General features: G+C 74.8%; 59 protein-coding genes (1 of these 59 cut by a window edge). 35 read left to right on the top strand and 24 right to left on the bottom strand.

What is annotated here, in order from left to right; all coding sequences use genetic code 11:
* Nucleotides 1–51: 51 nt before the first annotated feature.
* On the bottom strand, nucleotides 52–768 hold the full coding sequence (locus tag AC07VC_RS00800; RefSeq protein ID WP_494674789.1) for an SDR family oxidoreductase: 717 nt from the start codon (nucleotides 766–768) through the stop codon (nucleotides 52–54).
* Nucleotides 769–908: 140 nt separating this feature from the next.
* Here AC07VC_RS00800 and AC07VC_RS00795 point away from each other — a divergent pair, with 140 nt between their 5' ends.
* Nucleotides 909–1526, top strand: a complete 618-nt coding sequence (locus AC07VC_RS00795; RefSeq protein ID WP_494674790.1) for a TetR/AcrR family transcriptional regulator — start codon at nucleotides 909–911, stop codon at nucleotides 1524–1526.
* Nucleotides 1527–1580: 54 nt separating this feature from the next.
* Here the strand turns inward: AC07VC_RS00795 and AC07VC_RS00790 are convergent, their stop codons facing one another.
* On the bottom strand, nucleotides 1581–3569 hold the full coding sequence (locus tag AC07VC_RS00790; protein ID WP_317230422.1) for an APC family permease: 1989 nt from the start codon (nucleotides 3567–3569) through the stop codon (nucleotides 1581–1583).
* Between the two features lie 448 nt (nucleotides 3570–4017).
* On the opposite strand from AC07VC_RS00790, the gene AC07VC_RS00785 reads away from it, so the two are divergent.
* Nucleotides 4018–5352: an LPXTG cell wall anchor domain-containing protein gene (locus AC07VC_RS00785; RefSeq protein WP_494674791.1), complete on the top strand. Its 1335-nt coding sequence runs from the start codon at nucleotides 4018–4020 to the stop codon at nucleotides 5350–5352.
* Nucleotides 5353–5460: 108 nt separating this feature from the next.
* Here AC07VC_RS00785 and AC07VC_RS00780 read toward each other — a convergent pair whose 3' ends face one another.
* Nucleotides 5461–6684 (bottom strand): multidrug effflux MFS transporter, encoded by a 1224-nt coding sequence (locus AC07VC_RS00780; RefSeq protein WP_494674792.1) that lies wholly within the window; start codon nucleotides 6682–6684, stop codon nucleotides 5461–5463.
* Between the two features lie 164 nt (nucleotides 6685–6848).
* On the opposite strand from AC07VC_RS00780, the gene AC07VC_RS00775 reads away from it, so the two are divergent.
* Nucleotides 6849–7679, top strand: a complete 831-nt coding sequence (locus AC07VC_RS00775) for an oxidoreductase (protein ID WP_317231057.1) — start codon at nucleotides 6849–6851, stop codon at nucleotides 7677–7679.
* Here AC07VC_RS00775 and AC07VC_RS00770 read toward each other — a convergent pair.
* The 3 genes from AC07VC_RS00770 to AC07VC_RS00760 form a co-directional block, all read right to left on the bottom strand.
* On the bottom strand, nucleotides 7676–8017 hold the full coding sequence (locus AC07VC_RS00770) for a hypothetical protein (protein ID WP_494674793.1): 342 nt from the start codon (nucleotides 8015–8017) through the stop codon (nucleotides 7676–7678). The two genes, AC07VC_RS00775 and AC07VC_RS00770, sit on opposite strands and share 4 nt — an antisense overlap.
* A 78-nt stretch (nucleotides 8018–8095) precedes the next feature.
* Complete coding sequence (locus tag AC07VC_RS00765) at nucleotides 8096–8737, bottom strand: methylated-DNA--[protein]-cysteine S-methyltransferase (protein WP_494674794.1); 642 nt, start codon at nucleotides 8735–8737, stop codon at nucleotides 8096–8098.
* Nucleotides 8734–9318, bottom strand: a complete 585-nt coding sequence (locus AC07VC_RS00760) for an RNA polymerase sigma factor (protein WP_494676542.1) — start codon at nucleotides 9316–9318, stop codon at nucleotides 8734–8736. Before AC07VC_RS00760 ends, AC07VC_RS00765 begins: the two co-directional genes overlap by 4 nt.
* A gap of 414 nt (nucleotides 9319–9732) precedes the next feature.
* On the opposite strand from AC07VC_RS00760, the gene AC07VC_RS00755 reads away from it, so the two are divergent.
* Nucleotides 9733–10470 carry a response regulator transcription factor gene (locus AC07VC_RS00755; protein WP_494674795.1) on the top strand — a complete coding sequence of 246 codons (738 nt, stop codon included), beginning with the start codon at nucleotides 9733–9735 and terminating at the stop codon, nucleotides 10468–10470.
* 264 nt (nucleotides 10471–10734) lie between these two features.
* Complete coding sequence (locus AC07VC_RS00750; protein ID WP_494674796.1) at nucleotides 10735–12030, top strand: sortase; 1296 nt, start codon at nucleotides 10735–10737, stop codon at nucleotides 12028–12030.
* 140 nt (nucleotides 12031–12170) lie between these two features.
* On the opposite strand, the gene AC07VC_RS00745 is transcribed toward AC07VC_RS00750, so the two are convergent.
* A complete protein-coding gene (locus tag AC07VC_RS00745) occupies nucleotides 12171–12701 on the bottom strand; it encodes a hypothetical protein (RefSeq protein WP_494674797.1) in 531 nt (176 codons plus the stop codon).
* A 211-nt stretch (nucleotides 12702–12912) separates the two neighbouring features.
* Here AC07VC_RS00745 and AC07VC_RS00740 point away from each other — a divergent pair, with 211 nt between their 5' ends.
* The 4 genes from AC07VC_RS00740 (at nucleotide 12913) to AC07VC_RS00725 (ending at nucleotide 17232) form a co-directional block, all read left to right on the top strand.
* A complete protein-coding gene (locus AC07VC_RS00740) occupies nucleotides 12913–14127 on the top strand; it encodes a Gfo/Idh/MocA family protein (RefSeq protein ID WP_494674798.1) in 1215 nt (404 codons plus the stop codon).
* Between the two features lie 49 nt (nucleotides 14128–14176).
* Entirely contained in the window at nucleotides 14177–14875 is a 699-nt protein-coding gene (locus AC07VC_RS00735) for a hypothetical protein (RefSeq protein WP_494674799.1), read from the top strand.
* 171 nt (nucleotides 14876–15046) lie between these two features.
* Nucleotides 15047–15757 carry a YcnI family copper-binding membrane protein gene (locus AC07VC_RS00730; protein WP_494674800.1) on the top strand — a complete coding sequence of 237 codons (711 nt, stop codon included), beginning with the start codon at nucleotides 15047–15049 and terminating at the stop codon, nucleotides 15755–15757.
* Nucleotides 15754–17232, top strand: coding sequence for a PepSY-associated TM helix domain-containing protein (locus AC07VC_RS00725; protein WP_494674801.1), 1479 nt, complete (start codon nucleotides 15754–15756; stop codon nucleotides 17230–17232). The genes AC07VC_RS00730 and AC07VC_RS00725 overlap by 4 nt, the downstream gene beginning before the upstream one ends.
* A 27-nt stretch (nucleotides 17233–17259) precedes the next feature.
* On the opposite strand, the gene AC07VC_RS00720 is transcribed toward AC07VC_RS00725, so the two are convergent.
* The 5 genes from AC07VC_RS00720 to AC07VC_RS00700 form a co-directional block, all read right to left on the bottom strand.
* Nucleotides 17260–18273 (bottom strand): LacI family DNA-binding transcriptional regulator, encoded by a 1014-nt coding sequence (locus AC07VC_RS00720; RefSeq protein WP_317231190.1) that lies wholly within the window; start codon nucleotides 18271–18273, stop codon nucleotides 17260–17262.
* A gap of 50 nt (nucleotides 18274–18323) precedes the next feature.
* The gene (locus AC07VC_RS00715; protein ID WP_494674802.1) at nucleotides 18324–19049 is read right to left on the bottom strand and encodes a Pr6Pr family membrane protein; all 726 of its coding nucleotides are present in this window, start codon (nucleotides 19047–19049) and stop codon (nucleotides 18324–18326) included.
* Between the two features lie 78 nt (nucleotides 19050–19127).
* Nucleotides 19128–20333 (bottom strand): glycosyltransferase family 4 protein, encoded by a 1206-nt coding sequence (locus AC07VC_RS00710; RefSeq protein WP_494674803.1) that lies wholly within the window; start codon nucleotides 20331–20333, stop codon nucleotides 19128–19130.
* A 110-nt stretch (nucleotides 20334–20443) separates the two neighbouring features.
* Complete coding sequence (locus AC07VC_RS00705; RefSeq protein ID WP_494674804.1) at nucleotides 20444–21058, bottom strand: YdcF family protein; 615 nt, start codon at nucleotides 21056–21058, stop codon at nucleotides 20444–20446.
* An 80-nt stretch (nucleotides 21059–21138) separates the two neighbouring features.
* Nucleotides 21139–21393 carry a DUF4287 domain-containing protein gene (locus AC07VC_RS00700; RefSeq protein WP_317229988.1) on the bottom strand — a complete coding sequence of 85 codons (255 nt, stop codon included), beginning with the start codon at nucleotides 21391–21393 and terminating at the stop codon, nucleotides 21139–21141.
* 197 nt (nucleotides 21394–21590) lie between these two features.
* Here AC07VC_RS00700 and AC07VC_RS00695 point away from each other — a divergent pair, with 197 nt between their 5' ends.
* The 5 genes from AC07VC_RS00695 (at nucleotide 21591) to AC07VC_RS00675 (ending at nucleotide 24853) form a co-directional block, all read left to right on the top strand.
* Complete coding sequence (locus AC07VC_RS00695) at nucleotides 21591–21863, top strand: hypothetical protein (protein WP_317229987.1); 273 nt, start codon at nucleotides 21591–21593, stop codon at nucleotides 21861–21863.
* A gap of 418 nt (nucleotides 21864–22281) precedes the next feature.
* Nucleotides 22282–22800: a fluoride efflux transporter FluC gene (locus AC07VC_RS00690; protein ID WP_494724444.1), complete on the top strand. Its 519-nt coding sequence runs from the start codon at nucleotides 22282–22284 to the stop codon at nucleotides 22798–22800.
* The gene (locus AC07VC_RS00685) at nucleotides 22797–23177 is read left to right on the top strand and encodes a fluoride efflux transporter FluC (RefSeq protein WP_494674806.1); all 381 of its coding nucleotides are present in this window, start codon (nucleotides 22797–22799) and stop codon (nucleotides 23175–23177) included. The genes AC07VC_RS00690 and AC07VC_RS00685 overlap by 4 nt, the downstream gene beginning before the upstream one ends.
* Complete coding sequence (locus AC07VC_RS00680) at nucleotides 23174–23761, top strand: NUDIX hydrolase (RefSeq protein ID WP_494674807.1); 588 nt, start codon at nucleotides 23174–23176, stop codon at nucleotides 23759–23761. Before AC07VC_RS00685 ends, AC07VC_RS00680 begins: the two co-directional genes overlap by 4 nt.
* A gap of 108 nt (nucleotides 23762–23869) precedes the next feature.
* Complete coding sequence (locus tag AC07VC_RS00675; RefSeq protein ID WP_494674808.1) at nucleotides 23870–24853, top strand: NAD(P)-dependent oxidoreductase; 984 nt, start codon at nucleotides 23870–23872, stop codon at nucleotides 24851–24853.
* Nucleotides 24854–24916: 63 nt separating this feature from the next.
* Here the strand turns inward: AC07VC_RS00675 and AC07VC_RS00670 are convergent, their stop codons facing one another.
* Complete coding sequence (locus AC07VC_RS00670; RefSeq protein WP_494674809.1) at nucleotides 24917–25462, bottom strand: dihydrofolate reductase family protein; 546 nt, start codon at nucleotides 25460–25462, stop codon at nucleotides 24917–24919.
* Nucleotides 25463–25692: 230 nt separating this feature from the next.
* Between AC07VC_RS00670 and AC07VC_RS00665 the strand changes: the two genes are divergently transcribed.
* The 7 genes from AC07VC_RS00665 (at nucleotide 25693) to AC07VC_RS00635 (ending at nucleotide 32489) form a co-directional block, all read left to right on the top strand.
* Nucleotides 25693–26931: a sugar ABC transporter substrate-binding protein gene (locus tag AC07VC_RS00665; RefSeq protein WP_317229981.1), complete on the top strand. Its 1239-nt coding sequence runs from the start codon at nucleotides 25693–25695 to the stop codon at nucleotides 26929–26931.
* Nucleotides 26931–27920 (top strand): carbohydrate ABC transporter permease, encoded by a 990-nt coding sequence (locus AC07VC_RS00660; RefSeq protein WP_494674810.1) that lies wholly within the window; start codon nucleotides 26931–26933, stop codon nucleotides 27918–27920. Before AC07VC_RS00665 ends, AC07VC_RS00660 begins: the two co-directional genes overlap by 1 nt.
* Entirely contained in the window at nucleotides 27913–28800 is an 888-nt protein-coding gene (locus tag AC07VC_RS00655) for a carbohydrate ABC transporter permease (protein ID WP_396335526.1), read from the top strand. The genes AC07VC_RS00660 and AC07VC_RS00655 overlap by 8 nt, the downstream gene beginning before the upstream one ends.
* Before the next feature lie 80 nt (nucleotides 28801–28880).
* A complete protein-coding gene (locus AC07VC_RS00650) occupies nucleotides 28881–29654 on the top strand; it encodes a ThuA domain-containing protein (protein ID WP_104290402.1) in 774 nt (257 codons plus the stop codon).
* A complete protein-coding gene (locus tag AC07VC_RS00645) occupies nucleotides 29651–30880 on the top strand; it encodes a Gfo/Idh/MocA family protein (protein ID WP_494674811.1) in 1230 nt (409 codons plus the stop codon). Before AC07VC_RS00650 ends, AC07VC_RS00645 begins: the two co-directional genes overlap by 4 nt.
* A 20-nt stretch (nucleotides 30881–30900) precedes the next feature.
* Entirely contained in the window at nucleotides 30901–32250 is a 1350-nt protein-coding gene (locus tag AC07VC_RS00640) for an ROK family protein (RefSeq protein WP_494674812.1), read from the top strand.
* On the top strand, nucleotides 32247–32489 hold the full coding sequence (locus tag AC07VC_RS00635) for a hypothetical protein (protein ID WP_494674813.1): 243 nt from the start codon (nucleotides 32247–32249) through the stop codon (nucleotides 32487–32489). Before AC07VC_RS00640 ends, AC07VC_RS00635 begins: the two co-directional genes overlap by 4 nt.
* A 76-nt stretch (nucleotides 32490–32565) precedes the next feature.
* Here AC07VC_RS00635 and AC07VC_RS00630 read toward each other — a convergent pair whose 3' ends face one another.
* The gene (locus AC07VC_RS00630; RefSeq protein ID WP_094114761.1) at nucleotides 32566–33006 is read right to left on the bottom strand and encodes a MarR family winged helix-turn-helix transcriptional regulator; all 441 of its coding nucleotides are present in this window, start codon (nucleotides 33004–33006) and stop codon (nucleotides 32566–32568) included.
* 81 nt (nucleotides 33007–33087) lie between these two features.
* On the opposite strand from AC07VC_RS00630, the gene AC07VC_RS00625 reads away from it, so the two are divergent.
* The gene (locus AC07VC_RS00625; RefSeq protein WP_317230724.1) at nucleotides 33088–33318 is read left to right on the top strand and encodes a hypothetical protein; all 231 of its coding nucleotides are present in this window, start codon (nucleotides 33088–33090) and stop codon (nucleotides 33316–33318) included.
* 189 nt (nucleotides 33319–33507) lie between these two features.
* Here AC07VC_RS00625 and AC07VC_RS00620 read toward each other — a convergent pair whose 3' ends face one another.
* Entirely contained in the window at nucleotides 33508–34392 is an 885-nt protein-coding gene (locus AC07VC_RS00620) for an alpha/beta hydrolase family protein (RefSeq protein ID WP_317230723.1), read from the bottom strand.
* Between the two features lie 319 nt (nucleotides 34393–34711).
* Here AC07VC_RS00620 and aroQ point away from each other — a divergent pair, with 319 nt between their 5' ends.
* Entirely contained in the window at nucleotides 34712–35398 is a 687-nt protein-coding gene (aroQ, locus tag AC07VC_RS00615) for a gamma subclass chorismate mutase AroQ (RefSeq protein ID WP_494674814.1), read from the top strand.
* Nucleotides 35399–35476: 78 nt separating this feature from the next.
* On the opposite strand, the gene AC07VC_RS00610 is transcribed toward aroQ, so the two are convergent.
* Nucleotides 35477–35968, bottom strand: a complete 492-nt coding sequence (locus AC07VC_RS00610; protein ID WP_494674815.1) for an FBP domain-containing protein — start codon at nucleotides 35966–35968, stop codon at nucleotides 35477–35479.
* Between the two features lie 270 nt (nucleotides 35969–36238).
* Entirely contained in the window at nucleotides 36239–36688 is a 450-nt protein-coding gene (locus tag AC07VC_RS00605) for an MSMEG_6728 family protein (RefSeq protein WP_094114763.1), read from the bottom strand.
* 73 nt (nucleotides 36689–36761) lie between these two features.
* Here AC07VC_RS00605 and AC07VC_RS00600 point away from each other — a divergent pair, with 73 nt between their 5' ends.
* Complete coding sequence (locus tag AC07VC_RS00600) at nucleotides 36762–37358, top strand: P-loop NTPase family protein (RefSeq protein ID WP_494674816.1); 597 nt, start codon at nucleotides 36762–36764, stop codon at nucleotides 37356–37358.
* On the opposite strand, the gene AC07VC_RS00595 is transcribed toward AC07VC_RS00600, so the two are convergent.
* Both AC07VC_RS00595 and AC07VC_RS00590 read right to left on the bottom strand, forming a co-directional pair.
* Nucleotides 37334–37927: a hypothetical protein gene (locus tag AC07VC_RS00595; RefSeq protein ID WP_494674817.1), complete on the bottom strand. Its 594-nt coding sequence runs from the start codon at nucleotides 37925–37927 to the stop codon at nucleotides 37334–37336. The two genes, AC07VC_RS00600 and AC07VC_RS00595, sit on opposite strands and share 25 nt — an antisense overlap.
* 9 nt (nucleotides 37928–37936) lie before the next feature.
* Nucleotides 37937–38950 carry a DMT family transporter gene (locus AC07VC_RS00590; RefSeq protein ID WP_494674818.1) on the bottom strand — a complete coding sequence of 338 codons (1014 nt, stop codon included), beginning with the start codon at nucleotides 38948–38950 and terminating at the stop codon, nucleotides 37937–37939.
* Nucleotides 38951–38983: 33 nt separating this feature from the next.
* On the opposite strand from AC07VC_RS00590, the gene AC07VC_RS00585 reads away from it, so the two are divergent.
* Nucleotides 38984–39610, top strand: a complete 627-nt coding sequence (locus AC07VC_RS00585) for a TetR/AcrR family transcriptional regulator (RefSeq protein WP_494674819.1) — start codon at nucleotides 38984–38986, stop codon at nucleotides 39608–39610.
* Nucleotides 39607–40080: an HIT family protein gene (locus tag AC07VC_RS00580; protein WP_494674820.1), complete on the top strand. Its 474-nt coding sequence runs from the start codon at nucleotides 39607–39609 to the stop codon at nucleotides 40078–40080. The genes AC07VC_RS00585 and AC07VC_RS00580 overlap by 4 nt, the downstream gene beginning before the upstream one ends.
* 29 nt (nucleotides 40081–40109) lie before the next feature.
* Here AC07VC_RS00580 and AC07VC_RS00575 read toward each other — a convergent pair whose 3' ends face one another.
* On the bottom strand, nucleotides 40110–40586 hold the full coding sequence (locus tag AC07VC_RS00575; protein ID WP_494674821.1) for a hypothetical protein: 477 nt from the start codon (nucleotides 40584–40586) through the stop codon (nucleotides 40110–40112).
* A gap of 125 nt (nucleotides 40587–40711) precedes the next feature.
* Between AC07VC_RS00575 and AC07VC_RS00570 the strand changes: the two genes are divergently transcribed.
* Nucleotides 40712–41380, top strand: a complete 669-nt coding sequence (locus tag AC07VC_RS00570; RefSeq protein WP_494674822.1) for an SDR family NAD(P)-dependent oxidoreductase — start codon at nucleotides 40712–40714, stop codon at nucleotides 41378–41380.
* A gap of 71 nt (nucleotides 41381–41451) precedes the next feature.
* A complete protein-coding gene (locus AC07VC_RS00565) occupies nucleotides 41452–41826 on the top strand; it encodes a PH domain-containing protein (protein WP_317230527.1) in 375 nt (124 codons plus the stop codon).
* 67 nt (nucleotides 41827–41893) lie between these two features.
* Here the strand turns inward: AC07VC_RS00565 and AC07VC_RS00560 are convergent, their stop codons facing one another.
* Nucleotides 41894–42586, bottom strand: a complete 693-nt coding sequence (locus AC07VC_RS00560; RefSeq protein ID WP_317230528.1) for a YceI family protein — start codon at nucleotides 42584–42586, stop codon at nucleotides 41894–41896.
* Between the two features lie 257 nt (nucleotides 42587–42843).
* Between AC07VC_RS00560 and AC07VC_RS00555 the strand changes: the two genes are divergently transcribed.
* The 5 genes from AC07VC_RS00555 to AC07VC_RS00535 all read left to right on the top strand — a co-directional run bounded on the left by AC07VC_RS00555 (nucleotide 42844) and on the right by AC07VC_RS00535 (nucleotide 46981).
* Nucleotides 42844–43389: an RNA polymerase sigma factor gene (locus tag AC07VC_RS00555; protein WP_317230529.1), complete on the top strand. Its 546-nt coding sequence runs from the start codon at nucleotides 42844–42846 to the stop codon at nucleotides 43387–43389.
* On the top strand, nucleotides 43386–44039 hold the full coding sequence (locus AC07VC_RS00550) for a hypothetical protein (RefSeq protein ID WP_494674823.1): 654 nt from the start codon (nucleotides 43386–43388) through the stop codon (nucleotides 44037–44039). Before AC07VC_RS00555 ends, AC07VC_RS00550 begins: the two co-directional genes overlap by 4 nt.
* A 124-nt stretch (nucleotides 44040–44163) precedes the next feature.
* Entirely contained in the window at nucleotides 44164–44670 is a 507-nt protein-coding gene (locus AC07VC_RS00545) for a sigma-70 family RNA polymerase sigma factor (protein WP_094114770.1), read from the top strand.
* A complete protein-coding gene (locus AC07VC_RS00540; protein WP_494674824.1) occupies nucleotides 44667–45470 on the top strand; it encodes an anti-sigma factor family protein in 804 nt (267 codons plus the stop codon). Before AC07VC_RS00545 ends, AC07VC_RS00540 begins: the two co-directional genes overlap by 4 nt.
* 125 nt (nucleotides 45471–45595) lie before the next feature.
* Nucleotides 45596–46981: an MFS transporter gene (locus tag AC07VC_RS00535; RefSeq protein ID WP_494674825.1), complete on the top strand. Its 1386-nt coding sequence runs from the start codon at nucleotides 45596–45598 to the stop codon at nucleotides 46979–46981.
* On the opposite strand, the gene AC07VC_RS00530 is transcribed toward AC07VC_RS00535, so the two are convergent.
* Genes AC07VC_RS00530 through AC07VC_RS00520 form a run of 3 tightly spaced genes read right to left on the bottom strand, consistent with a single transcriptional unit; the run spans nucleotide 46978 to nucleotide 48905 of the window.
* Nucleotides 46978–47490 (bottom strand): tetratricopeptide repeat protein, encoded by a 513-nt coding sequence (locus tag AC07VC_RS00530; RefSeq protein ID WP_494674826.1) that lies wholly within the window; start codon nucleotides 47488–47490, stop codon nucleotides 46978–46980. The two genes, AC07VC_RS00535 and AC07VC_RS00530, sit on opposite strands and share 4 nt — an antisense overlap.
* Before the next feature lie 24 nt (nucleotides 47491–47514).
* Complete coding sequence (locus AC07VC_RS00525) at nucleotides 47515–47862, bottom strand: hypothetical protein (protein WP_494674827.1); 348 nt, start codon at nucleotides 47860–47862, stop codon at nucleotides 47515–47517.
* Nucleotides 47863–47894: 32 nt separating this feature from the next.
* Complete coding sequence (locus AC07VC_RS00520) at nucleotides 47895–48905, bottom strand: LacI family DNA-binding transcriptional regulator (protein WP_317229973.1); 1011 nt, start codon at nucleotides 48903–48905, stop codon at nucleotides 47895–47897.
* A gap of 247 nt (nucleotides 48906–49152) precedes the next feature.
* On the opposite strand from AC07VC_RS00520, the gene AC07VC_RS00515 reads away from it, so the two are divergent.
* Both AC07VC_RS00515 and AC07VC_RS00510 read left to right on the top strand, forming a co-directional pair.
* The gene (locus AC07VC_RS00515; protein ID WP_317229974.1) at nucleotides 49153–50442 is read left to right on the top strand and encodes an extracellular solute-binding protein; all 1290 of its coding nucleotides are present in this window, start codon (nucleotides 49153–49155) and stop codon (nucleotides 50440–50442) included.
* Nucleotides 50443–50452: 10 nt separating this feature from the next.
* Nucleotides 50453–51436: the 5' portion of a carbohydrate ABC transporter permease gene (locus AC07VC_RS00510; protein ID WP_104290421.1), read on the top strand. 42 nt of this gene lie beyond the right edge of the window; 984 of the gene's 1026 nt are visible here — the first part of the coding sequence; it begins with the start codon at nucleotides 50453–50455; its stop codon lies beyond the right edge, outside the window.

Genomic DNA, 51436 nt, shown 5'->3' with positions numbered 1-51436 from the left:
GCGTGGGGCCCTTGTCGCGGTCTCCCCCTCCTCCCCCTCCTTTTGGGCCGGTCAGTCCGCGGAGCGCGCGGCGAGCTGCGGGTAGAGCACCTCGAGGGGCGCGCTGAGTCCCGCCCGCACCTGCACGGAGGTCGCGTCGGCCAGGACCTCGTGCTCGCCGGCCTCGGTCGCGTCGAGGATCAGCGCGGCGAGCACCGCGGGATCGGTCTTCGGGTCGGTCACGCCCGCCGCCATGGCCGTGTCGACGTAGCCCACGTGCACGCCCACCACGTGGACGCCGGCCGGCGCGAGCTCCAGGCGGAAGGAGTTCGTGGCCGACCACAGCGCCGCCTTCGACGCGCTGTACGCCCCCGCGACGGCGTACCAGCTGAGCGCGGAGTGGATGTCGATGAGGGCGGCGCCCTCCGCGGCCGACAGCACCGGCGCGAACGCGCGGATGAGGAGGACGGGCGCGAAGAAGTTGACCTCCATGTTCGCGCGCAGGTCCTCGTCCGAGATGTCGAGCAGGCTCGGGGTGGGCGGGTTCGCGCCCGCGTTGTTGACGAGGATCGTGACGTCCGCGGCGGCCTCGACGGCGGCGCGGATCGATGCCGGGTCGGTCACGTCGAGCGGGAGCGGGACGACGCGGGGGTCGTCCCAGGAGCGCGGGCTGCGGGCGCTCGCGTAGACCCTGGCCGCGCCGCGCTCGAGGGCGGCGTGCACGAGCTGCGTGCCGATCCCCCCGTTGGCGCCGGTGACGAGGACGACGGATCCGTCGATGGTGGGCATGGTGCTCCTTGCGATGGGGCCGCCGCGGGGCGGGGGCCGGATGGCGGGTCGTGCGAGGATGGACGCCTCGACCCCATCGCCTCGATGACGACTCTCCTCATAGCTGAGCGCAGTCACATTTCATTCCCGGAAGACGCGAGATGACCGCAGCACGCGCCGCCGCAGCGGCACCCGGCCGTCGCGAGCGCGCCAAGCAGGAGAAGCTGCGCCGCATCACGGAGGCCGCCGGCGCATTGTTCGCCGAGCACGGCATCGACGACGTGACGACCCAGCAGATCGCGGACGCCGCCGACATCGGCACCGGCACGCTCTTCCTCTATGCCCGGAGCAAGGGCGAGCTGCTCCTCCTGGTGCAGAACGCGAGCTACACGGCGGCGCTCGAGGAGGCCCGGGACGCGGTCGCCGGCGAGACGGACCCGGTGGACGCGGTCCTCGCCATCGCGCGGCCCGTCGTCGCGTGCAACCGCGAGCACGTGGAGAACGGGCGCACGTACCTCCGCGAGATGGTGTTCGGGAACCCGGCGGAGCCGCACCATGCCCGTGCGCTCGAGATCGTCGCGGACACGGAGCGCCTGACGGCGGAGGCCCTCCGGCGCACGCTCCCCGGCGGGGTCTCCGACGCCGATGCGGACGCCCTGGCCCGCGTCGTGTCCGCGGCCCTGTTCATGAGCATGGCGTTCGGCGCGGCGACCGGATCCACCACGGACGGGATCCTCGCCGACGTGCGCCGGCAGGCGGCGGCGGTGCTCGCGCGCTGACCCGAGCGGCGTGCCGCGGCGTGCGGCGCCGGGCTGGATGCCGGGCGCGCGCCCTCAGCTCACGTGCACGTCCGGCCGCCGCGATCGCACGGGCTCGGCCCGGCGGAGCACCTCGCGCGTGACGGGCGCGACCTCGCCCGTGCCCGTGACCAGGAAGCGGAGCAGGTTGCCGACGGGCGACCCCTCGGTCCACTCGAAGTAGACGCCGGGCTTCACACCCGTGAGGTCGCGCACCGCGAGCAGCACCGCGGCGATCGTGTTCGGGACGTTGCCGCTCGTGACCTGGAGCACGCGGAAGCCGCAGCGCACGATGCCGCGCACCACGAGGTCCTCCTCGAACTCGGAGGAGTCGCCGGGCGTCACCTCGAGGAAGATCACGGGCGCGCGCGCCGGGATCCCGCTGTCGCGCCGCTCGTCGCTGGCCTTCCGGCGGTACTCGGCGATGCGCTCGTCCTCGGTCAGGCGCTCGTCCGGCTCGTCCGGCTCGTGGGCGATGACGCTCACCGCCCCGTAGTCCTCGGCGTCCTCCACCACGAAGGCGCGCGCCCGCTCGTCCATCGTGAGCGACGTCGCGCGCAGCTGGAACGAGCGCTGCACGCGGCTGACGATGGAGACCGCGAGGATCCCGAGGATGAACAGCGCGGCGATCCGCACGCCGTCCGGACGCTCGATCACGTTGACGACCGTCGTGTAGGCGAACACCGTGGCGATCGCCGCGAAGCCGACCGTGCGCTTGCGCTGCCCGGCCTTTCGCGCGGACAGCGTCACCGCGACCGAGGCCGACGTGATGAGCACCAGCACCCCGGTCGCGTAGGCACCGGCCTGCGCGTCGACGTCGGCCTGGAACACGAGGGTCACGATCACGGCGATGGCCGTGAAGACGAGCACCAGCGGGCGCACCGCCGCGGCCCAGTGCGGGGCCATGCCGTAGCGGGGGAGATAGCGCGGCACGATGTTGAGCAGGCCCGCCATCGCGGAGGCGCCCGCGAACCAGAGGATGCAGATCGTGCTGATGTCGTAGAGCGTGCCGAAGCCGTCGCCGAGGAACTGGTGCGCGAGGTAGGCGAGCGCGCGGCCGCTGGCCTTGCCGCCGTCCTGGAACTCGGCCTGCGGGATCAGCAGGGTCGTGACGGAGCTCGACGTGATGAGGAACGCGCTCATGATGAGCGCCGCCGTGGTGAGCAGCCGCTTGGTGCCGTGGATCCGCGTCCGCGGCACCCCGTCGGCGTCGTCCTCGCCGCGCACCTGCGGCATGACGGCGACGCCCGTCTCGAAGCCCGACAGGCCGAGCGCGAGCTTCGGGAAGACGATGAGCGCGATGCCCACCATCACGAGCGGGTTGCCGTGCTGCGCCGTGAGGGCCGCCCACCAGTCGTCGATGACGACGGCGTTCTCGGCGACGTGGAAGATCGAGACGACGATGACGATCGCGTTGAGCGCGAGGAAGACCCCGACGAGCACCACCGCGATGGAGATCGCCTCGCGGAACCCGCGGAGGAACACGAACGCCAGCGCGGCGAGGAGCACGAGAGTCAGCAGCACCTCGTTGCCCGCGAACCACGACGGGGCGAACGGGTTCTCGACGGCGTGCGCGGTCGCGTCCGCCGCCGACAGCGTGATGGTGATGAGGAAGTCCGTCGCCGCGAACCCGAGCAGCACGAGCACGAAGAGCTTGCCGCCCCACCATGGGAGGAGCCGCTCGAGCATGGCGATGGATCCCTCGCCGCGCGGGCTCTCGCGCGCGACCCGCCGGTAGACGGGCAGGGCGCCGAGCAGCGTCAGGAGGATGAGGACGAGCGTCGCGAGCGGCGACAGCAGTCCTGCCGCGACCGCCGCGATGGCCGGCTGGTAGCCGAGCGTGGAGAAGTAGTCGACGCCCGTGAGGCACATGACGCGCCACCACGAGTGCGTCTTCTCGACGGTCTCGGCGTGCGGGCCGGGGTGGGCGCCGGACGCGCCGGGCAGGCCGTCGAGCAGCCAGGCGGTGATCCCGTCGCGCGCGCGGCGCTGCTCGGGCGCGCGCAGCAGCTCGGGGGCGCTCACGCGCGGGCTCCCGAGGTGTCGGAGCGGGGCGGGGACGTCATCTGACCGTGGTCCGGGCAGTGCACGGGGATCCTCCTGAGGCGGCGCCGGGACCCCGTCTCGCGGATGCGGCGGTCGGGCCCGGCTGCATCGTCGGCTCATCGTGCCACCTCCGGTCGGGAGCGGGGTGCGCGTGCAGGGTGCGGTCATGCGGGCGGGCGTCCGCGGACACCCCAGTACAGGGGCGATCGGCGCGTGCGATCCGCATGCTTCCGGGCGACGGCGGCGCACGTGCTACTCGGGGCAGGCGAACGTCATCCTCGGGGAGGAGGGGCCGATCCATACAGTCTGCGGTGGGGAGCTGATCCTCCCCACCGCGTCGCCGAGGCCCTGGGACGCGTCCCCTCTCCCGCGCGTCCGCGGCACAGCCATGGTGCGGACACGCGGTCCTGCACACCTTGGAGATGTCATGACCCGCACCACCACGACCGACGTTCGCGGCCGGTCCTTCCGCCGCGCAGCGGTGGGCGCCTGCCTCTCGGCGTCGCTCGTCCTGCTGCCCCTCGCGATGGCGCCCGCCGCCCACGCCGAGACCGCGGCCGCCGCCGAGACCGAGGCCGTCCCCCAGGGGGCAGCTCCCGCCGAGGACGCGACCGCCGCGCCCGCCGCCCCCGCCGCGGGATCGGCGCCCCTCGCCGACGCCCCGGTCGAGGTCAGCCCCACCCCCGTGCCCGCGCCCACCGCCGCGCCGGACCTCGCGGCCACGCCGGCCCCTGCCGCCGCGGCCGGCGCATCCGCCCCCGGCGCATCCGCCCCCGCCGCAGCGGCCCCCGCCGCGGACGCCCCCGCCGTCGACCTGCCCTTCACCTGGACCGGGCCCGACCTCGGATCGCCCCTCATCGTCTCGAAGGACGTGCCCTTCACCGGCACCGGGCACCCGGGCAGCCTGGTCTCGGCCTCGTACGCCAACGCCGACGGCCAGCTCGCGATCGCCGGCTACGGCTTCGTGGCGGCCGACGGCACGTGGTCGTTCTCGGCCGGCTTCGGCGACCTGACGGAGGGCGCCAGGACCGCCCGCGTCGAGGTCACGCAGGTGCTGCTCGAGACCGAGGAGCCCGTGACGGAGTCGCTCGCGCGCACCATCCGCTTCGCCGAGGCCCCCGTCGGGCCGTTCGTGCGCGGCGAGATGGGCTTCACCCTCGAGCGGACCACGCTCAGCATCTCCGAGGCCAGGGACAAGCGGATCGGCATCCGCCCCGCCGCGACGGGCTTCCTCCGGTACGAGTCCGTCGAGGTGACCATCCAGGACGAGGACGGGCAGTTCGTCGGCATCAGGATCGACAGCGTCGCCGGCATCGACCCCGGCATCCCCGTCGACGACCGCATGAGCACCCGCTCGCTCGACGACCGCGTCCGCGCGGACGAGGACGGCACCTACCGCCAGGACCTCTCCCTGTACGGCCCGCTCCAGCCGGGCAAGTACTTCTTCGTCGTCCGCGGTCTCGAGTCCGGCATGGCGCAGGGCATCGACTTCTTCCTCACGGAGGACGAGGCCGGCTCGCCCTCGGACCCGGCGGTCCCGTCGCTGCCCGGCACGCCGGTCCCCGTGCCGTCCGCGCCGGCGATCGTCCCCGCGGGCACGGCTCCGAAGCCGATCGCGAAGCCCTCGGCCCACGGCGACCAGCTCCCCGTCACGGGCGCGGACGGGACCGCGGCCCTCGGCCTCGGCACCCTCGGCGCGGTGCTGGCGCTGGTCGGCGCGGGTGCCCTCGTCGCCCGTCGCCGCCTGCGCTCCGCGGAGTAGCGCGCGGGACACCGCTCCACGCATGCCACGACGGCCGGACCCCTCGGGAGCCGGCCGTCGCGGCGTGGGGCGCTGCCGCCGCCGGGACCCGTCACGCGCGGACCGCGGTCATCCGCCCGCGCGGGCCCGCGATGCCCAGAGCTGCGCGGCGAGTCCCACCACGATGAAGCCGCACATCAGCGCCCCCATCGCGGTCGCGGTGCCGCCGAGGGCGCCCGCGAGCGGCGTCGCCAGCCCGCCGAGGCCGAACTGCAGGCCGCCGACGAGCGCCGAGGCCGTGCCGGGGTGCCGGTGGCCGAGCGCCTGCGTGAGGGTGATGGATCCGGGGATCACCCACCCCCAGCCCGCGGTCACGAGGGCGAGGGCCGGCCAGACCAGCGCGGGCCCCGAACCCGTGACCGCGCCGACGAGCACGAGGGTCGAGCCGACCGCGCAGGTGGCCAGGCCGATCGTGAAGAGGCGGTCCTCCTCGAAGCGCCCGATGAGGCGGCGGAAGACGAGCGTCGACGCGATCATGCAGGACGCGTTCGAGGCGAACACCAGCGTGTAGAGGCCCTCGCCGAAGCCGTACTGCTCCTGGAACACGAACGAGGAGGTGGCGATGTAGGAGAAGAAGCCGATGGTCGCGGTGCAGCCGGTGACGAGGTACCAGCGGAAGCGGGGGATCCGCAGCAGCTCCGCCATGCGGCCGAGGACGGCGCGGGGCGAGGTGCCGCCGGCGCCGCTGCGGACGAGCGTCTCCGGCAGCAGGCGCGCGGCGGCGAGGGTGAGGGCCAGGCCGAGCGCGGCCAGCACGGTGAACGCCGCCCGCCAGGACCAGGACGTCAGCACGAGCCCGCCCACGAGGGGGGCGACGACCGGGCCGATCGAGTTGACGACGGCGAGGGTCGCGAAGAGGCGGCTGCGGAGGGTGCCCGTGGAGGCGTCGCCCACCATGGCGCGGGCCGAGACCGCGGCCGCGGCGCCGCCCAGGCCCTGCACGACGCGGGCGAGGATCAGGGTCGTCACGTCAGGGGAGATCGCACAGACGACGCTCGCCACGGTGAAGAGCGCGGTCCCGGTGAGGAGGATGCGCCTCCGGCCCAGGCCGTCGCTGATCGGCCCGATCACCAGCTGGCCCACGGCGAACGCCACGAGGAACGCGGTCAGCGTCAGCTGCACCGCGGCGGTCGAGGCGTCGAGGTCCGTGGCGATGGCCGGCAGGCCCGCGATGTAGAGGTCGGTCGCGAAGGGCGAGATGCCGACGATGAGGGCGACGGTGAGGAGCGGTCCGCGGCGCGCCGTCCACGACGTCCGCGGGTCGGGATCCGGGTGCGGGGCGTCGTCGCTCATCCGTCCCGACAGTAGACCGGTCGCCGCCGGGCCGGCCGCGGCCGGCGGGGAGGACGGGGATCCGGTCCCCTCCGCCCGGCCACCGCCCGTCGATGCGCCTAGCCTCGACGGGGGCGCACCGCACCGGCCGCGCCCACCCGCATCCACGAGGAAGAGGAACGCGCATGACGACCTGGCTGATCACGGGATGCTCCACGGGGCTCGGGCGCGCGTTCGCCGAGGAGGCGCTGTCGCGCGGGAACGACGTCGTCGTCACGGCGCGCGACGCCGCGAGCGTGCAGGACCTCGCCGACCGCTTCCCGGAGCACGCGCTCGCGCTCGACCTCGACGTGACCGACCCGGCGCAGGTGTCGCTCGCGGTGGACGAGGCGACCGCCCGCTTCGGCGGCGTCGACGTGCTCGTCAACAACGCCGGCTACGGCTACCGCGCGGCCGTCGAGGAGGGCGACGACGCCGACGTCGCGCGCCTCTTCGACACCCAGTTCCACGGCAGCGTCCGCATGATCAAGGCCGTGCTGCCCGGCATGCGGCAGCGTCGGAACGGCACCATCGTGAACCTCTCGTCCATCGGCGCGGCCCGCACGGGCGCCGGATCCGGGTACTACGGCGCGGTCAAGGCCGCGATCGAGCAGATGACCATGGCGCTGCGCACCGAGCTCGAGCCGCTCGGCATCGTCGCGACGGTGGTGGCCCCGGGCTCGTTCCGCACCGACTTCTCCGGTCGCTCGCTCACGCAGTCCTCCACCGTGATCGACGACTACGCCGAGACCGCCGGCAAGCGCCGCAAGGAGGTCGACACCACCGACGGCACGCAGCCCAACGACCCCGCGCTCGGCGCGAAGGTGCTCGTGGACGCGGTCGAGGCCGGCGCGCCCTACTACCTGCTGCTCGGCGGCGACGCGATCGAGATCGTCACCGGCGCGCTCGACGACCTGCGGCGGGACATCGACGACTGGGCCGACGCCAGCCGGTCGACCGCGTACGACGCGGGCTAGGCGCGCGGGCCCGGGCCTCCGCGTCCGGCGGCGTCCGTCGGACCGTCCTCGGCGGGGCCGTCGGCCGCGGGCGCGGCCTTCCCGGCGACCATCGAGGACCGGATGACCTTCGCGAAGTAGAAGAGGCCGAGCACCAGGAACGGCAGCCCGACCACGCGGGCGTCCTCGAGGAGGAGCATCAGCACGGCGCCGGGCACCGCGAAGGCGATCGCGAGAGCGACGTCGTTGTCCGACGACTCGTCGTCGTCCGCCGGGGCGGCGGGGCCGGTCGTCCCGGCGGGCACGTCCGGGGTGCCGGCCGTGGGGTCCGCGTCCTTCGGTTCCTGTGTCCCGTCCATGCCCTCCACGCTAGGCAGGGTGCGGGGTCGGGCGCGTCCGCCGAAGGGGGGAGGGCGCGCGGTGACGCGGCGCCTGCGTCAGGCGCGCCCCTCCAGCTCCAGCAGCGTCGTCTTGGCGGCGAGCCCGCCGATGTAGCCGCCGAGCGTGCCGTCGGAGCGGAGCACCCGGTGGCAGGGGATCACGACCGGCAGCGGGTTGGTGGAGCACGCGGTGCCGACCGCGCGGGTCGCGGCCGGGCTGCCCGCGGTCTCCGCGACCTCGCGGTAGGTGCGCGTGGACCCGTACGGGATCTCCGGCAGCAGCCGCTGCACCCGGTCGCGGAAGCCCGACGACAGGCGGCGGTCGAGCGGCAGGTCGAACGTGCGGCGGCGGCCGGCGAAGTACTCGTCGAGCTCGCGGGCGGCCTGGTCGAGGCGCTTCGGGGCGCGGAGGATGCGGGGACCGAGCCGCCGGGCGAGGTCGCCGAGCACGGTGTCGTGGTCCTCGCGGGAGTAGGCGACGCGGATCAGGCCGCGCTCGGTGGCGGCGAGCAGGAGCGGGCCGACGGGGGAGTCGATCGTGGTGAAGCCGACGTCGAGGGCGTCCGCGTCGTCGGCCGCGTCGGCGAGGCGCAGGCGGAGCGCCGCGAGGGCGGGAGCGGTCGGGGCGGCACGCTCGAGCGCCTCCGTGTCGAGGAAGGGGGCCTCGAGGGCGGGGGCGTCGTCGTCGGGGTCGTTCACGGTCGGCCTCCTCGGGTCGGTGCGGGTGCGGGTGGGGACGCCGATGCGGCGGCGGCGCGAGCGGCGGACGCGGAGTGGGAGGGGGGTGCGGCGCCCGCCCGCTCGCCCGGCGGATCCGTCCCCATCGTCCGCCGCAGGCTCGCCACCCCGTCGGCGGCCGCGCGTCGCGCCGCCTCCGGGGTGCCGCCGACGATCGCCGCGACCTCCGCGTACGGCAGGCCGCCGAGGTAGCGGTACGCGACCGCCAGGCGCTGCCGCTCGGGCAGGCCCGCGACCGCGGACCACAGGTCGGGGTCGCCGGATCCCGGCACGCCGAGGTCGGAGATGCCCTCGGGCACGTCCTCCACCGGCAGGGCGCGCCGGCCGCGGGCGCGGATCGCGTCGAGTGCCTTCCGATGCGCGATGGTCACGAGCCAGGCGCGCACGTCGGCGCGCGGCCCGAGCCCCGGATACGCGACGAGCGCCGACAGGAACGTCTCCGACCAGGCGTCCTCGGCGTCCGCGTGCCCGCCGAGCACCGCCCGGCACACGCGGAGCACCACGGCGCCGTGCTCGGTCACGACCCTGTCGAACGGCTGCATCATCTCCACACCGGGTAGACGCCGGGGCGGGGTGGTCCGTGAGGTCGGCGTGCGGGATCAGTCTCGCGGATCCCGCGGCCGGCCCGCGCTCCCGGATGCGCGCCGCAGCCGCGGGCGCGGCCCGCGCTGCCCGCGGACGCGACCCGCGCTGCCCGCGGCGCGGTCTGCGCACGTTCGACGGTCCTCGCCTGCGGACGCGCCGTGCGCCCGCTCGCGGTCTCCGGTGCCCCGGCAGTGCGGGTCGTAGGGACTACCCGTGACCCTCCCCGGGGATGACGACCCGGGACGCGCGCGTGGCGAGGATGGGAGACGCGGCGTCCCCCCGTCCGCGACCCGCTCCGTCCGGAGCATCCCGTCGCCGGCCCGACCCCCCTCGGGTCTGCGGCGGGGCCCGCGCGACAGATGAGGATCCGCATGGACAGCACCCTGAGCCCGGCAGCCCGCGACGACGAGGAGGCCCTGCCCGGCACTGCCCCGCGCGCCCTCCGCGTGTTCGTGGTCGACGAGGAGGCGCCCATCACGCAGCTGCTGTCGCTCGCGCTGCGGATGGAGGGCTGGGACGTTCGCGTCTTCGCGACCGGTCGCGGCGCGATCGCCGCCGCGGTGGACGACGCGCCCGACGCGATCCTGCTCGACATGACGCTGCCGGACGTCTCGGGCGTGGAGGTCGTGGGCGAGCTGCGGCGTGCCGGCATCGCCACGCCCGTGCTGTTCCTCACCGGCCGCGACTCCCTCGAGGACCGGCTCGCGGCCTTCGGCGCCGGCGCCGACGACTACGTGACGAAGCCCTTCGGCCTGGAGGAGGTCGTCGAGACGCTGCGCGTGCTCTTCCGCCGGCGCGGGCTCGCCGCGGCGATGGTCACCGCGGGCGACCTCGTGCTCGACCCGGCCTCCGGCGAGGCCTGGCTGGCGGGCGTGGCGCTGGAGCTGGATCCGATGGACCTGGTCGTCGTGCGGGCGCTCGCCGAGGAGCCGTCGCGGCGGCTCTCACGTCGGGAGCTCGTGCACCGGCTGACGGACGCGGGCTTCGACCTGGTGGCGCCCCGCGCGCTCCTCGACCTGCCGTCGGTCACCGGGCGACGCGCCGGGCGCGACCAGGCGGTCCTGGTGGCCGTCGCGGGCGACGAGCTGGTGCTCGCGCCGGTCGTCTGACGTCCACCGGCCAGCGGCCGCCCGGTCGGCCACCCCAGTCCGGGGGTGGATCCCGCGTGTCACCCCCGCAACTCCGGGGTTCACGAGTCACACGCGTCACACTGCGCCGGAGATTTCCCCAGGTGAGTAGCGGAAATCCCTACAGTCGGCGGTAGGGAGAAGATCCTCCCCGCCGCGTTCCCCGGACCCCGGAGCGCGTCCCCACTACCGCACGGACGCGGCACAGCCATGGCGCGGACGGCGGTCGGCACCACTGGAGATGTCATGACCCGTCCCACCCCCGCCGCGTCCCGCGGCAGGTCGTTCCGCCGCGCCGCCGCCGGCGCCTGCCTCTCGGCGTCGCTCGTGATCCTGCCCCTCGCGATGGCGCCCGCCGCCCACGCCGAGACCGTCCCCGCGGACAGCGCCCCCGTCGCCGTCGAGGCGCCCGTCGAGGCGCCCGTCGCCACGCCGGCACCCGAGGCGGAGGCGCCCGCGCCCGTCGACGAGGCCGCCCCGACCCCCGCCCCCACCGAGGCCCCTGAGGAGGGCGCGCCCGCGCCCGTCGTCGACGCGCCCGTCGAGTCGACGCCGGCCCCGGCCCCCACGACCGGCACGCCCGCCCCCGGCGCCCCGACCCTCGAGCCCACCGTGCCCGTCGTCGAGCTGCCCTTCACCTGGACCACCCCCGACCGCGGCGTCGCCCTCCCCATCACCGAGGCGGTGCCGTTCGCCGGCACCGGCACCGCGGGCAGCATCGTGACGGCCAGCTACTTCAACGCCGTGGGCGTGAAGTCCATCGCGGGCATCGGCATCGTCGGAGCGGACGGCTCGTACGCGTTCCCCGCGAGCTTCACCGAGCTGCTCGAGGGATCCCGGACCGCCAGCGTCACGCTCACGCAGGTCGGCCTCGACCTCACCGTCAAGGGCGAGATCCGCGGCCTGGTGCGCTTCACCGAGGCGCCCGTCGGCCCGTTCGTCCGCGCCGAGGCGTCGTTCTCGACCATCTCCCCGATCACCGTCACCGAGGCGACCAGCCTCCTCGGGGGCCTCGAGGTCTCCGCGACGGGCTACCTGCGCTACGAGGCCGTCGAGGTCACGGTCACCGCGCCCGACGGCCGCGTCATCGAGATCAGCGACGCGAACTCCGGCGTCGGCGTGGGCACGCGCTCGCTCGAGGACCTCGTGCGCGCCGACGTCGACGGTACCTTCGCGCAGCCGATCATCCTGTTCGGCGACGTCCAGCCGGGCGTCTACACGGTCTCCGTCGCCGGCCTGGAGTCGGGCCTCACGCAGGGCGGCACGGTCGAGCTGACCGGCGCGGACGCGGGCGGACCTGTCCTCCCGGGCGTGCCCACGCTGCCCGGCACGCCGACCCCGGCGCCCACCGCGCCGTCGATCGAGCCCGCGGGCACCGCCCCGAAGCCGATCCACAAGCCGGCCGCGCACCACGGCGACACGCTGCCCGTCACGGGGACCGACGGCGCGGCGGCCCTCGGCCTCGGCGGGCTCGGCGCGCTGCTGGCGCTCGCCGGCGCGGGCACGCTCGTCGCCCGTCGCCGCCTGCGCTCGGCGGAGTAGCGGCGCGGCACCACCCGCACCACCGACGGCCGGATCCCCACAGGGGTCCGGCCGTCGTCGTGCGCGGCGGCGCATGGCAGGGTGGCGCATGGCCGGGCGGAGCATGGCCGCGCGGCGGAGGGGCGTCAGGGCAGGACGACTTACTGCACGGCGCAGGCCGCGCCCACGGCGAGCAGGGCCGGCGCGGCGAGGATCCCGCACCAGAAGCTCGGCGCCTGCCGCACGCGCGGCAGACGGAAGGCAGCGATGCCGACGAGGATGCACCAGGCGGCGATGAGCGCGAGGACGGGCTGCTGGAACACCCAGATCATGGGGATCCAGTGGATCCCGACGACGATCATGATGACGGGGGCGACGAGCTCGGGCAGTCCCCGTCGGACGAGCAGGGCGGCGGCGATCCCCCCGGCGACGAGCTCCACGGCGACCATCGCGACGTAGACGGCGAACGGGGCCGAGTCGACCACGAGCGCGGTCGGGGTCTCCCAGTCGCGGATCGCGGCGGGCAGCGTGAGCCCCACCACGGCGACGCCGGCGAGCGACAGCGCGCCGAGCACGATGCGCCAGGCGGTGCCCGGAGGCCGTTCCTGCGCCCATCCGGCCCAGACGAACGTCGCCAGTCCGAACACGGCGGCCATGAAGGCCACGTCGCGCGGGAAGTCGAGCGAGATCACGTCGTCCCCCTCCGGCCGGTCCCCTCCACCCTAGGGCGGCGTCGCGCCGAGGGGGAGGGGTGCCGGTGGTGCGCCTTGTCAGGCCCAGCGGCGTGCCCGTAGGTTTGGGGCGGGCCGCAACGAATCACGCGACGCGGATCCGCAGAGCCAGAGCACGAGCACGAGCCGCACCACGAGCACGCCACCCGCACGCCGGAGACGAAGGAGTCCCATGTCCGACACGCAGCCCGCAGCGTCCGCCCCCGAGACCGGAGGCGCCCTCGGCGTCGCGATGATCGGCCACGGCTTCATGGGCGCCGCCCACTCGCAGGCCTGGCGCGTCGCCCCCGCGTTCTTCGACCTGCCGCTCGCGCCGCGCATGGTGTCCGTCGTCGGCCGCGACCAGGCCCGCACGCAGGAGTCCGCGGACCGCTGGGGCTGGGACCGCGCCGAGACCGACTGGCGCGCTGCGATCGAGCGCGACGACATCGACGTCGTCGACATCTGCTCGCCCGGCAGCACGCACGTGGAGGTCGCGGTCGCCGCCCTCGAGGCCGGCAAGCACGTGCTCTGCGAGAAGCCGCTCGCCAACACGGTGGAGGAGGCGGAGATCATGGCCGCGGCCGCCGAGCGGGCCGCCGCGAAGGGGATCCGCGCGATGGTGGGCTTCAGCTACCGCCGCGTCCCCGCGATCACGTTCGCCCGCGACCTCGTCGCCCAGGGCGCGATCGGGGAGCTCCGCCAGGTGCGCGCGCTCTACCTGCAGGACTGGCTGACCGACGCCGAGGGCCCCATGACCTGGCGCCTCGACAAGGAGGCGGCCGGATCCGGCGCGCTCGGCGACATCGGCGCCCACATCGTCGACGCCGTGCAGTTCATCACCGGCGAGAAGCTCGACGCGGTCAGCGGTCTGCTCCGCACGTTCGTCGAGGAGCGCCCGCTGCTCGCCGAGACGCGCGGCCTCGGCGGCGTGGCCTCGAGCGAGCGCGGGAAGGTCACGGTCGACGACGCGGCCTACTTCACCGGGAAGCTCGCCGGCGGCGCGCTCGCCAGCTTCGAGGCGACCCGCATGGCGACCGGCCGCAAGAACGCGCTGCGCCTGGAGTTCAGCGGATCCGACGGCGCCATCTCCTTCGACCTCGAGCGCCTCAACGAGATCGAGCTGTACGACGCGACCGCGCCCGCCGACCGGCTGGGCTTCCGCCGGATCCTCGTCACCGAGCCCGAGCACCCCTACACGGCGGCGTGGTGGCCCACCGGCCACGGCCTCGGCTACGAGCACGCGTTCAGCCACCAGGTGCGCGACCTCGTGCACGACATCGCCGAGGGCCGCGAGCCGCAGCCGTCGTTCGCCGACGGGCTCCGCGTGCAGCGCGTCCTCGACGCCGTGGAGCGCAGCTCGGCCGACGGCAGCGCGTGGGTGCAGGTGGATCCCGCCCGCTCCTGACCGCCGCGCCCCTGCCGTAGCCTGGACCGGACGACCGGGAGGCGGACGGGTGCAGGCACGGCAGGAGCGGACGCTGCGCGCCGCGCTGTCCGCACTGGTCTGCACGCTCGTCACGGCGACCGCGCACGCGGCGGCCGGCGGCGGGATCCCGCATCCGCTCGTCCTGGGCCTCGCGCTCGTCCTGGGCGTCGCCCTCTGCTTCGCGCTGGGCGGGCGGCGCGTCACGCTGGTCCACCTCGTGCTCGCGATCGGGGCGACGCAGGGCGTGCTGCACGCGGCCTTCACCTTCGGCGGGACGGGCCTCGGCGCGTCCGCGTCCGCGTCCGCCGGCGCCGGCATGACCTCGGGCGGCGCCGCCGGGGGCCACGCGCACGCCGCGGCGGCCGACGCCACCCGCGCCCTCGCCGGCCCCGGCGCGATGGCCGCGATGCCCGCGGGGCACGAGGGCGCGATGCTGCTCGCGCACGTGCTCGCCGGGTTCGTCAGCGTCTGCTCGCTGCGCGTGGGCGCCGACGCCGCGCGCCGCGTCGCACGGGCCCTGGCGCTCCGCGTCGGCGGCGCGATCTCCGGTGCCGTCGGCGCGCTCGTGGCCGCCGCGATCGCCGTGGCCGCCGCGCTCGCCGAGCCCCTCGTCGCGCCGCGCCCTCGCCGCCTCCGCGCGGACGCGCGACCGCGCCGAATCGTCGCGCTCCTCGCCGCGCGCATCCGGGGCCGCCGCGGCCCGCCGCTCGGCGCGCTCGCCGCCTGATCCGCGCCCGCCGCGTCCCTCGAGGGGCCCGGGCGCGGTCCCGCGCTGCAGCGCCGACCCGTTCGCCCGCACCGCATCGCACGGGCCGCGGGCGATCGTCGTCGCGCCGCCGCGCGCCTCCCGCACACCCGGACCCGCACGGCCACGCCCGTGCTCCACCGAAGGACAGCCATGCTCTCCCGCACCGCCCCGCCCGCCCCTCGACCCGACCGCCGCGTCGGCGCCCGCCGGATCTCCGTCGCCCTCGGCGCCGCGGCCGGTCTGGCGCTCGCCGTCTCGGCGCCGCTCGCCGCCTCCGCGCACGTCGAGCTCGACGCGTCGTCGACCGCGCCCGCCACCCTCAGCGTCCTGACCTTCGCTGTCGGGCACGGCTGCGAGGGATCCGCCACCACCGCGCTCGCCATCCGCTTCCCCGCCGACGTGCAGGCCGTGAAGCCGACCCTCGCGCCCGGCTGGTCGGTCACCGAGCAGGAGGCCGTCGCGGGCACGACCGTGACCTACACGGCCGACGCCCCGTTGCCCGACGCGCTGCGCGCGACCGTCCAGGTCGAGGCGCTCCTGCCGGTGGACGGCGAGGCGGGCGACGTCGTCGAGTTCCCCACCCTGCAGACGTGCGAGGTGGGATCCACCGACTGGTCCGAGGCGTCCACCGGGGGCACCGAGCCGGATCACCCGGCGCCCGCGATCACGCTCGCCGACGCGTCGACCGCCGACGGTGCCGCCGCATCCGCCGCCGGCACCCCGGTGACGGCCGCCCCCGCGGCCGCGCCGGTCGACCCGGTCGCGCGCCTCCTCGGCCTCGGGAGCCTCGTCGTGGGCGTCGTCGCCGTGATGCTCCTCACGCTCGGCATGCGCCGCCCGCAGCAGGGTGGCCGACGGTGACCGCCGTCGACGAGCGCGCGGGCGTCGCGGATCCCGCCGCCGGAGCCGCCGCTCCGGTGCTCACCCGCCCGCAGCGCGGCTGGTTCCTCCCGCTGCTGCTGCGCCTGCACTTCCTGGCGGGGATCCTCGTGGGCCCCTTCATCCTCGTCGCGGCCCTGAGCGGCGCGGCCTATGCGCTCGCGCCGTCCGTCGAGCAGGTGGTCTACGCCGACGAGCTGCACGCCCCCGCGACGGGCAGCACCGTGCCGCTCGCGACGCAGATCGAAGCGGCGGAGGCCGTGGTCGGCGGGTCCGGCGCGCTGGTCGCCGTGCGGCCCGCCCCCGCGCCCGGCGACACGACGCGGGTCATGTTCACGGGCGACGGCCTCATCCCGAGCCAGACGCGCGCGATCCTCGTCGACCCGGCCGACGCGTCGATCCGCGGCGACCTGCCCGTCTACGGGACGAGCGGGTCCCTGCCGCTGCGCACGGCGATCAGCCACTTCCACCGCACCCTGGGGCTCGGCGACCCGGGCCGCCTCTACAGCGAGCTCGCCGCGAGCTGGCTCGGCATCGTGACGCTCGCGGGCCTCGGCCTGTGGATGGCGCGCTGGCGCCGTTCGCCCCGCCGCCGGGACCTCGTGCGGCCGGACGGGCGCGCCACCGGGTACCGGCGCATCCTCTCCTGGCACGCGTCCACCGGCGTGTGGCTCGTGGCCGGGGCGCTGTTCCTGTCGGCCACGGGCATCACGTGGTCGCAGCTCGGCGGGCAGAACGTGACGGACCTCCGGGCGGCGCTGAGCTGGCAGACGCCCGCCCTCGCGACCGCGACCGCGACCGCGACCGCGACCGGGACCGCGGGAGGCGGCGCGGCGACGGCCGATCCGCACGCCGGCCACCACGCGGCCGCCGTGCCTGCCGCACCCGCCGCGGCCGACCCCGCGACCTTCGACGCGGTCCTCCGCGTCGCCCAGGGCGCGAACGTCGACACGGGCCTGGTCGAGATCAAGCCACCCGCGGAGGCCGGGACGGCGTGGACGGTGAGCGAGATCCAGCGCAGCTTCCCGACCGAGGTCGACCAGGTGGCCGTCGACGGCAGCACGCTCGAGGTGGTGGGCCGCACCGACTTCGCCGACTACCCCCTCCCCGCGAAGCTCGCGCGCTGGGGGATCGACACGCACCAGGGGACCATGTTCGGGCTGCCCAACCAGCTCCTCCTCGCGGTGACCGCGCTCGGCATCGCCGCCATGGTCGTGTTCGGGTACCTCATGTGGTGGAGGCGCCGGCCCGGCGTCGCGCGTCCCGGCCGGCCCGCGCCCGCGGGCGCGCTCGTGCGGGCGCCGTGGTGGGGCATCGCGGCGGTCGTCGCGGTCGGCGTCGGCGTGGGGCTCTTCCTGCCGCTCGTGGGGATCCCCCTGGTCGGCTTCGTGCTGCTCGACGCGCTGATCACCGCGGCGCGCGTGGACCGGCGGCCCGACCCCGCGGCCTCGGCCTGATCGCGGCCGGTGCCGGCGGTCCCCGCGTCAGCGGACGGCCGGCGCCGGCCCCGTCGACGCAGCCACGTGCAGCCGACAGGGCAGGAGGGCGTGCGGCAGCTCCGTGGCCGTGCCGTCGAGGCGCGCGAGGAGCATCTCGACCGCGAGCCGGCCGAGCTCGGGACCGGGCGCGTCCATCGTGCTGAGGGCCGGCTCGACCAGCGCGCCCACCTCGGTGGACGTCGCCATCGAGAGGATCGACACGTCCTCCGGCACGCGGCGCCCGGCCGCGTCGAGCCCGGAGATGAGGCCGCGCGCCGCCTGGTCGTTGAGGATCATGACCGCCGTGATCCCCGGATCCGCGTCCAGCAGCTCGCCCGCCGCCCGGCGCCCGCCCACGGGCGTCGGCGCGCACCGCGCCACCGCGGCGTCGAGCCCGCGCGCGGCGGTCTCCGCGCGGAAGGCCGCCTCGGTGCGCGTGGTGGGGCCGTAGCCGCGGAGCGGTCCGCTCTCCAGGTCCTCGACCATGAGCCCGAACCGGCGGTGCCCGAGCGCCTGCAGGTGGTCGAGGCCCTCGGCGACGGTGCGCTCGAAGTCCATGTCGACGAAGGGCAGGTCGTGGGTCTCGGCCGTGCGGCCGATGGAGACGAACGGCACGTCGAGGGCGGCGAGCTCCCGGATGCGGGAGTCGTCCATGCGCACCTCCATCACGATGACGCCGTCGACGAGCCTCCCGCTGACCAGGTCGGACACGTCGTCGGGCGACGTGCCGGTGGGCCAGAGCACCAGGTGGTAGCCGAGCTCGGAGGCGCGCGTGGCCGCGTTCATGAAGATCTCGAGGGCGATGCGGCTGAGCCGCTGCACGTCGGCGGGGAAGAGCAGGGCGATGATGCGGGTGCGCTTGCTGGCGAGCGCGCGGGCCACGACGTTGTTGCGGTAGCCGAGCTCCTGCATCGCCGCGGTGACGGCACGGCGGGTGGGCTCGGACACGGCCTTGGTGCCGTTGACGACGAAGGAGACCGTGGCGATCGAGACCCCCGCGCGCGCGGCGACCTCTCGCATGGTCGGGATGGCGGCTCCTCGCGGTCGGGCGGCGCCGGGCGGGCGCGTCCTCAGCGTATAGCGGGGACCGCCACGGGGAGGGGGATGGGCGCTGCTCGTCGGCGGGAGGTCCGGATCAGCGCGAGCGTGATGGCGCACACCACCGCCGTGAGGCCGAGCACGTACGCGGCGACCATGCCGTACCCGTCGGGCGACGACGCCGGGTCGAGGAACCCGTACGGGTAGTAGGTGGCGGAGCCGTGCACCTGGTCGCCCGTGACGGGCCCCCGGAGGAGCGTGACGAGCACCCACGCGAGCGGGAACAGGATCACGCGCCCGAGGGCGCCGGTGCGGAGCGGGCGGCGGTCCGGCGCCACGAGCCAGTCGAGCAGCACGATCGCGGGGACGGCCACGTGCACGATCTGGTTGGCCCAGTCGAGCTCGAGCTCGGGCGGGCCCGGCTGGCCGCGGAGCAGCGCGTTCCACACGAGGCCCGTGATGAGGAGGTACACGGTGGTCGCGAGCCGCAGCGTGACCCAGGCGGTGCTCGGGTCGGCGACCCGGCCGCGGAGGAGCCGCACGCCGCCGACGACCAGGACGACCATGCCGAGGAGGTTCGACTCGATGGTGAAGAACAGCAGGAAGTCGAGCGTCTTCCCGGCGACGCCGGTGACGCCGAGCCCCTGCCAGTAGGCGAGGTTGACGAGGTACTGGGCGACGACGCCGACGAGGGCGGCGACCGCGGTGGCCAGGCGGACGACGGAGAGGAGGATGCGCACGGGAGACGACGTTCCCATGAGCCCGTCCGCCCGCGCGTCCCACTGTCCACGGGGACGGGTGCCCGCGTGCTCCCGCCCGCATGCGCCGACTCCCCGTCAGGCGCGGCCCGGTCCGGATCCGCGGCGGGCGTCCCGCGCCCGCCGCCGCGCCTCCTCGACGCCGCGCGCGTGGGCCTCCGGCGCGACCTCGGCGGCGAGGCGGCCCGCGGCGCGCGCCGGGGCGTCGAGCAGGCGCCGGTCCGCGGCGAGCCGCAGGATCGTCCGGGCCAGTCCCTCCGCGTCCGGCCCGTCCGTCGGCAGCGCGGCGTCGCCGAACTCGGCCGCGAGGACCGGGTCGCTGACGATCACCGGCCGGTGCTCGGCGAAGGCCTCCATCGCGATCATGGGCTGGTTGTCTAAGCCGTGGGAGGTGACCACGGCGGCGTGCGCGCCACGGAGGAGCGCGGCCACCTCGGCGGTCGACACGCGGCCGTGCACCGTGACGCCGGGCGGGACGGCGGCCCGCGGGCGCCCGCCCGCGACGTCGAGGTGGACGGCGTCCGGCCCCCGGCGCTCGCCGACCAGGGCCACCGCCCGCAGCATCACGTCGAGCCGCTTCTCCGGCGCGAACCGGGCCGCCCACACCAGCCGGAGCGCACGGGAGTCCGGGAGCGCGGCGGATGCCCCGCGCGCCGTGCAGCTGGTGTTCGACAGCACCTCCACGGCGCCGAGGCCCGCGCGACGGAGCGCGGCGGCCTGGTGCGCGGAAGGGGAGAGCACGACGTCGGCCTCGCGGCAGGCGGCGAGCGTCATGCCGCGCAGGGCGCTGTCGAGCCGCCGCGGGGCGAGTCGCACGCGCGGATCCGGCAGCCCGGTCATCGTGCGGTGGATCGCCGTCACGGCGGGGGCGAGGAGGCCGCCCCACGCCGGGCCGCGCAGGAAGAACGTGTGCACGGTGTGCAGCGTCCGGATGCCGCGCTCGCGGCCGAGCCGCAGCGCGGTCGCGGCGAGCCCGTGCTCGGAGTGCGTGAGGACGAGGTCGGTCCCGGCCTCGTCCATCAGCGCGGCGAGGTCGCGGCGCGTGGCGGCGTCGGCGCGGATGAGCGGCAGCCCCAGCAGCGGCACCGGCACGGAGGGCGCGACGTCGTGGAGCGTCACGCCCGTGCCGCGCAGCGCGGTCACCGAGCCCGCGTCGGGCGCCGCGACCGTGACCGCGTGTCCGGCGCGCGCGAGCGCGAGCGCCTGCTGGACGACGGCCGTCTGCGCGCCGCCGAGGTAGGAGAAGGCGTAGTCCATCACGAGGAGAGGGCGGAGGGTGCTCACCGCGTGACGCTAGCCGCCCGGGTCGGCGCGCGGATCCGGCCTGGGGATGCGGCTGCGTGCGGGGGAGGGATCGCGCGCGCGGACGGCGGATGCGGTATCGGGCCCGTCGGTCAGGCGCGGGGCTCGGCGCGGTCCCGCAGGCGCCGCAGGACGGCGACGACGATGGCGAGCGGCTTCATCCACGCCACCTCGCCGAACCGGTAGTCCTGGGCGCGGGCCAGCCGCGCGGCGAGGTCCGGCCGGAGCCCGCGCAGGATGCGGCGCGCCTCCTCGGCGTGGACGGGATCGGAGACGATGCGGATGGTGTCGGCGTGCTCGACGAGCAGGATCGCGTTCGCCACGTTCTCCCGGGTGCTCCGGCTCGTCTCGTCGAGCGCGACCGGGCCCGTGTAGCCCAGCGACTCGCGGGCGTGGCGGGCGAGGATCCGGGCCTCGGGCTCCTCGCCCCGCACGGATCCGCCGCAGAGGACGAGCACGGTCGACGTCGCCCGCGGGTCCATGGAGCGCAGCGCCGCGCGCACGCGGTACCGGTTGACGCGGTTCGCGCTCGGGCCGGCGTCCCCGAACCCCAGGACGACGACCGCCTCGCGGCCGACCTCGCGGCGCAGGCGGCCGAGGCCGCGCGTGCTCGCGAGCCGGTGGATCCCCTCGCTCGCGAGGAGCACTGCCGCGAGGCCGGCGAGGAGCGCGGCCGGCACGGCGACGACGATCCGGCGGGTCCGCATGCGCCCAGGCTACGGGGCGGGGCCCATGCGGGCCGGGTGGGCCCGGGCGGCACGGGACGGGGCCGGCCGGACGGGACCCGTCAGCCGGAGGAGCGCGCGGCCTTCACGAAGGCGACGACCGCGTTGGCGTGCCCGTGCCCGAGGCCGTGCTCGGCCTTCAGCCACGCCACGACCTGCATGTGCGGCTCCTGGTCGAGACGGCCGTCTGCGAGGTCGATCCAGTGCTGGACCGGCTGCCCGTACGTCCGCTCGATGCTCGGGAAGTAGGAGGCGGGCCCGCGGACCGCCTGCCCGTCGGCGGGTGGGGGCGGGGCGACGATGCCGTGCGCGTTCATGGTGCGACGGTACCGGCCCGCGCTCCCCGCGGCCACGGGGCGTCGGCGTCGCGCTCCCTCCCGCTGCTGTCAAGGGGGCGGCGCCGGCGCTCCGTCGGGCTGAGCATCGGAGCCACGGCGTGCACGCCCGCCCGGACCCCGTGGGCTGCTCGTCAGGTACGTCGGGCCTCACCCGGCACCGGAACCTCGGGGGCCACATGGACAGCACGACCAGCATCCGCATCGACGGACATCCGTTCCAGCTCGCCGACGACCAGGACGTCGCCGAGCTCAAGTCGCGCATCGTCGCCGCCGTCACCGACGGGTCGCGGTTCGTCGACTTCTCCACCGCGTCGCAGGGGGAGGTGTCCATCCTCGTGACGCCGCGCTCCGTCGTCCGCTTCGAGGTGCGCGAGCGCGTCGAGGAGGAGTCGGCCGGGTTCTGCGACGACGCGCCCGTCGAGGACGTGGACCTGTACCGCTTCGGCTGATCGCCGTGCCGACCGGGAGCCCGGGACGGCGCGGAACCTGCGCCGTCCCGGGTCGCGCGCGTGTGCTCGCCGGGGCCCGCGCGGCGCCGGTCGCGTGGCGCGCCGCACCGTGGTGCGACGTGTCCGGGTCCGGATCCGCGGCGGTCGGCTCGATCTCCGCACGCCCAGGCTACGGAGGCGGCCCGATCCACCGCCAGCTTCGCGGGGACCCCTTGACTCCGGGGTCATGCCTCTGGCAAGGGGGCGTCGCCCGCCCTCCGTCGTCCGCCACGGCCGTGGTTCAATGGGGCGTCCTCCGTGCGGGAGGGGCCTCCCGCGGGAGGCGCGGCGGTGGGGCTCGCCGTCCCCGGACCTCGACATCGCGTCGACGACGGTCCCTGTCTCACGGCACCGCGATGCCATCGGAGAGGGGAGGCCCATGAGCGACGACCGACCATCCGCCCGGCAGCCCGGCGGCGCTGTCCCCGCGGGCGGCCCTGCCGGCACGGCGGACCCGGCCCGCCCGGTGCACCTGCGCTGGTCCTCCCTCGGGCTCGTCGCGCTCGGCGGCGCCGCGGGCACGGGCATCCGCGAGGCGCTCGCCCTCACCTGGCCGGCACCCGCCGGCGGCATCCCCGTGACGATCCTCCTGATCAACGTCGTCGGCGCCTTCGCGCTCGGCGCCCTGCTGGAGCGGCTCGCGAGGCGGGGTCCCGACGAGGGCCGCCGCCGGGTGGTCCGCCTCCTCGTGGGGACGGGCGTCCTCGGCGGCTTCACCACCTACAGCTCGCTCGCCACGGACGCCGCCGTGCTCGCGGGGCCCGCCCTCGGTACGGCGCTCGCCTACGCGGGGCTCACCCTCGTCGCGGGCGCGACGGCGTCCGTCGCCGGGATCGCGGCGGGTGCGGCCCTCCACCGGCGCACCGCGGCCGGCCGCGACGCGGAGTCCGCGTCATGACCGGCCCGCTCGTGTTCGCGCTGATCTGCGTGGCCGGCGGTGTCGGATCCGCCCTGCGCCTGCTCCTCGACGGCCTCATCCGCGGCCGGATCCGGACGGCGTACCCCGTGGGCATTACGGTCATCAACGTCACGGGATCGCTCGGGCTCGGCCTCCTCACCGGCGCGGCCGCGCAGGCCGGCCTCCCGCACGACCTCCTGCTCATCCTCGGCGGCGGCCTGATGGGCGGATACACGACCTTCAGCACCGCGAGCGTCGAGACGGTGCGCCTCGCGCAGGCGGGCCGTCCGGTCGCGGCCCTCGCGAACGGCCTCGGGATGCTCGTCGCCTGCATCGCCGCCGCGGGCCTCGGCCTCGTCGTGGGCGCGGCGCTGTGATCGCGCCGTCGGCCGCGGCCGAGCCCCTCTGGACCACGACCGGACGACGCGACCTGCATCGCGGCCGCGTCGTCCTCGTCGAGCAGGACGTGCTGCTGCCGGATGGCAGCGCCTCGCGCTACGAGGTGGACGAGAGCGTGCCCTTCGCGGTCGCGACCCTCGTGGTCGACGGGGACGAGGTCGTGCTCTCGCGGCAGTACCGGCACCCGCTCGGGCGGTGGATCCTCGACCTCCCCGGCGGCGCGGGCGACGCGGGCGAACGGCCCGAGGACGCCGCCCGCCGCGAGCTCGAGGAGGAGCTGGGCCTCGTCGCGCCCGACCTCCGGCACCTGCGCACGTACGCCGTCAACCCTGGGCGGGCGTCCTGGCTCGTGCACGTCTTCGCGTGCACGGCTCCCACCGCCGCGGGCACGGCCGACCGCTCCGACCCGTCCGAGCAGGTGCGCCTCGTGCGCATGCCCGTGGCGGAGCTGGACGCGATGATCGCCGCGGGCGGGGTCGAGGACCCGACCCTGCTGATCGCGCGCGCGGCCGCCGCGGAGCAGGGCCTCCTGCCGCCGGTCGGGGCGGTCCGCCGGGACTGATCCCGGTCGCGCGGCCGCGGGCGCACCCGTGGACAGTCCGCGCGCGCCTCCTCCGGCTTCGGCGAGGGTCTATCCCCGACCGTCGACCCGAACGATCCAGAGGATCCCGTGACCGCTGCCCTGCCCGCTCCCGTGCTGCTCCTCGCCGGACCCGGCGTCCTGCCCGGCGAGGCCGACCTGGTCGCGCTCGCGACGGCCCACGGGCGCGAGGTCGCCTGGCTGACCCCGGGCACCGTCCTCGCTCCCGACGTGCTCGACCGCGTCGAGGCGTGCATCCCCCCGCTCCCGCACTCCCTCGGCGCGACGGGGTGGGCGGCCCTCGGGAGCCTGCCGGCCCTCCGCATGATGCAGGTCCTCACCGGCGGCATCGACTGGCTGGCCCGCTTCGACCTCGACGGCGTGCAGGTGGCGACGTCGGCGGGCGTCGCCGACGCGAGCGTCGCGGAGCTCGTCCTGGCCCTCGCGCTCGCCGCGCGCCGCGACCTCGTCCGGCACGGCGACGCGCTGCGGGCGGGCGCGTGGGAGGAGGACCTCGCCTCTCCGGGCCTGCGCGGCAGCCGGGTCGTCGTGGTCGGTGCCGGCGGCATCGGCCGGGCCGTGGCCGACCTGCTGGCGCCCTTCGGGGTCGACCTCGTGCGCGTCGCCCGCTCGGCCCGCAGGGACGGCGTCGACCGGATCCACGGGGTCGCCGAGCTCCCCTCGCTGCTCCCCGCGGCGGACGTCCTCGTGCTCGCCGTGCCGCTCACGGCGGAGACCGAGGGGCTGGTGGACGCGCGCCTCCTGGGGCTCCTGCCGGACGGGGCCCTCGTCGTGAACGTGGGTCGCGGCCGCCTCGTGGTGACCGACGCCCTCGTCCGCGAGGTCGCGTCGGGGCGCCTGCGCGCCGCCCTCGACGTCGTCGACCCGGATCCGCTCCCGGCCGGCCACCCCCTGCGGACGCTGCCGGGTGCGATCGTCACGCCGCACGTGGGCCGGAACACGCGGGACGTGGACGGCCGGCAGGCCGCCCTGCTCGTGGCGCAGCTCCGCCGGCACCTCGTCGGGGAGCCCCTCGAGAACCTCGTCCGCGAGCCGGTCGCCCGTCCGGCCTGACGCGCCCCGCCGGCCTGACGCGCCCCGCCGGCCTGACGCGCCCTCCGACCCGCCGGCGACGGGTCAGGCGCGCAGCGCGTAGGTGAGCAGTACGTTCCCGGCGCTCGTGATCTCGGAGCGGACGAGGGTCAGGCGCGTCGTCGGGTCGTCGGGCTCGAACAGCCGGCGGCCGGATCCCGCGACGACCGGGTGCATCATGAGCGTCAGCTCGTCGAGCACCCCCGCGAATAGCAGCTGCCGGGTCAGCGAGATCGTCCCGAACAGGGAGATGTCGCCGCCGTCCGTCCGCTTCAGCGCGGTGAGGGCCGCGACGACGTCGCCCTCGATGAGCGTCGCGTTCCACCCGAGGTCGCCCGTGAGCGTGCGCGAGGCGACGAGCTTCTCGATGGGGTTGATGAACGCGCCGAACGCGTCGTCGGCCGGGGCCTCGGGCCAGTGGGACGACCACTCCTCGTAGCCGTGCCGACCGAGCACGGCCGTGGTCACCGTGCTCATCAGCCGCCCCATGCCGGCGCCGAGCTCCGCGTCGAAGCTGTCGAACTGGAACAGGTTCGGCGACTCCACGACGCCGTCGACGGACATGAACAGACCTGCGGTCAGCTTGCGCACGGGCTCCTCCTCGAGCTTCGGGGTGCTCCACATCATCCGGCCCCGGCCGCCGCGCGTAGAGAGGGCCGCGAGGCAACGTTTGTGGTTAACCGCTTTACACGAGCCCTGATCCGGTGTTAGCGTCGCCGCCATCGGGTGCGCGACGACGCCTCCCGGATGCGCGCGGAGCTGGCGGATCACGGTGTCGTCGACGCCTCGACCCACCGCCACCTCAAGGAAGAGACCACGCGATGTCCCCTCGATCCACCGCCCGCCGCCGCCTCGTCGGCGCCGCAGCCCTCGCGGCCGCATTCCCCCTCGTCCTCGCCGGCTGCTCCGGCGGTGGCGGTGGCGGATCCTCCTCGGGCGGCAGCCCCTCGGAGATCACCGTCACCGACTACTACAACGAGGGCAACGACAACGAGGTGATCGGCGAGACGCTCACGAAGTGCGGCGAGTCGCTCGACGTGACCATCAAGCGCACCTCGATCCCGGGCTCGAGCCTCATCCAGAAGGTGCTGCAGCAGGCCTCGTCGCGGACCCTCCCCGACGTGCTCATGCTCGACAACCCCGACCTGCAGCAGATCGCCGCGACCGGCGCGCTCGCCCCGCTCGAGGACTTCGGCATCTCCACCGACGGCTACGCGCAGGGCGTCGTGGACGCCGGCACCTACGAGGGCAAGACCTACGGGCTCGCGCCCACGGTCAACACCATCGCGCTCTTCTACAACACGCAGATGCTGGCCGACGCCGGCATCCAGCCGCCCACCACGTGGGACGAGCTGAAGACCGCGTCCGCCGCGCTCACCGAGGGCGACCGCTACGGCATCGCCATGGACGCCAACGCCACCTACGAGGGCACCTGGCAGTTCCTGCCGTTCATGTGGTCCAACGGCGGCGACGAGAAGGACATCGCCACGCCCGAGACCGCGGAGGCCCTGCAGCTCTGGACCGACCTCGTGGCGGACGGCTCCGCCTCGCAGAGCGTCGTCAACTGGACCCAGGCCGACGTCAACGACCAGTTCATGGCCGGCAAGACGGCGATGATGGTCAACGGCCCGTGGCAGATCCCCGCCCTCACCGAGTCGGGCGTCGAGTACGGCATCGCCAGCATCCCCGCCCCCGAGGCCGGCGGCACGTCCGTCGCCCCGCTCGGCGGCGAGGTGTGGACCGTCCCGCAGACGGGCGACGAGGCCAAGCAGGCGATCGCCGCGAAGGTCGTCGAGTGCCTGAACAGCGACGAGAACCAGCTCGACATGGCCACCAAGCGCTTCACCATCCCGTCCAAGACCGCGGTCGCCACGCAGTTCGGCGAGCAGGTGCCCGAGGAGCAGGTGTTCGTCGACCTCGTCGCCGACGCCCGCGCCCGCACCGGCGAGCTCGGCGAGGAGTGGCCGAAGGCCGCCACCAAGATCTACACGGCCGTGCAGTCGGCGCTGACCGGGCAGTCCTCACCGGAGGACGCGCTGAAGAACGCCGAGCAGGGCTGATGGCGACGACCGCCGTCCCGGCCCGCCCCGCCGCCCCGGCGACCGGGCGGGACCGGGGCGCCGGTGCCGCGGCCGACGCGCCGCGGCCCGTGCGCCGCCGACCCCGCTGGAGGTGGGAGCGCTTCTTCCAGGCGATGTTCCTGGTGCCGGCGGTCGTCTACCTCGTCCTCTTCTTCGGCTTCCCCGTCGTGAAGAACGTCGTCATGAGCTTCCAGGAGTACACGACGACCACGTTCTACACGGGCGAGGCGCCATGGGTCGGGTTCGCGAACTACGCGTCCGTGGTCTCCTCGGGGATCTTCTCGACCGCCCTCCTCAACACGTTCCTCTTCACCGCGGGCTCGATCCTCGGCCAGTTCGTCATCGGGCTCGTGCTCGCGCTGTTCTTCCGCCGGTCGTTCCCGCTCAACGGGCTGCTCCGGGCGCTGCTGCTCCTGCCGTGGCTCCTGCCGCTCATCGTCTCCAGCGCGGTGTGGAAGTGGATCCTCGACCAGGACTCCGGCGTGCTCAACCAGTTCCTGCTCGGCGCGGGCGTCGTGCAGGACCCGGTGCCGTGGCTCACGAGCCCCGCGTTCGCGCTCATCACGGTGATCGCGGTGAACGTGTGGATCGGGATCCCGTTCAACACGACGATCCTCTACGGCGGCCTGCAGGACATCCCGCCGGAGCTGTACGAGGCGGGCTCCCTCGACGGGGCGACCGGCTGGCGGAGCTTCCGGTACATCACCTGGCCGCTGCTGCGGCCCGTGGTGGGCGTGGTGCTCGTGCTCGGCGTCGTCTACACGATCAAGGTGCTCGACATCATCCTCGGCCTCACGAACGGCGGCCCCGCGAACGCGACGCAGACCATCGCGACGCAGTCGTACACGCTCTCGTTCCAGCAGTTCGACTTCGGATCGGGCGCCGCCCTCAGCAACATCCTCATCGCCATCTCGGCGGTGTTCGCGGTGGTCTACCTCCGCGCGAACAGGAAGGCCGTCGATGAGTGACACCGTCGTCCCCGTCCGCCCCCGCGGGCGGTCCCGCGGGCCATCGCCGCAGCCCGTGGGATCCCGGCGGCCGCGCGCCGACCGCAGCTGGATCTCCACGGTCGTCGGGATCGCGATCCTCGCCCTGATGCTGTTCCCCGTCTACTGGATGATCAACATCTCGCTGCAGCCGGCCGGCCCCGCCATCGAGGCCGCCTGGTTCCCGTTCGAGGCGCAGTTCGAGGGCTACGCGACGGCGCTCCGCGAGCAGGGACGGGCGCTCGGCACGAGCCTCGTGATCGCCCTCGGCAGCGTGGTGCTCAGCCTCGCCATCGCCACCCCGGCCGCCTACGCGCTGGCGCAGTTCAGGTTCCGCTGGATCAACGCCGTGCTGTTCGGGATCCTCATCTCGCAGATGATCCCCGGCATCGTCGTCGCCAACGCGCTCTACGCCGCGTACAACGACGTGGGTCTGCTCAACTCCATCCCGGGCCTGATCCTCGCCGACTCCACCGCGGGCATCCCGTTCGCGATCCTCATCATGCGGGCGTTCATGGCGAACATCCCGCCGTCGATCATCGAGGCCGCCAAGGTGGACGGCGCCGGCAACTTCCGGGCGTTCCGCTCGATCGTGCTGCCGGTCAGCCTCAACGCGGTCATCACGGCCGGGCTCTTCACGTTCCTGTTCACCTGGAGCGACTTCCTGTTCGCGCTGACGCTCACCACCACCGACGACGTGCGCCCGATCACCCTCGGGATCTACCAGTACATCGGGACGTACACCGCCGACTGGAGCACGGTGATGGCGACGGCCGTGCTCGCCTCGCTCCCCGCGATCGTGCTGCTCCTCGCGGCGCAGCGCTTCATCGCGGCCGGCGCGACGGGCGGCGCCGTCAAGTGACCGGCCTCCCGCGGCCGCGCGCCCCCGACGGGACGCGCCCCTCCCGACCCTCCGCACGACACCTCCGAGAGAGAGACACCATGACCGACACCCCCACCCCCCTCCGCGTCACCGTCTGGGGCGAGAACCGCCACGAGCGGATCGAGCAGCACGTGCAGGAGCGCTACCCCACGGGCATGCACGGCGCCGTCGCCGAGGGCGTGCAGGAGAACCTGCCCGAGGCCGTCGTCGAGATCGCGACCATGGACCAGCCCGAGCACGGCCTCACCGAGGAGCTGCTCGCCCGCACGGACGTCCTCACCTGGTGGGGCCACGCGGCCCACGCGGAGGTGGAGGACGAGATCGTCGAGCGCGTGCACCGCCACGTGCTCGCGGGCATGGGCCTCATCGTGCTGCACTCCGGGCACTGGTCGAAGATCTTCACGAAGCTCATGGGCACGACGTGCACCCTCCGCTGGCGCAGCGAGCACGACCGCGAGCTGGTGTGGACCGTCAACCCGCAGCACCCCATCACCCGCGGCGTCCCGAACCCGATCGTCATCGACGAGCAGGAGATGTACGGCGAGTACTTCGACGTGCCCACCCCGGACGAGCTCGTGTTCATCTCCGGCTTCACCGGCGGCGAGGTGTTCCGCAGCGGCATGACGTACCGCCGCGGCTTCGGCCGGATCTTCTTCTTCTCGCCCGGCGACCAGGACTTCCCCGTGTACCACCACACCGACGTCCGCCGCGTGATCGCCAACGCCTGCGAGTGGGCGCGCCCCGACCGCGAGCGCGAGACGCCGACGCTGCTGCGCTACGAGCAGGGCGAGTTCTTCCAGGGCGCCGACTACGCCGGGGCGCTGGAGCGATGACGGACACCGCCCGGCGCACGTCCGCGGACGCGCCCGCCCACCGGGTCGTCGCCCCCGCGGACGGCGCCCGCCTGCGCGTGGTGCAGGTCGGCGCCGGCGGCATGGGGCAGGCGTGGCTGCGCACCATCGCGGAGGATCCCGACGTCGAGCTCGTCGGCGTCGTCGACCTCGATCAGGCGGCCGCCCGCGCGGGCGCGTCGGCCCACGGCGCGTCCGCGGAGGCGTCCACCGACCTCGGCGAGCTCCTCGAGCGGGTGCGCCCGGACGCGGTGATCGACGTCACCATCCCCCGCGCCCACCACCCCGTCACCACGCAGGCGCTGTTCGCGGGCCTGCCGGTGCTCGGCGAGAAGCCCGTCGCGCTCACGGTCGCGGAGGGGCTGTCGCTCGCGGCCGCCGCCGAGATCACGGGCGAGCTGTTCATGGTGAGCCAGTCGCGCCGCTACAACGACCACCTCGTCGCCCTCAAGCGGCGGGCGGCCGACCTCGGCGGCGTCGGCATCGTCACCACGGAGTTCTTCAAGGCGCCGCGCTTCGGCGGGTTCCGCGAGGAGATGGACGACGTGCTCCTCCTCGACATGGCCGTGCACCAGTTCGACGCCGTCCGGTACCTGCTCGACGCCGATCCGGTGAGCGTCTACTGCGAGTCGTACAACCCCGCCTGGAGCTGGTACGCCGGCGACGCCGGGGCCACCGCCGTCTTCACCTTCGAGGGCGGGGTGCGGTACGTCTACACGGGCAGCTGGTGCAGCCCCGGCGCGGAGACGTCGTGGAACGGATCCTGGCGCCTGAGCGGCGCCCACGGCACGGCCCTCTGGGACGGCGACCACGAGCCCACGAGCGACGTCACGGAGGCGCCCGACGGGCCGCCCGCGGAGCCCGGACCGGTCGACCCGGTGGGCGTGGAGATCGCCGGGTCGCTGCGCGCCTTCGTCCGCGCGCTCCGCACGGGCGAGCGGCCGCACGGCGAGGTGCACGGCAACGTGATGAGCCTCGCCATGGTGGAGGCCGCGATCGAGTCGAAGGACACGGGCGCACGCCTCGACATCGACGACGTGCTCGACCGCGCGTACGCCACCGCGCTCGCCGACGAGCGGCGCGACGACGTGCGTGCGCGGCTCGAGGCGTGGCGCGAGCGGGGCGTGCGGGAGGCGCTCCAGGGGCCGTCGGCCGCGGAGGGCCTCGCGGGCGCCGCGGCCGTCGCCCGCCCGGCCGCCGCCGGGTAGCCTCGTCGGGTGGGGATCCAGTGACCGGGCTCGAGCCGGACGACGCCGAGGGCGCGTCCGCGACGGGCGCACCGGTCCCGGACCCCGCCCGGGCCGTCCCGCTCGCCCCCGACCCGCGCTCCCGCGAGCTCCCGCCCGGCGGCGACGCCCGCTCGCGCGGCACCACCCCGGACCACGTCCGACGGTCCAACCTCGCGACCGTGCTCCAGATCGTCCACGAGACCGGGCCGGCCTCCCGTTCCGAGCTGACCCGCGAGACGGGCCTCAACCGCTCCACCATCGCGGCGCTCGTCGGCGAGCTGCAGGACCTCGGCCTCGTCGTCGAGTCCGAGCCGCCCGGCACCAACCGCGTCGGCCGCCCGAGCCCCATCGTCTCGGCCGAGCCGGGCGTGGTCGTCTTCGCCGTGAACCCCGAGATCGACGCCGTCACCGTGGGCCTCGTCGGCCTGGACGGCACGGTCCAGCGGCGTCTCCGCCGCGACACCGACGGGATCCCCACGGCCGCCGAGGCCGCGCGCCTCGCGGCCGACATCATCGCCGAGCTGCGGAGCGACCTCCGCGCGACCCGTCCCGGCGCGCGTGTCCTCGGCGTCGGCGTCGCCGTCCCGGGGCTCGTGCGGTTCGACGGCGGCCTCGTGCGCCTCGCGCCGCACCTCGGCTGGGTCGACGAGCCGTTCGCGGCGCTCCTCGAGGAGGCGACCGGGCTGCCGGCCCTCGCCGCCAACGACGCGAGCCTCGCGGCCGTCGCGGAGGGGCGGTTCGGATCCGGCCGCGACGTCGACGACCTCGTCTACCTCAACGGCGGCGCGAGCGGCGTCGGCGGGGGAGTGCTCATCGGCCGCCGTCCGTTCGGCGGCGCGGAGGGCTACGGCGGCGAGCTCGGCCACACGCTCGTCGACTCGGCGGGCGAGCTGTGCCACTGCGGCGCGGTCGGCTGCCTGGAGACGACGGTCGGCCAGGACGCCCTGCTCGAGGTCACCGGGCTCCCGCGCTCGCGCGCCGACGAGCTGGGCGACGTGCTCGCGGCGGCGCTCGCGGCCGGCGACCAGGCGGTCACCGCGGAGGTCGAGCGGCAGATCGACAACCTCGCCGTGGCGCTCCGCAACGTGGTCAACATCTTCAACCCCTCGCTCGTGGTGCTCGGCGGGTTCCTCGGGTCGCTGCACGCGGCGGATCCCGACCGGATCCTCGCCCGCGCCACCGCCCAGGCGCTCCCCGGCGCCCGCGAGGCCCTCCGCATCCGCCGCGCGGCCCTCGGCCCCGACCGGCTCATGATCGGCGCCGCCGAGCTGGCCTTCGCGCGCGTGCTCGTGGATCCGTCGGGCGTGATGCGCGCCGCCGTCGCCGACCCCGAGCGCACCACCGCATGAGGATCCGCCCGCGCGCGCTCTGGGGCGCCTCGGCCGTCGTGCTGCTCGCGCTCGGGGTGCTCGCGGTCGGCGTCTGGTCGGGCGGCTGCCGCGACTACGCGGGCATCCCCGGCGAGTGCTGGGCGGAGCCGAGCCTCGGCTGGCCCGGGGCGGTGCTCGCCGCCGTGGTGTGCGCGTCCGCCGCGGCGCTCTGCATCCGGCGGGCCACCCGGAGCACCCCGCGACGACCCGGCTCCTGAGCCGCCGCTCCTCCGGGCGCGGCGGCTGCTGCTGCTGCCGCGGAGGTGCGCGGATCCGGATGCGGTCGAGCGAGCGTCAGGCGGAGGCGGCGCCCAGGCGGTCGACGAAGCGGTGCAGGGTGTCGCGGAGCCCGGTCAGCTCGGCGACCGACATGCCGGTCCTCGTGGCGACCCGTCCGGGCACGTGCTCGGCCTCCGCGCGCAGCGCCCGCCCGTCGTCGGTGAGCGTGACGAGCACTACCCGCTCGTCCTCCTCGCTCCGCGCGCGCCGCACCAGCCCGGCGCCCTGGAGGCGCTTGAGCAGCGGCGTGAGGGTCGCGGGCTCCAGCTGCAGGGCGGATCCGAGGTCGGAGATCGACCGGCCGTCGCGCTCCCACAGGGCGAGCATGACGAGGTACTGCGGATGGGTGAGCCCGAGCGGCTCGAGGATCGGGCGGTAGATCGACACGACGGTGCGCGCGGCGAGGACGGCGGCGAAGCAGACCTGGCTCTCGAGCGCGAGGGGGTCGGTGCTCATGCGCGTCCCGCTTCCTGTCATGGCTCGCCGGTCCGGCGATGCCCGGGCGCCGGAGTCCGAATACCGCGTACACTGAATACTATGACACGCGGTAAGAGTGAGGGCGACGGCCGGGCCCGGGGATTCGGCGCGGCGGTCGAGCGGTTCAACGAGCGGCTGCGGCCCTACCTCGGAGCGCCGCCCCTCGGGCCGTACACCGACGATCCGGTGCCCGAGCCGCAGTCCCGGCTCTGCCCCATGTGCGGGAAGCCGATGCCGGACCACGACATCGACCGCTCGGGCCCCCGCACCCAGGTGCGCTGCCCGGTCTGACGTCGCCGCGCCGCGCCGCATCGCATCGCGCCCCTACCGGACCCGGCGCTCCTGATCGATGCAGGGCGAGCGCGCGAGGTCGCGCGGCTGCGAGGCGCCGAGGCGCCGAGACGCCGAGACGGCGAGACGCCGAGACGGCGACCGGGTGCCGGTCGCCGTCTCGTCACGGTCGTGCGGGGTGCGGTCGGGTCAGCGGACGCTCTCGGACACGCTGAGGCCGGCCCGCTGCGGGGCGGGGAACGCGAACCCCGCGTAGCGCTGGTCCTGGTCGACGAACGTCTTGAGGAAGGCGATCGACGCGCTCAGGATGTCCGCGTTCTTGTGCTGGGGTGCCTCGTGCGTGGCACCGGCCAGCTCGAGGTACTGGCGCGGCGTCGACTTCGGGAGCTGGTCGTAGTAGGCCCGGCCGAAGGTCGCGGGGACCGCGAGGTCGTCCGCCTGCCCCGTGATGATGAGCGTCGGCGTCGTGATGGATCCCGCGGCGGGGAGCTCGGTGCTGCTCAGGTCGTCGGTCGCGTAGTAGGGAGCGAACGCGAGCACGGCCTTCAGCTCCGGATGCGTGGTCGCGAGCTTCAGGGCGCCGCCGCCGCCCATGGAGTACCCGGCGACCGCGATGCGCGACGGGTCGAGGCGGCCCTTCAGCACGGGTGCCTCCTTGAGGTAGTCCACGGCGGCGCCGATCTGGGCGGCGCGGGCGTTCGGGAAGTCGCCCGTGTCGAGCGTGTCCATGTTGAGCACGATGAAGCCCTGCGAGGCGAGCGCCGGGCCGTACCAGCCGACGCTGCCCTTGAGGCCGGTGAATCCCGGCGCCAGGACCACCGCGCCCACGGTCTTCCCCTGCGTGTTGGTGGGGTAGAAGATCGTGCCGCCGCCGAACCCGGTGACGTCCGTGGGGAGGACGCGCGTCTTGTGCGCCTTCTCGGGACCCGTCATCGAGGAGATGCTGGCGAGCGTGGGATCGGGGTTGCGGGGGTGGCCGGACGTCGCGGCCTGTGCCGGAGCCTGGAGGCCGAGCGCGGCGACGACGGCGACGGCGGCGACCGTCGTGAATCCGCGGCGGGAGAGGAGCTTCATGGGGGTTCCTTCTGTTCGGGTGGGTGCCGGGGCGGCACGGCGGCGCGACGGCGTGGGGCAGCCGCCGGCCGTGGGGACGGGCTCGTGATCGGGTCGAGCCGCGGACGGTGCCGGGCTCGTGCCGAGCTCGTCCGGGATGCCGAGGCTAGGTCGGGGAGCGCTCGCCGCGGTCCCGGCTGTCCACATGCCCGAGCCCCCCCGGTCCGCCTGTGGACGCGGGGCACGCCGAGCGGCCGGATGCGCTTTGCTCGTCCGCACCCGTGCCCCCCCCGTCGTCGCCACCCGCGCGCTCCCCGCCGCCAACCCGAACGGATCCGCCATGCCCCGCCGCGCCCCGCTCCGCATCCCGTCGCCGCGGCGCTCCCTGCCCCGCCCCGGTCACGCGCCCCTCGCATCCTCCCGTCGCACCCGTCGCATCCGTCGCGCGCCCGGGGTCGTCATCGCGTCCCTCGTCTCCCTCGCCGTCGCGCTGGGCGGGGCGACGCCCGCCCTGGCTGCTCCGCGCGTCGGAGCCGACGCCCAGCGCGAGGTGACGGCCGTCGCGGCGGCGGTGCTCGACCGCCTGGAGGTGGCCGACGACGTGGCCGCGTCCAAGCGGCTGTCCGGGAGGCCCGTCACGGATCCCGTGCGGGAGCAGGCCGTCGTCGACGCCACCGTCCGCGTGGCGCGGGCGGACGGGGTCGATCCCGTGGCCGCGGAGCGGATCATCCGGGCTCAGATCGCCGCGAGCACGCAGGTGCAGCATGCCCTCCTCGCCCGCTGGCGCGCCCACCCGGAGGAGGCGCCCGCGACCGCGCCCGACCTCGCCAACGTGGTGCGACCGCGCATCGACGCCATCGACGCGCGGCTGATCCCCGCCATCGGCGACGCAGCCGACGCCCTCGACGATCCCGCTTGCCGCCACCTCGTCACCGAAGCGCGGGGAGCGCTCGGCGGAGGGCTCGACGACGTGCACCGCAAGGCCCTCCGCACGGCCCTCGCGGCCGTCTGCCCGCCTCGCGCCTGACCCGGCCGGGGCCCGACGCGGGACGGCGCCGGACCCGGGCGGTGCCTGAGCCCGCCCCTCGCCCGACCCGGCCGGGTGTCAGGCCGTCGTCGCGACGTCGGCCGCGAACGAGGCGACCCGGGACCCCAGGTCGTCGATGAGCTGCGCGGTGGCCGCATCCGGGTCGAAGCCCAGGTACGGGATCGGCCGGGGCCTCCGCACGTTCGCGCTGCACTCGAAGTCCGTGCAGACGAGCGTGCCGATGGTGTTGCCGTTGCGACCCGCGGCCCCGGCGCGGCGGGCGCTGTAGAAGGAGACCGGGACGGGCAGCCGCACGTCCTGGCACCAGGTGCACTGGGCGCGGGATCGGGGCGCCGTGGCAGCCTGCTGCAGGAGCACGCCGACGAGCCGGTCACCCACCGGGACGACGACGTAGCCGCGCTGCGGGGCCTTCGGGTCGCGCCAGCCGAGGTAGTCGAGGCGATCCCAGCGGAGGTCGGCGAAGCCGTCGGGGAGGCGGAGGTCGCGCGCCTCGCGCTGCGACGCGTTGACGAGGGACGCGCGGATGTCGGACTCGGTGAGGGGGAGCATGGTGTGCCGTTCGTGAGGGGCCGCGACGCCTGCGCCGCGGCGGATGGGAGGGAGGGAGCTCGGGTCGGCGGCCGGATCCTCGGGATCCACGCGCGCCGGGTCGCGCCGTCCGGGCGGGGACGGCGGCGGGTCCGCGACTACCTGGTGCCGGCGGGCACGCCGCCGACGACCTCCCCACGCCCCGAGGGCGTCGCGCTGCTCGTGTGACTCACGCGGACAGAGTACCCCCGACTGGGGAGACGTGATCCGGAGCGCGGGTCCCGCCGCGGGTCAGGCGCTCGCGCCCGGCCAGACGTAGTCGAGGTCGTCCGGATCCGCGGGGAAGGCCGGACGGTACAGCTCCGGCGCCTTCGCCAGCAGCTTCGAGCGGTGGGACAGGTGCATGTCCTCGCGGCCCCACCACGGCGGCTGCGGGAACCGGCCCTCCGTGTACGCGGCCAGGTCCTCGGGCACCTCGGCGAGGATCGCGAGGGTCTTCTCGAAGCAGGTGTCGGCGAAGCCGCGCCGGGTCCACTCGGCGCACGTCGCCTCCTGGTACTCCATGAGCGCCGGACGGTAGCCGCGCCACATGCGCGTGACGGGATGGCTCTGCCAGCCGTACCCGGGCACGATCAGCGCCTTCATCACCTGGAGCGTCTCCACGCGCTGCTTCCCGAGCCGCTTGTCGTCGAGCACGGCCATGCTCGCCGCGAGGTCCGGGTAGGGGAGGAACGTCTGCACCCGGCCAGTCAACTCCGGTCGGCGCGGTACCGGCTCCCCGCGCCTCCGCGGCCGACCCGCCTAGGATCGGCGGATGCTCGGAGCCCTCGACCGCCTGGATCCCCCCGCCCGGCGGATCCTCATCGGCGCGCCCGCCGGCACCGGCAAGACCACGCTCGCGCGTCGGCTCCACGTGCGCACCGGCGTGCCGTACGAGGAGCTCGACGCGCTGTTCCACGGTCCCGGCTGGACCGAGCTGCCCGGCTTCCGCGACGACGTGGCCGCCTTCGCCGCCCGGGACGCGTGGACCACCGAGTGGCAGTACACGACGCAGCTCGGGGACCTGCTGCCGTCGCGCGCGGACACGCTCGTGTGGCTCGACCTGCCCGTGACGGTGCACATGGGGCGCCTCATCCGCCGCACGCTGCACCGGCGCTGGTACCGCGTGCCGCTCTGGCACGGGAACGTGGAGCCGCCGCTCCGCACGATCCTCACGGACCCGGCGCACATCATCCGATGGGGATGGGAGGGCCGGTCGAAGCTGCGGCAGCGGATCGTGCGCGCGGCGATCGCGCACCCGCACCTGCGGATCGTGCGGCTGCGCTCGAGCCGCGAGGTGGACCTGTGGCTGCGCGCGCAGCCGTGCTCGGCCCCGCCGCCCGCGGGTCAGCCGCCCGCGGCCTCCGGGTAGAGGTCGCTGCACCACAGCCCGGCGGGATCCGGGCCGTCCATGGTGAGCTGGGGGAACGACTCCAGCTGCGGTGCCGCGGACACCATGTCGCTGCCGTTCACGGCCGACCAGATCGTGCCCGCGAAGTCGTCCCGGGTCGGGTCCTGGTCGGTCGCCCACAGGGCGACCCGGTTCCCGGCCTCGGGGCCCGGCTCCACGCCGACGGGGCCGATCATCCCGGCGAGCGTCCAGACCTCCTGCTCGGCGTCCCACATCGTCTCGAGGCCGTCGAGCTGCAGGCCCGGGTAGGGGCCGGGATCCGCGGCGATGCTCGCGTTCACGGCCGCGAGGGCCGCGGGAGAGGCGTCGACGCAGGTGGTGAAGCCGCCCTCCTCGGTCGCCTCCACGGCGGACGGCGTGGGCGTGGGCGTCGGCAGGACGATGGGCGGCTCCTCCGGGTCGAGGCCGCCGAGGGCGCCGCCGGCCCCGCCGAGCGCGGCGCATCCGCCCAGGGCGAGCCCGAGCGCGAGCGCGACCGCGACGGCGCCGGCCGGGGCCGCGGGGTGGTCGATGGTCCGTGATGCCCTCATGCCCGGACCCTAGGGCGTCGCGGCGCGCTCCCGGCGGTCTCGGCCCGATCCGCTCCCGGACTGGGGGGACGGGAGCGCGTCGACGGCGACCCGGGCGGCGCCGCCGGGACGTGTCCCGCCGGCCGCCCGCGTGCCCTCCGTCACCAGGACCACGGCGACGCCCGCCGCGCACAGCGCGAAGCCGGCGAGCGTCACCAGCGTGATCCGCTCGCCGAGCAGCAGCGCCCCCGCGGCCGCGGTCGTCGGCGCGACGAGGAACAGCAGCGCGTTGAGCGCGGTGATGCCGACCCGCTCGAGCAGCCACCAGTACAGCCCGTAGGCCGCCAGCGTCGGCGCGAGCGCGGCGAGGACGGCCGTGACCCAGAACACGGGATCCGCCGGGGGTGCCAGCGTGCCGGTGCACGCGGCGGCGATGGCCAGGGCGACCGCGGTGACGACGACGTGCACGGTGAGGGTCACGAGCACGGGCGGGCGCCCCGACGACCGGCGCTCGAGGAACGTGCCCGCGACCAGGCACGCCATGGCCGCGGCCGGGAGCAGGTAGGAGACCGGATCCGCGTCCGCCGCCCCCGCCTGCGACCGCACCACGAGCACCACGCCCACGGCGCCGAGTGCGAGCCCGCCCCACTGCGTGGCGCGGACGCGCAGCCCGAGCAGCGGGCCGACGAGCGTCGCGACCACGAGGGGCTGCACCGCGTCGATGAGCGCGGTCGTGCCGGTGGCGATCCCCGCGCCGATCGCGGCGTAGACGAACGCGCAGTACCCGAGCTGGGCGGAGGAGCCGATGAGCGCCTGCCGTCCGAGCATCCTCAGCGGCACCCCGCGCGCTGCGCCCGTCACCGCGACGAGCGCGACGAGGGCGACGGCGAGCGGCGCGAACCGCCAGAGCAGCAGCGTCGTCGCGGGCACCTCCACCGTGCCGACGGCCGCGATGAGGAACCCCGAGCTCCAGGCGAGGACGAAGCCGACGGCCGCCGCCACCGTCACCACGCGGGTCGGTATACCGATCTGTCTACTCATCATGGACTCGACTATACAGACCGGTATATTCGTCGTGTGACCATCCCCGTGCCCGACCTCTCCCCGCTCACCCCCGGCGCCCGTCGCGTGCTCGACGCCGCGTCCGAGCTCTTCTACGCGCGGGGGATCCATGTGGTCGGGGTCGACGCGATCGCGGCGGTAGCCGGCGTCACGAAGAAGACGATCTACGACCGCTTCGGGTCGAAGGAGCAGCTCGTCGTCGCGTACCTCCAGCACCGGGACGCGCGGTGGCGCGAGCACCTGGCCGTGCGCCTCGCGCGCACGCCCGAGCCGGGGGCGGACCGCGTGCTCGCGGTGTTCGACGCCGCGATCACCTGGGCCGACGCCAACACCCCCAAGGGCTGCAGCGCGATCAACGCCCGCGCGGAGCTCGGCACCGGCGACCTGGGCGACGAGGACGACGGCCACGACGTGCTCCCCGAGACGATGCGCCAGAAGGCGTGGCTCCTCGAGCTGATCCGCGACCTGTGCGGGCAGGCCGGCGCCCCGGATCCCGCCGGCACGGCGCGGACGCTGATGCTGCTCTACGAGGGCGCCCTCGTCACGCTCGGCATGGGCACCTTCCGGCGCCCCTTCGAGGCGGCCCGCGAGGCGGCTCGCGCCGTGCTCGCGGCGGCGCTGCCGACCTCGGCGCCGCGATGACCGCCGCGCCCGCGGCCTCGGATGCGACCCGGGCGGCGTGCCCGTTCTGCGCGCTGCTCGAGGGTGCGCCGGCGCGCGCGCCGCTGCCGCAGGACGTCGTCGCCGAGCGGGAGCGCGCCGTCGCGTTCATCGCCCCGCGCTGGTGGCCGCGCAACCGCGGGCATGCGCTGGTCGTGCCGCGCATCCACGTCCCCGACCTGTACGCGATCGGCCGGGAGGACCACCACGCCGTCGTGGACCTGGTGCAGGAGGTCGCGGTCGCCATGCGCTCGACCTACGGATGCACGGGCGTCTCGACGCGCCAGCACAACGAGCCGGACGGCGGGCAGGACGTGTTCCACCTCCACGTCCACGTGTTCCCGCGCTTCGCGGACGACGACCTGTACGGATCCGCGCCGCTGGCCGACTTCGCCTCCCCGGAGGACCGGCTGCCGTTCGCGCGCCTGCTGCACGGGGCGCTCGCGGGCTGACGCCCGCATCGCATCGCGCCCGCGGCGGCCTAGTCGTCGTAGAGGAGCCAGGACGACGGCGCCGCGCTCTCGTGCGGCGTCGGCTGCCGGTGCCGGAAGACCTCGCGCCCGCCATGCGGCAGCACGTCCACCGCGTCGCGCGGGTCGACGCCCGGCGGCCAGAGGGGGAAGTCGGCCGCGCCGACCGTCACGTACGGCAGCGTGGAGCCGTCGCGCATCCGGACGAGGAAGCGCTCGTAGCCCATGCCGCTCTCGCCCGCCTCGTGGATCCGCTCGGCCAGCTCCGCCGCGAGCCGGACCGGGCTGTCCTCGATGCGCGCGACGTCCTCGACCTCGAACGCCGCCGCGATGCGGAAGCCGGCCCGGGCGAGTGCGGCGCGCTCGCCGACGAGGACCCGGTCCCGGACACGGCCCGACCGGAGGGTCACGCGGCACGGCGCGACGAGGCCGCCGTGCGTTCGTGGGACGCGCGCCAGCTGCGCGGCGAGCTCGGGCGTCAGCTGCATCCCGCCACGCTAGCCGCAGGGCGGATCGAGGCCGTCGCCGACGCCCGGACGGCCTAGCGTCGAGGGGACGCACCCCGGACGCACCCGCCGCGCGGGGGTCCCGATCCACCATCAGGAGGAGAAGCATGACCACCATCGCCATCGTGGGGGCCGGCACCGGCCTCGGCGCCGCCGTCGCCCGCCGCTTCGGAGCCGAGGGCTTCGCCGTCGCGCTCGTCTCGCGCAGCCAGGAGCGCCTCGACGACCTCGCGCGCACGCTCTCCGAGGAGGGGATCACCGCGCGCGGCTACGCGGCCAACGTGCGCGACCACGTGGCGCTCGCCGCCGCGCTCGACCGTGCCGCGCAGGACCTCGGGCCCGTCGAGGTGCTGCAGTACAGCCCGCTTCCGCAGAAGGAGTTCCTGCGTCCCGTGCTGGAGACCACGCCCGGCGACCTCGTCGGCGCGTTCGAGTTCTCCATCCAGGCCCCTGTCGCCGCCGTGCACCAGGTGCTGCAGGGCATGCGCGTCCTCGGCCGGGGCACCGTCCTGTTCGTCAACGGCGGCACGGCGGTCCAGCCCCTGCCGAAGTTCGCCGGCACGTCCATCGGGTTCGCGGGCGAGACCGCCTACGGGCAGATGATCCACGAGGCGCTCGCGGGCGACGGGATCCACGTGGGCCAGCTGATCATCCCCGGCTCGATCCGGCCGGGCCACCCGAGGAAGGACCCGCAGGTGCTCGCGGAGACGCTGTGGGCGATGCACGTGGAGCGCGGCGAGTTCCGTCGCTTCGCGACCACCATGGACGACGAGTAGCAGCCCGCGGGTCGCGCGGGCCGCCCTGATGGGGGCCTGCGCGACCCGTGCCCGGCTGCCACTCTCGGAGCATGGACGCCACCGCACCCCTCCTGACCTGGACCCTCGCCGCCGAGATCCCCGTGCCCGACGACGTCCACGAGCTGCTCGTGCAGGGGGAGCAGGCCGTCGCCTCGTTCCGCACCTTCCGCGACTCGGCGACGTTCACGACGAAGCGCCTCATCGTGCGCGACGCCCAGGGCATCACGGGCAAGAAGGTGGAGCTCTACTCGCTGCCGTACAGCTCGATCAACATGTGGTCGACCGAGAACGCGGGCACCTTCGACCTCAACGCGGAGCTGGAGCTCTGGACGCGCGCCGGCCACATCAAGGTGAAGCTCGGCAAGGGCGCGGACATCCGGCGCATCGACGGCCTCATCGCGTGGGCCGTGCTGCACGCGCACTGATCCGCCACGACGGGAGGGGGAGGAGCGCCGCAGCGCTCCTCCCCCTCCCGTCGTGCGTCGGCTCGGACTAGCCGGCCGGCGTGGCCTTCACCAGGAACTCGACGGTGCCCTGGTCCTCGACGCTCACGAAGCCGAGGTCCGGCGCCTCGACGCCGTAGTCGGAGAAGGTGACCGGGATGGATCCGCTCACCTGCACGCCGTCGCCCGAGAGCGCGGCCTGCAGCGGGACGGTGACGGTCTGCGTGACGCCGTGCATGGTCAGCTCGCCGGTGGCGTCGACGGTGGCGACCTCGCCGCTCGCGGGGACGGCCGCGTCGATGGGCTGCGTGAGCGTGAACGTCGCGTCGGGGAACTGCGAGACCTGCATGGCCTCGTCGCGGAAGTACGAGTCGCGCGGCGGCTGGTCCGTGGCGATGCTCGCGACGTCGACCGTCACGGTGGCGGCCGAGAGGGTGGACCCGTCGACCGTGATGGTGCCGGTCACGTCCTCGGTGGTGCCGACGACGGTCACGTCGGTGCCGTTCAGCACCTCGTCGACGCGGTAGCCGGCGGTGCTGCCGGTGCCGATGGCCCAGTCGCCCGACAGGTCGCTCGTGTCGAGCGTGGAGTCGGCGGGGGCGGCCGACACGGACGGGGCGGCGGCGGGGGCGCCGACGATGACGTCCCGGTAGAACACCGGTCCGGCCACGGCGGCGGTGACGCCGAGCACGACGACCACGGCCGCGCTCGTGCCGAGGATGATCTTGGTCTTCTTCTGCATGGGGGTCTCCTGATCCGGATGGTGCTCATCTGGTCGCCGCGAGGGACTGCGCCGACATCAGGGACGACGGACCAGCCGCGGAGAACGTTCACGCGTTCAGGTTCCTGCCAGGTTCGACCGGTCCGCCCGTTCCGCAGCCTGGCGGCGCGTGTCCGCTCGGCGCCGTGACCTGCCGGTACCGGGGCGGCCCTGGGATCCTCGACCTGCCGGCGGGACGGAAAGGTCCGCGCCGGTGCCGGACATGCGGAGGAGTGGACATGCCCGACCCCGGATCCCGCACCCGCTTCGACGCCGTCGTCCGCGAGGTGCTGGAGCCGGTGCGCCGGTACCTCGCCCGGCGCGTGGACGCGCCGACCGCCGAGGACGTGCTGAGCGAGACGCTCGTCGTGCTGTGGCGCCGGCTCCCGGACGTGCCGGACGGCGAGGAGATCCCCTACGCGATCGGCGTCGCGCGGCTGCAGCTGCGGAACGCCCTGCGCGCGCTGCGCCGCCAGGAGCGGCTGGTCGCGCGGATCGTCACGGTCGACCCGCCGACGGAGGTGCCGCCCGACGACGACGGACCGGATCCCCGCGTCGACCTGGTGCGCGAGGCGCTCGGGCTCCTGCGCGAGGCCGACGCCGAGGTCCTGCGCCTGCACGCGTGGGACGCGCTGGCCGTGACCGACATCGCCCGCGTCCTCGACGTCACGCCGAACGCGGTCTCGATCCGGCTGCACCGGGCGCGCCGGAGGCTCGCGGACGCGATCCGGAAGATCGAGGCGCGAGGCGGACATGACGAGGAGAGGGGAGGAGCGGGCCGATGACGACACGACACGACGCATCCGACGCGGCGGGGGAGCTCGACGCGGGGATCGACCGCCGGCTGCGTGCCGCCGATCCCGCCCCGCGCCTCGCGCCGCTGTCACCCGGGCAGCGCGCCGAGCTGGAGGAGCGCGCCATGGACGAGACCACCCGCACGACCGCACGCCGCGGAGCGCCCTCCGGCGGCGGGTCGGACCGCCGACGGCCCCGGCCGACGCGTCGGCCGCTGGTCCTCGGCGCCGTCCTCGCCGCGGCCGCCATCGTCGTCGCGGCCGTGGTCCTGCCGCGGGGCGGCGGGGACAGCACCCGCCTGACGGTCGACGCGTCGGGCGGGCTCGCCGACAGCTGCGCCGTCATCACGCCCGAGGGTCTGGCCGCCGCGGCGACCCTCGCCTTCCGCGGCACGGTCGAGAGCGTGGAGGGCGGCACCGCGACGATCCGCGTCGAGCGCGTGTTCGCGGGGGAGCCGTCCGACACGGTCGTCGTGTCCCAGGGCGACCCGGACGAGGTGGTGGACGGCGCCGCGCCGGTCTTCGCCGACGGCACGACCTACCTCGTCGCCGCCGCGGACGGGCGCGTCGCCTCCTGCGGCCTCACGGGCGTCGACGGTCCGGAGCTCGCGGCACTGTACGACCAGGCGTTCCCGGGCTGAGCCGGCTCCGGCAGGTCGGGACGGCGCGATGCGGGACAGGGGATCCGCGATGTCCACCTGCGATGATTCCCGCGAGCGGTGAACCTTCCGGCCGTCCATCTCGTCGTGGAGGGAGGAGGCACGGATGACCACGGAGAGCACGGCCCGGATGCGGGCGCTGCACGACGCGCACGCGCCCGCGCTCCAGCGGTACGCGCTGCGGCTCACGGGGGATCCCGCGCTCGCCGAGGACGTCGTGCAGGAGGCGCTGCTGCGGGCCTGGCGCTCGCCCGCGATCCTCGCGGAGGACGACGAGTCGGCCCGCCGCTGGCTGTTCACCGTGGTGCGGAACCTCGTGATCGACGACCGGCGCAGCGCCTGGCGCGGCCGCGAGACCCCGACGGACACCCTGCCGGAGGATCCCGTCGCCGACGCGTCCGACGCCATCATCGACCGCCTGCTCGTGGCCGAGGCCCTCGCGTCGCTCTCGCCCGAGCACCGGCGCGCGGTCGTCAGCTGCTACCACCTGGGACGCAGCGTCGCGGAGACCGCCGAACGCGAGGGCGTCCCCCCGGGCACGATCAAGTCCCGCCTCCACTACGCGCTCAAGGCGCTCCGGCTCGCCCTGCAGGAACGAGGAGTCACCCGATGAACGACCGTGCCGCCGACATCCACGAGTGGGATGCCGCCTACGTGCTCGGCAGCCTGAGCGCCACCGACCGCGCGCTCTTCGAGGCCCACCTCGAGGGCTGCGACGCGTGCATGCGCTCCCTCGCGGAGCTCTCCGGGCTGCCCGGGGTGCTGCGGATGCTGCCCGTGGAGGACGCGCTCGCGCTCATGGACGAGCCCGACGCGCCTGCCGCGACCCCGACCGCACCCGAGCCGCTGGGCGCGACGGCGCTGCCCGCGCCCGCGCCCGTCCCCACGTCGCACCGCGTGCCGCTGCGCCGCCGCGCGCGGACCCGTCCGGTCGGCCTGCCGCTCACGCGTCGCATGGGCGGCTGGGTCCTCGCCGCCGCGGCCGTCGCGCTCCTCGCGGGCGGTGCCGCCCTCGGCTCCGCGCTCCGGGCCGGCGTCAGCGCGCCGGTCGCGGATCCGACCCCTGCCGCCACCGCGACCGTCGACCCCGCCGACGGCCTGCCCGCCGACGCCGTGAGCATGCGGTCCATGCTCGACGACGCGGTGATCGCCCAGCTCGCCGTGACCGGGAAGTCCTACGGCACGCGCTTCGACTGGAACTGCGAGTACGCGGGCGGCGGTGCCGGGCTCGGCGCCTACGACCTCGTCGTGATCGCGCAGGACGGCACGCGGACCGTCGTCGCCTCATGGGGCTCGGGAGAGAAGGAGGCGAAGCAGCTGGCGGCCACGTCGAGCATCCCGATCGAGCGCATCCGGTCGGTGGAGATCACGCCCTCCGACTCCGACCTGGTGCTGGCGAGCCGCGACCTCTAGTCCGCGCGCCGCCGCGTCGGGATCGCTGAGCCCGCGCTCCCCTCGGTAGCCCCTGGCGCGTCGACCTCCGCGCGCCCTAGCCTGGTGGCCTCCGCACCCGAGGAAACAGAGCAGGCGAGGATCCGATGAGCGACCCGGCAGGGCAGGCCGACCTGTCGAGCACGAGCACGAGCGCCCTGAGCGCAGCCGACGCGGCCGCAGCCGACGCGGCCGTCATCGCCGCCCGGTGGAAGCGCAACGCCACCCTGTTCCTCAGCGGTCAGACGGTGTCGCTGTTCGGCTCGATGCTCGTCCAGTACGCGGTCATGTGGTACGTCACGTTCGAGACCCGCTCGGGCCTCGCGATCGCGCTCTACGCCGTCTGCGCGTTCCTGCCGCAGGGGATCGTCTCCATCTTCGGCGGCACGCTCGCCGACCGCATGAACCGGCGGGTGCTGGTCATCGCGTCCGACAGCACCATCGCCGTGGTCACGCTCGCGCTCGCCCTGCTGATGATGAACGGGGTCACCGACCTCTGGATCATCCTGCTCGCCGTGGCCGTCCGCTCCGTCGGCGCGGGGTTCCAGACGCCCGCCGTGCAGGCGATGATCCCGCAGATCGTGCCGCCCGAGCAGCTTCTGCGCGTGAACGGGATCTTCGGCACCATCCAGTCGGCGATGGCGCTCCTGGCGCCGGCCGCCGCGGGCGCGATCTTCGCCGCGTACGGCCTGGTGCCGCTGTTCTTCGTGGACGCGATCACGGCCGCCATCGGCATCGCGTTCCTGCTGTCGGTGGCCGTGCCGACGCTCGCCTCCATCGCCGACAAGACGTCGACGTACCGCGAGGACCTCGTGGAGGGGATCCGCTACATCGGCGGCAACCCGGTCGTCCGCTGGCTGCTGGTGGTCTTCGCGATCATCTTCCTGCTCACGGTCGCGCCGTCGTTCATCACCCCGCTGCTCGTGGCCCGCACCTACGGCACCGAGGTGTGGATGGTGACGGTGCTCGAGATCGCCTTCAGCGTCGGGATGCTCGGCGGCGGCGCGCTCGTGTCGACCCTGTTCGCGAAGTCCGACCGCATGACGCTGATCCTCGTGAGCTGCTTCGGCTTCGCGGTCTTCACGGCGGGCCTCGGCCTCAGCCCGAACCTCTGGGTCTTCTACGGGTTCATGTTCGCCATCGGCCTGTTCGTCCCGCTGTTCTCGGCGCCGTTCATGACGCTCGTGCAGGAGACGGTCGCGCCCGAGATGCACGGCCGGGTGTTCAGCTACGTCGGCATCGTCATGGCGCTCGCGACTCCGATCGGCGCGGTCGCGTTCGGCCCCCTCGCCGACGTGTTCAGCGTGCAGGCGCTGCTGGTCGCGGCGGGGATCATCACGGTCGTCGTGATCACGGTCGCCATCTCGCTGCCGTCGGGCCGCGCGGCGATCCGGCTGGCCCGCGCGAAGAAGGCCGAGGCGGACGCGGCGGATGCGTCCGCGGAGGCCGCGCCGGGCGAGGTCGACGAGGCCCGCGTCACGCCGGGCGCCTAGCCCTCGGCGGGTGACGCCGGATCCGTCCGGTCGCGCTCCGCGAGCTCGTCCGCGTAGGCCGCGACCGCCCGGCCGTACGCCGGCAGCGTGGGCGCGAGCCGCCGGAGCGCCACGGCCAGCGCTTCCGTCGGGCGCCCCGCGTCGTGCAGCGCGAGCGCGAGGAACGCGTCGCGTCCGGGCGCGTCCTCGTCGTCGGGCAGTCCTTCCAGGAGGGCGACCGCCTCGGCCGCCTCGCCGACGTTCCGCAGCGAGCTCGCGAGCTGGATCACGGCGAGCGGCCGGTGCGCGGCGTCCAGCCCGCCCGCGATCGCCGCGCGGTAGAGCGGCACGGCCTCCGCCTCGCGGGCCACGAGGTCGTGCGCGCACGCCAGCTCGAAGAGCGCCCGCGGATCCCCGTCCGGCCGTTCCGCGACCAGCTCCCGCATCGCGGCGACGGTCTCGTCCGCGCGCTCGTCGCCGGCGGCCGCCCAGAAGGCGGCGACCCGGGCGTCCCAGTCGTCGTGGTCCATGGACCCAGCCTGTCGGGCGGGGAGTCAGTCCCGGGGCGCGGCGCTCGAGGGTCGATCCTCGCCGCTCTCCGATGGCGCGGCCCGTCCCGCCTCGTCCGCCGTGCGCTTCCGCGACGACCGCATCACGTTCCTCACGCCCCAGATCACGTACCCCACGATCACGAGGGCGATCCAGATGCCGCGGATCGGACCGGCCGGGAGGAAGACCGCCACCACCATGAGCGGGATCACCGCGTAGAACTTCACGATCGCGTTCTGGTCCTGGAAGTCCTCCTGGTCCCGCATCTCCGCCGGCGTGAACCGCCGCATCCACGCCGGCCTCGTGCCCTTCCGATCCTCGCGCGGCGCGGCCCGGTCGTCGTCGTCTCCCATGCGTCGAGCCTGACAGGTCTGCCGGGCGGGGATCAGCGCCGCGGGACCGGCGCCGGCGCGGTCGTCGCCCGTCGGACGAGCCTTGTGGGCAGCTGCACCCGCATGGCGTCGGGCTCGGTGCCGCCCATGAGCGACATGAGCAGGTCCACCGCGGTGGTGCCGAGACGCTGCATCGGCTGGCGGATCGTGGTGAGCGGCGGCGTCATCTGCGACGCCTCGGGGATGTCGTCGAACCCGATGACGGAGAGGTCCTCGGGCACGCGGATGCCCAGCTCCGCCGCCACCTGGAGGATCGCGATGCCCGAGAGGTCGTTGGCGGCGAAGATCGCGGTCGGGCGGTCCGGCATCGACAGGAGGACCCGCGCGGGCTCCCGCGCCGGTGCCGTGAGAAACAGTCCCGAGCGCACGAGCGCCGGGTCGAAGGCGATGCCCGCGTCCTGCAGGGCCCGCCGGTACCCGGCCTCGCGGAGGCTCGCCGAGCGGAGGTCGGGGCGGCCGGCGAGGAACCCGATCCGCCGGTGCCCGAGCTCGAGGAGGTGGCGGGTCGCCTGGAGCGCGCCGCCCAGGCTGTCCGACTCGACGCTCGGCAGGTCGGCCGGTCCCGTGTGCGGGTCGATCGAGACGACGGGGATCTCGGTGGAGGCGGTCACGACGGTCGGCGTGACCATGATCGCGCCGTCGATGAGCGTGCCGCTCAGGCGGCTGAGCGACCGGCGCTCCCAGCCGGCGCCGTCGGCCTGGCGCGAGCCGCTGTAGGCCAGCAGGTCGTAGCGCGAGCGGCGGAGCGCGGCGCTCACGCCCTTGAGGATCTCGGCGCTGAACGGCTCGAAGTCGGCCACCAGGACGCCGATGACGCCGGTGCGGTGGGAGCGCATGCTGCTCGCGACGAGGCTCGACTCGTAGCCGAGGCGCTCGACGACCTCCATGACGCGGCGGGAGGTCTCGGCCGAGATCCCGTAGCGGCCGTTGACGGCCTTGGAGACGGTCGACACCGAGACGCCGGCGGCAGCGGCGACGTCGTGGATCGTGGGACGGCGGGTCATGCAGTGGACCCTACGCCTGCAAGAAAAGGATTTCGAAAACGTTTGACGATTCGCCGGAGCGCGGCTGACACTGTCACGACCGGCCCCCGTCAGGAGGTCGCGGCACCGCGAGGACGCGGCGTCGCGACCGTCTCCCGCGCGGATCCGGGACGTGCCGCGGCCCCACAGCATCCGGCCGCGCACGAGCACGACACCCCCCCCCGACACCCGCCAGGGTGCGCTCAATGAAGAGGACAGGTTGGACAAGATGAAGGCACGGAAGATCCTCACGGGATCCGCGGCCCTGCTCGTGGGGGCGCTCGCCCTCACCGGCTGCAGCGGCGGCGGCTCCGGCAGCGACGACGGCGGTCCCGTCGAGATGACGCTGTGGCAGAACTCCACCACCGGCCCGGGCAAGGCGTTCTGGGAGAAGACCACGGCGGACTTCAACGCCGCGAACCCGGGCGTCACGGTCACGGCCACGTCGATCCAGAACGAGGACCTCGACGGCAAGCTGCAGACCGCCCTCAACTCGGGCGACGCGCCCGACATCTTCCTGCAGCGCGGTGGCGGCAAGCTCGCCGCCACCGTCGCCGCGGGCCAGGTCATGGACATCACGGACGGCATCTCCGCCGACGTGAAGGCCGAGATCTCGCAGGGCGCGTTCGACGCGAACTCCATCGACGGCAAGGCGTACGCCATGCCAGTCGCCGTGCTCCCCAGCGGCATCTTCTACAGCCAGGACCTCTTCACGGCCGCCGGCATCACGGAGACGCCGACGACCATGGACGAGCTCGACGCCGCCGTCGAGAAGCTGAAGGGGTCGGGCGTCGCGCCCATCGCCCTCGGCGCCAAGGACGCGTGGCCCGCCGCGCACTGGTACTTCAACTTCGCACTCCGCGAGTGCTCCTCCGCGACGCTCGAGAAGGCGGCGACGGACAAGGACTTCAGCGACGAGTGCTGGATCGCGGCGGGCGAGGACGTGCAGGACCTCGTCGGCACCGAGCCGTTCAACGACGGCTTCCTCACCACCGCGGCGCAGCAGGGCGCCGGCAGCTCGGCCGGCCTCATCGCCAACAAGCAGGCCGCCATGGAGCTCATGGGCGCCTGGGACCCGGGAGTCATCGCGGGCCTCACCCCCGACCAGAAGCCGCTGGCCGACCTGTCCTGGTTCCCCTTCCCCGAGATCTCGGGTGGCGAGGGCGAGCCCGGCTCGATCATGGGCGGCATCGACGGCTACTCCTGCTCCGCGCAGGCGCCGAAGGAGTGCGTCGACTTCCTCAACTACATCGGCACCGCCGACGTGCAGAAGGAGTACTACGCGGCCTTCAACGCCCCGCCCGTGAACACCGAGGCGCAGACCGCGGTCACCGAGCCGTACCTCCAGGAGATCCTGGCCGCGTACAACGACGCGCCCTACGTCTCCCAGTGGCTCGACACGGTCTACGGCCTGAACGTCGGCAACGCGATGAACGTCGGCGTCGTCGACCTCATGGCGGGCGACGGCAGCCCGGAGAAGCTCATCCAGACCGTCGGCGACGCCGCCAAGAAGGCCTAGGCGACCCGACATGACGATCCGCGAGAGCTCGCTCGACGAGCAGCGTCCCGCGGCTGATCCTGCACACCCCGAGGGCGGCGTCGCGACGACGCCGCCCTCGGCGGTGCGTGCGCGACGCCGCGGCCTCGGCTGGACCGGTCGCCTCGAGGTCCTGATCCTCGTGGGCCCGGCCCTCCTCTTCTTCCTGGGCTTCGTCATCTACCCCGTGGTGATGGCGGCCTACTACGGCTTCTTCAGCTGGCAGGGCTTCGGCCCGCCCACCGTCTTCGTGGGCTTCCGGAACTACATCACGATCCTCCAGGACCCCACGTTCCACGAGGCGCTGATGCACAACGCCGTGATCGTGGTGCTGTCGCTCGTGCTCCAGGGCCCGGTCGCGATCCTCGTGGCGCTGCTGCTCAACCGGAAGCTGCGCGGCCAGTCGATCATCCGCGTGCTGATCTTCGTGCCGTACGTGATCTCCGAGGTCGTCGTCGGCACCGGCTGGAGCCTCATGCTCCAGGGCTCCGGCGCGCTCAACGGCTTCCTCGCGAACGTCGGCCTGGCGGACCTCCAGCAGGACTGGCTCGCCAACCCCGACATCGCGATCTGGTCGCTCATGACGATCATCACGTGGAAGTACATCGGCTTCGCGGTGATCCTCTTCCTCGCCGGCCTCCAGGGCATCCCCGAGGAGCTCTCCGAGGCGGCCGCCATCGACGGCGCGTCGTACTGGCAGATCCAGCGGCGCATCACCCTGCCGCTGCTCGCGCCGACGCTGCGCATCTGGGCGTTCCTGTCGATCATCGGCTCGCTGCAGCTGTTCGACCTCGTCTACATCATCTGGGGCCAGTACATCTCGGCCACCGCGGGCACCTCGACCATGGCCACGTACCTCGTGGCCAACGGGCGCGGATCCGGCAACTACGGGTACGGCAACGCCGTCGCCGTGGTGCTGTTCCTCGTCTCCCTGGTCGTCGCGCTCGTCTACCAGCGGTTCGTGCTCAACCGCGAC

Source organism: Clavibacter sp. GW821-FHT01D01, from assembly GCF_059422605.1.
Note: the sequence above shows the minus strand (reverse complement) of the source record. Positions and strands in the feature narration are given on the sequence as shown.

Coding starts and splice junctions, on each gene's coding strand:
- AC07VC_RS00800 (WP_494674789.1), bottom strand. CDS start 768: ATGCCCACCATCGACGGATCCGTCGTCCTCGTCACCGGCGCCAACGGG.
- AC07VC_RS00795 (WP_494674790.1), top strand. CDS start 909: ATGACCGCAGCACGCGCCGCCGCAGCGGCACCCGGCCGTCGCGAGCGC.
- AC07VC_RS00785 (WP_494674791.1), top strand. CDS start 4,018: ATGACCCGCACCACCACGACCGACGTTCGCGGCCGGTCCTTCCGCCGC.
- AC07VC_RS00780 (WP_494674792.1), bottom strand. CDS start 6,684: ATGAGCGACGACGCCCCGCACCCGGATCCCGACCCGCGGACGTCGTGG.
- AC07VC_RS00775 (WP_317231057.1), top strand. CDS start 6,849: ATGACGACCTGGCTGATCACGGGATGCTCCACGGGGCTCGGGCGCGCG.
- AC07VC_RS00770 (WP_494674793.1), bottom strand. CDS start 8,017: ATGGACGGGACACAGGAACCGAAGGACGCGGACCCCACGGCCGGCACC.
- AC07VC_RS00760 (WP_494676542.1), bottom strand. CDS start 9,318: ATGCAGCCGTTCGACAGGGTCGTGACCGAGCACGGCGCCGTGGTGCTC.
- AC07VC_RS00755 (WP_494674795.1), top strand. CDS start 9,733: ATGGACAGCACCCTGAGCCCGGCAGCCCGCGACGACGAGGAGGCCCTG.
- AC07VC_RS00750 (WP_494674796.1), top strand. CDS start 10,735: ATGACCCGTCCCACCCCCGCCGCGTCCCGCGGCAGGTCGTTCCGCCGC.
- AC07VC_RS00740 (WP_494674798.1), top strand. CDS start 12,913: ATGTCCGACACGCAGCCCGCAGCGTCCGCCCCCGAGACCGGAGGCGCC.
- AC07VC_RS00730 (WP_494674800.1), top strand. CDS start 15,047: ATGCTCTCCCGCACCGCCCCGCCCGCCCCTCGACCCGACCGCCGCGTC.
- AC07VC_RS00720 (WP_317231190.1), bottom strand. CDS start 18,273: ATGCGAGAGGTCGCCGCGCGCGCGGGGGTCTCGATCGCCACGGTCTCC.
- AC07VC_RS00715 (WP_494674802.1), bottom strand. CDS start 19,049: ATGGGAACGTCGTCTCCCGTGCGCATCCTCCTCTCCGTCGTCCGCCTG.
- AC07VC_RS00705 (WP_494674804.1), bottom strand. CDS start 21,058: ATGCGGACCCGCCGGATCGTCGTCGCCGTGCCGGCCGCGCTCCTCGCC.
- AC07VC_RS00700 (WP_317229988.1), bottom strand. CDS start 21,393: ATGAACGCGCACGGCATCGTCGCCCCGCCCCCACCCGCCGACGGGCAG.
- AC07VC_RS00695 (WP_317229987.1), top strand. CDS start 21,591: ATGGACAGCACGACCAGCATCCGCATCGACGGACATCCGTTCCAGCTC.
- AC07VC_RS00690 (WP_494724444.1), top strand. CDS start 22,282: ATGAGCGACGACCGACCATCCGCCCGGCAGCCCGGCGGCGCTGTCCCC.
- AC07VC_RS00685 (WP_494674806.1), top strand. CDS start 22,797: ATGACCGGCCCGCTCGTGTTCGCGCTGATCTGCGTGGCCGGCGGTGTC.
- AC07VC_RS00665 (WP_317229981.1), top strand. CDS start 25,693: ATGTCCCCTCGATCCACCGCCCGCCGCCGCCTCGTCGGCGCCGCAGCC.
- AC07VC_RS00660 (WP_494674810.1), top strand. CDS start 26,931: ATGGCGACGACCGCCGTCCCGGCCCGCCCCGCCGCCCCGGCGACCGGG.
- AC07VC_RS00655 (WP_396335526.1), top strand. CDS start 27,913: ATGAGTGACACCGTCGTCCCCGTCCGCCCCCGCGGGCGGTCCCGCGGG.
- AC07VC_RS00650 (WP_104290402.1), top strand. CDS start 28,881: ATGACCGACACCCCCACCCCCCTCCGCGTCACCGTCTGGGGCGAGAAC.
- AC07VC_RS00645 (WP_494674811.1), top strand. CDS start 29,651: ATGACGGACACCGCCCGGCGCACGTCCGCGGACGCGCCCGCCCACCGG.
- AC07VC_RS00635 (WP_494674813.1), top strand. CDS start 32,247: ATGAGGATCCGCCCGCGCGCGCTCTGGGGCGCCTCGGCCGTCGTGCTG.
- AC07VC_RS00630 (WP_094114761.1), bottom strand. CDS start 33,006: ATGAGCACCGACCCCCTCGCGCTCGAGAGCCAGGTCTGCTTCGCCGCC.
- AC07VC_RS00625 (WP_317230724.1), top strand. CDS start 33,088: ATGACACGCGGTAAGAGTGAGGGCGACGGCCGGGCCCGGGGATTCGGC.
- AC07VC_RS00620 (WP_317230723.1), bottom strand. CDS start 34,392: ATGAAGCTCCTCTCCCGCCGCGGATTCACGACGGTCGCCGCCGTCGCC.
- aroQ (WP_494674814.1), top strand. CDS start 34,712: ATGCCCCGCCGCGCCCCGCTCCGCATCCCGTCGCCGCGGCGCTCCCTG.
- AC07VC_RS00610 (WP_494674815.1), bottom strand. CDS start 35,968: ATGCTCCCCCTCACCGAGTCCGACATCCGCGCGTCCCTCGTCAACGCG.
- AC07VC_RS00600 (WP_494674816.1), top strand. CDS start 36,762: ATGCTCGGAGCCCTCGACCGCCTGGATCCCCCCGCCCGGCGGATCCTC.
- AC07VC_RS00595 (WP_494674817.1), bottom strand. CDS start 37,927: ATGAGGGCATCACGGACCATCGACCACCCCGCGGCCCCGGCCGGCGCC.
- AC07VC_RS00590 (WP_494674818.1), bottom strand. CDS start 38,950: ATGATGAGTAGACAGATCGGTATACCGACCCGCGTGGTGACGGTGGCG.
- AC07VC_RS00580 (WP_494674820.1), top strand. CDS start 39,607: ATGACCGCCGCGCCCGCGGCCTCGGATGCGACCCGGGCGGCGTGCCCG.
- AC07VC_RS00575 (WP_494674821.1), bottom strand. CDS start 40,586: ATGCAGCTGACGCCCGAGCTCGCCGCGCAGCTGGCGCGCGTCCCACGA.
- AC07VC_RS00570 (WP_494674822.1), top strand. CDS start 40,712: ATGACCACCATCGCCATCGTGGGGGCCGGCACCGGCCTCGGCGCCGCC.
- AC07VC_RS00565 (WP_317230527.1), top strand. CDS start 41,452: ATGGACGCCACCGCACCCCTCCTGACCTGGACCCTCGCCGCCGAGATC.
- AC07VC_RS00560 (WP_317230528.1), bottom strand. CDS start 42,586: ATGCAGAAGAAGACCAAGATCATCCTCGGCACGAGCGCGGCCGTGGTC.
- AC07VC_RS00555 (WP_317230529.1), top strand. CDS start 42,844: ATGCCCGACCCCGGATCCCGCACCCGCTTCGACGCCGTCGTCCGCGAG.
- AC07VC_RS00550 (WP_494674823.1), top strand. CDS start 43,386: ATGACGACACGACACGACGCATCCGACGCGGCGGGGGAGCTCGACGCG.
- AC07VC_RS00545 (WP_094114770.1), top strand. CDS start 44,164: ATGACCACGGAGAGCACGGCCCGGATGCGGGCGCTGCACGACGCGCAC.
- AC07VC_RS00540 (WP_494674824.1), top strand. CDS start 44,667: ATGAACGACCGTGCCGCCGACATCCACGAGTGGGATGCCGCCTACGTG.
- AC07VC_RS00535 (WP_494674825.1), top strand. CDS start 45,596: ATGAGCGACCCGGCAGGGCAGGCCGACCTGTCGAGCACGAGCACGAGC.
- AC07VC_RS00530 (WP_494674826.1), bottom strand. CDS start 47,490: ATGGACCACGACGACTGGGACGCCCGGGTCGCCGCCTTCTGGGCGGCC.
- AC07VC_RS00525 (WP_494674827.1), bottom strand. CDS start 47,862: ATGGGAGACGACGACGACCGGGCCGCGCCGCGCGAGGATCGGAAGGGC.
- AC07VC_RS00520 (WP_317229973.1), bottom strand. CDS start 48,905: ATGACCCGCCGTCCCACGATCCACGACGTCGCCGCTGCCGCCGGCGTC.
- AC07VC_RS00515 (WP_317229974.1), top strand. CDS start 49,153: ATGAAGGCACGGAAGATCCTCACGGGATCCGCGGCCCTGCTCGTGGGG.